The 55096-nt window shown below is 73.6% G+C and carries 46 protein-coding genes and 3 pseudogenes; 6 read left to right on the forward strand and 43 right to left on the reverse strand.

Annotation, left to right across the window (positions count from 1 at the left end; all coding sequences use genetic code 11):
* The 3 genes and pseudogenes from ADY01_RS01470 to fmt form a co-directional block, all read right to left on the reverse strand.
* Positions 1-3087 (reverse strand): AAA family ATPase (locus ADY01_RS01470; protein WP_049564385.1); only part of this gene is annotated, 3087 nt, incomplete at its 3' end.
* 3 nt (positions 3088-3090) lie between these two features.
* Positions 3091-3738: pseudogene (locus ADY01_RS01475) on the reverse strand (exonuclease SbcCD subunit D); the annotation flags it as partial.
* 163 nt (positions 3739-3901) lie between these two features.
* Positions 3902-4843: a methionyl-tRNA formyltransferase gene (fmt, locus tag ADY01_RS01480; RefSeq protein WP_049564387.1), complete on the reverse strand. Its 942-nt coding sequence runs from the start codon at positions 4841-4843 to the stop codon at positions 3902-3904.
* A gap of 224 nt (positions 4844-5067) precedes the next feature.
* On the opposite strand from fmt, the gene ADY01_RS01485 reads away from it, so the two are divergent.
* Complete coding sequence (locus ADY01_RS01485) at positions 5068-5655, forward strand: hypothetical protein (RefSeq protein WP_049564475.1); 588 nt, start codon at positions 5068-5070, stop codon at positions 5653-5655.
* Between the two features lie 12 nt (positions 5656-5667).
* Here ADY01_RS01485 and ADY01_RS01490 read toward each other — a convergent pair whose 3' ends face one another.
* The 14 genes from ADY01_RS01490 to pyrR form a co-directional block, all read right to left on the reverse strand.
* Positions 5668-7770 carry a primosomal protein N' gene (locus tag ADY01_RS01490; protein ID WP_049564389.1) on the reverse strand — a complete coding sequence of 701 codons (2103 nt, stop codon included), beginning with the start codon at positions 7768-7770 and terminating at the stop codon, positions 5668-5670.
* Positions 7771-7901: 131 nt separating this feature from the next.
* Complete coding sequence (metK, locus tag ADY01_RS01495; protein WP_049564390.1) at positions 7902-9110, reverse strand: methionine adenosyltransferase; 1209 nt, start codon at positions 9108-9110, stop codon at positions 7902-7904.
* 160 nt (positions 9111-9270) lie between these two features.
* Complete coding sequence (gene coaBC / locus ADY01_RS01500; protein ID WP_049564392.1) at positions 9271-10494, reverse strand: bifunctional phosphopantothenoylcysteine decarboxylase/phosphopantothenate--cysteine ligase CoaBC; 1224 nt, start codon at positions 10492-10494, stop codon at positions 9271-9273.
* Positions 10495-10641: 147 nt separating this feature from the next.
* Complete coding sequence (gene rpoZ, locus ADY01_RS01505) at positions 10642-10914, reverse strand: DNA-directed RNA polymerase subunit omega (RefSeq protein WP_049564394.1); 273 nt, start codon at positions 10912-10914, stop codon at positions 10642-10644.
* A 52-nt stretch (positions 10915-10966) separates the two neighbouring features.
* Positions 10967-11518 carry a guanylate kinase gene (gene gmk, locus ADY01_RS01510; RefSeq protein WP_049564396.1) on the reverse strand — a complete coding sequence of 184 codons (552 nt, stop codon included), beginning with the start codon at positions 11516-11518 and terminating at the stop codon, positions 10967-10969.
* A 60-nt stretch (positions 11519-11578) separates the two neighbouring features.
* On the reverse strand, positions 11579-11902 hold the full coding sequence (locus ADY01_RS01515; protein WP_049564398.1) for an integration host factor: 324 nt from the start codon (positions 11900-11902) through the stop codon (positions 11579-11581).
* 231 nt (positions 11903-12133) lie between these two features.
* Positions 12134-12979: an orotidine-5'-phosphate decarboxylase gene (pyrF, locus tag ADY01_RS01520; protein WP_049564399.1), complete on the reverse strand. Its 846-nt coding sequence runs from the start codon at positions 12977-12979 to the stop codon at positions 12134-12136.
* On the reverse strand, positions 12976-14136 hold the full coding sequence (locus ADY01_RS01525; protein ID WP_049564400.1) for a quinone-dependent dihydroorotate dehydrogenase: 1161 nt from the start codon (positions 14134-14136) through the stop codon (positions 12976-12978). Before ADY01_RS01525 ends, pyrF begins: the two co-directional genes overlap by 4 nt.
* 4 nt (positions 14137-14140) lie before the next feature.
* Positions 14141-17461 carry a carbamoyl-phosphate synthase large subunit gene (gene carB / locus ADY01_RS01530; RefSeq protein ID WP_049564403.1) on the reverse strand — a complete coding sequence of 1107 codons (3321 nt, stop codon included), beginning with the start codon at positions 17459-17461 and terminating at the stop codon, positions 14141-14143.
* Positions 17454-18575, reverse strand: a complete 1122-nt coding sequence (gene carA / locus ADY01_RS01535; RefSeq protein WP_049564405.1) for a glutamine-hydrolyzing carbamoyl-phosphate synthase small subunit — start codon at positions 18573-18575, stop codon at positions 17454-17456. The genes carB and carA overlap by 8 nt, the downstream gene beginning before the upstream one ends.
* Positions 18572-19219: a hypothetical protein gene (locus tag ADY01_RS01540; protein WP_199826137.1), complete on the reverse strand. Its 648-nt coding sequence runs from the start codon at positions 19217-19219 to the stop codon at positions 18572-18574. Before ADY01_RS01540 ends, carA begins: the two co-directional genes overlap by 4 nt.
* The gene (locus ADY01_RS01545; RefSeq protein ID WP_049564407.1) at positions 19216-20511 is read right to left on the reverse strand and encodes a dihydroorotase; all 1296 of its coding nucleotides are present in this window, start codon (positions 20509-20511) and stop codon (positions 19216-19218) included. Before ADY01_RS01545 ends, ADY01_RS01540 begins: the two co-directional genes overlap by 4 nt.
* A complete protein-coding gene (locus tag ADY01_RS01550) occupies positions 20508-21497 on the reverse strand; it encodes an aspartate carbamoyltransferase catalytic subunit (RefSeq protein ID WP_049564410.1) in 990 nt (329 codons plus the stop codon). Before ADY01_RS01550 ends, ADY01_RS01545 begins: the two co-directional genes overlap by 4 nt.
* An 89-nt stretch (positions 21498-21586) precedes the next feature.
* Entirely contained in the window at positions 21587-22168 is a 582-nt protein-coding gene (pyrR, locus tag ADY01_RS01555; RefSeq protein ID WP_049564412.1) for a bifunctional pyr operon transcriptional regulator/uracil phosphoribosyltransferase PyrR, read from the reverse strand.
* 198 nt (positions 22169-22366) lie between these two features.
* On the opposite strand from pyrR, the gene bldD reads away from it, so the two are divergent.
* Positions 22367-22867, forward strand: a complete 501-nt coding sequence (gene bldD / locus ADY01_RS01560; protein ID WP_049564414.1) for a transcriptional regulator BldD — start codon at positions 22367-22369, stop codon at positions 22865-22867.
* Between the two features lie 118 nt (positions 22868-22985).
* Here bldD and nusB read toward each other — a convergent pair whose 3' ends face one another.
* The 14 genes and pseudogenes from nusB to ADY01_RS01630 all read right to left on the reverse strand — a co-directional run bounded on the left by nusB (position 22986) and on the right by ADY01_RS01630 (position 36057).
* Positions 22986-23411 carry a transcription antitermination factor NusB gene (nusB, locus tag ADY01_RS01565; RefSeq protein WP_049564416.1) on the reverse strand — a complete coding sequence of 142 codons (426 nt, stop codon included), beginning with the start codon at positions 23409-23411 and terminating at the stop codon, positions 22986-22988.
* Positions 23412-23413: 2 nt separating this feature from the next.
* Positions 23414-23980: an elongation factor P gene (efp, locus tag ADY01_RS01570; protein WP_049564419.1), complete on the reverse strand. Its 567-nt coding sequence runs from the start codon at positions 23978-23980 to the stop codon at positions 23414-23416.
* A 63-nt stretch (positions 23981-24043) separates the two neighbouring features.
* Entirely contained in the window at positions 24044-25156 is a 1113-nt protein-coding gene (locus ADY01_RS01575) for a M24 family metallopeptidase (RefSeq protein ID WP_049564422.1), read from the reverse strand.
* A 65-nt stretch (positions 25157-25221) separates the two neighbouring features.
* Positions 25222-25905: pseudogene (locus ADY01_RS01580) on the reverse strand (AAA family ATPase); the annotation flags it as partial.
* Positions 25906-26048: 143 nt separating this feature from the next.
* On the reverse strand, positions 26049-26489 hold the full coding sequence (gene aroQ / locus ADY01_RS01585; protein WP_049564428.1) for a type II 3-dehydroquinate dehydratase: 441 nt from the start codon (positions 26487-26489) through the stop codon (positions 26049-26051).
* Positions 26486-27601: a 3-dehydroquinate synthase gene (gene aroB / locus ADY01_RS01590; protein ID WP_049564431.1), complete on the reverse strand. Its 1116-nt coding sequence runs from the start codon at positions 27599-27601 to the stop codon at positions 26486-26488. The genes aroQ and aroB overlap by 4 nt, the downstream gene beginning before the upstream one ends.
* On the reverse strand, positions 27598-28128 hold the full coding sequence (locus ADY01_RS01595; RefSeq protein ID WP_049564433.1) for a shikimate kinase: 531 nt from the start codon (positions 28126-28128) through the stop codon (positions 27598-27600). Before ADY01_RS01595 ends, aroB begins: the two co-directional genes overlap by 4 nt.
* Positions 28125-29309, reverse strand: coding sequence for a chorismate synthase (aroC, locus tag ADY01_RS01600; protein ID WP_049564435.1), 1185 nt, complete (start codon positions 29307-29309; stop codon positions 28125-28127). Before aroC ends, ADY01_RS01595 begins: the two co-directional genes overlap by 4 nt.
* Before the next feature lie 120 nt (positions 29310-29429).
* Entirely contained in the window at positions 29430-30266 is an 837-nt protein-coding gene (locus ADY01_RS01605; RefSeq protein WP_049564437.1) for a shikimate dehydrogenase, read from the reverse strand.
* On the reverse strand, positions 30266-32035 hold the full coding sequence (gene mltG / locus ADY01_RS01610) for an endolytic transglycosylase MltG (protein WP_049564439.1): 1770 nt from the start codon (positions 32033-32035) through the stop codon (positions 30266-30268). The genes ADY01_RS01605 and mltG overlap by 1 nt, the downstream gene beginning before the upstream one ends.
* 85 nt (positions 32036-32120) lie before the next feature.
* Entirely contained in the window at positions 32121-32585 is a 465-nt protein-coding gene (gene ruvX / locus ADY01_RS01615) for a Holliday junction resolvase RuvX (protein ID WP_049564441.1), read from the reverse strand.
* Complete coding sequence (alaS, locus tag ADY01_RS01620) at positions 32585-35254, reverse strand: alanine--tRNA ligase (RefSeq protein WP_049564443.1); 2670 nt, start codon at positions 35252-35254, stop codon at positions 32585-32587. Before alaS ends, ruvX begins: the two co-directional genes overlap by 1 nt.
* On the reverse strand, positions 35241-35627 hold the full coding sequence (locus tag ADY01_RS01625; protein WP_049564445.1) for a DUF6167 family protein: 387 nt from the start codon (positions 35625-35627) through the stop codon (positions 35241-35243). The genes alaS and ADY01_RS01625 overlap by 14 nt, the downstream gene beginning before the upstream one ends.
* A 7-nt stretch (positions 35628-35634) precedes the next feature.
* Positions 35635-36057, reverse strand: a complete 423-nt coding sequence (locus ADY01_RS01630) for a DUF948 domain-containing protein (RefSeq protein WP_049564447.1) — start codon at positions 36055-36057, stop codon at positions 35635-35637.
* 208 nt (positions 36058-36265) lie between these two features.
* On the opposite strand from ADY01_RS01630, the gene ADY01_RS01635 reads away from it, so the two are divergent.
* Positions 36266-38527 carry an ATP-binding protein gene (locus ADY01_RS01635; RefSeq protein ID WP_049564449.1) on the forward strand — a complete coding sequence of 754 codons (2262 nt, stop codon included), beginning with the start codon at positions 36266-36268 and terminating at the stop codon, positions 38525-38527.
* On the opposite strand, the gene rpsD is transcribed toward ADY01_RS01635, so the two are convergent.
* Positions 38515-39126, reverse strand: a complete 612-nt coding sequence (rpsD, locus tag ADY01_RS01640) for a 30S ribosomal protein S4 (RefSeq protein ID WP_049564451.1) — start codon at positions 39124-39126, stop codon at positions 38515-38517. The genes ADY01_RS01635 and rpsD overlap by 13 nt on opposite strands.
* Before the next feature lie 64 nt (positions 39127-39190).
* Between rpsD and ADY01_RS01645 the strand changes: the two genes are divergently transcribed.
* Entirely contained in the window at positions 39191-40021 is an 831-nt protein-coding gene (locus tag ADY01_RS01645) for a DUF2470 domain-containing protein (RefSeq protein ID WP_107081603.1), read from the forward strand.
* Between the two features lie 28 nt (positions 40022-40049).
* On the opposite strand, the gene ADY01_RS01650 is transcribed toward ADY01_RS01645, so the two are convergent.
* From ADY01_RS01650 to ADY01_RS01665, 4 genes are all read right to left on the reverse strand, one after another.
* Positions 40050-41408, reverse strand: coding sequence for a replication-associated recombination protein A (locus ADY01_RS01650; protein ID WP_049564452.1), 1359 nt, complete (start codon positions 41406-41408; stop codon positions 40050-40052).
* A 51-nt stretch (positions 41409-41459) separates the two neighbouring features.
* The gene (locus tag ADY01_RS01655) at positions 41460-42101 is read right to left on the reverse strand and encodes a vitamin K epoxide reductase family protein (RefSeq protein WP_049564482.1); all 642 of its coding nucleotides are present in this window, start codon (positions 42099-42101) and stop codon (positions 41460-41462) included.
* Between the two features lie 110 nt (positions 42102-42211).
* Positions 42212-43474, reverse strand: a complete 1263-nt coding sequence (gene hisS / locus ADY01_RS01660; protein ID WP_049564485.1) for a histidine--tRNA ligase — start codon at positions 43472-43474, stop codon at positions 42212-42214.
* Positions 43475-43485: 11 nt separating this feature from the next.
* A complete protein-coding gene (locus tag ADY01_RS01665; RefSeq protein ID WP_049564454.1) occupies positions 43486-44199 on the reverse strand; it encodes an MBL fold metallo-hydrolase in 714 nt (237 codons plus the stop codon).
* 130 nt (positions 44200-44329) lie between these two features.
* Between ADY01_RS01665 and ADY01_RS01670 the strand changes: the two genes are divergently transcribed.
* Complete coding sequence (locus ADY01_RS01670; protein ID WP_049564457.1) at positions 44330-45190, forward strand: peptidylprolyl isomerase; 861 nt, start codon at positions 44330-44332, stop codon at positions 45188-45190.
* Between the two features lie 186 nt (positions 45191-45376).
* Entirely contained in the window at positions 45377-46606 is a 1230-nt protein-coding gene (locus ADY01_RS01675) for a DUF349 domain-containing protein (RefSeq protein ID WP_049564460.1), read from the forward strand.
* A 93-nt stretch (positions 46607-46699) separates the two neighbouring features.
* Here the strand turns inward: ADY01_RS01675 and ADY01_RS01680 are convergent, their stop codons facing one another.
* The 7 genes and pseudogenes from ADY01_RS01680 to ADY01_RS01710 form a co-directional block, all read right to left on the reverse strand.
* Positions 46700-49153: a RelA/SpoT family protein gene (locus ADY01_RS01680; protein WP_049564462.1), complete on the reverse strand. Its 2454-nt coding sequence runs from the start codon at positions 49151-49153 to the stop codon at positions 46700-46702.
* A gap of 205 nt (positions 49154-49358) precedes the next feature.
* Positions 49359-49919, reverse strand: a complete 561-nt coding sequence (locus tag ADY01_RS01685) for an adenine phosphoribosyltransferase (protein ID WP_049564464.1) — start codon at positions 49917-49919, stop codon at positions 49359-49361.
* Positions 49916-51106: a protein translocase subunit SecF gene (secF, locus tag ADY01_RS01690; protein ID WP_049564466.1), complete on the reverse strand. Its 1191-nt coding sequence runs from the start codon at positions 51104-51106 to the stop codon at positions 49916-49918. Before secF ends, ADY01_RS01685 begins: the two co-directional genes overlap by 4 nt.
* 1 nt (position 51107) lies before the next feature.
* On the reverse strand, positions 51108-52883 hold the full coding sequence (gene secD / locus ADY01_RS01695) for a protein translocase subunit SecD (RefSeq protein ID WP_049564487.1): 1776 nt from the start codon (positions 52881-52883) through the stop codon (positions 51108-51110).
* 215 nt (positions 52884-53098) lie between these two features.
* The gene (gene yajC / locus ADY01_RS01700) at positions 53099-53557 is read right to left on the reverse strand and encodes a preprotein translocase subunit YajC (RefSeq protein ID WP_049564469.1); all 459 of its coding nucleotides are present in this window, start codon (positions 53555-53557) and stop codon (positions 53099-53101) included.
* 173 nt (positions 53558-53730) lie between these two features.
* Positions 53731-54795, reverse strand: a complete 1065-nt coding sequence (ruvB, locus tag ADY01_RS01705; protein ID WP_049564470.1) for a Holliday junction branch migration DNA helicase RuvB — start codon at positions 54793-54795, stop codon at positions 53731-53733.
* A gap of 44 nt (positions 54796-54839) precedes the next feature.
* Positions 54840-55096: pseudogene (locus ADY01_RS01710) on the reverse strand (RuvA C-terminal domain-containing protein); the annotation flags it as partial.

Here is a 55096-nt window from a genome sequence, read left to right on the forward strand (position 1 = left end):
GGCCAGGGGGGTCGTGCGGTGGGTGACCGTCGAGCCGTGACGGGTCTTCACCACCTGGAGCTGGGACGGGATGCGCCCGCGCAGGTCGGGCACGTGGCTGACGATGGCGACGCTGCGGTCGTGCTCGCGGAGCGCGTCGAGCACGTCGAGGACCTCGTCGAGCGACTGCTCGTCCAGGCTGCCGAACCCCTCGTCGATGAAGAGGGTGTCGAGGCGCCGGCCGCCCGCCTCCTCGGCGACCACGTCGGCGAGGCCGAGGGCCAGGGCGAGGGAGACGAAGAAGGACTCGCCACCGGAGAGGCTCGCGGTGTCCCTGGCCCGGCCGGTCCAGGCGTCCATCACCTGGAGGCCGAGCCCGGAGCGGGCCCGGTGGGCGGCCCTGGCATCGGAGTGGATCAGGGCGTAGCGGCCCGCGGACATGCGGTGGAGGCGGACGCTGGCGGCGGCGGCGACCTGCTCGAGCCGGGCGGCCAGCACATAGGTCTCCAGCCGCATCCGGTACTCGTTCTCCGCCGAGGTGCCCGCGGTCAGGCCCGCGAGGCGCGTGAGGTGCCGGCTCTCGTCGCGCAGCGGGGCCAGGGCGAAGACGTCCTCGGCGGCCCTGGCGCCGAGGACGTCGAGCTCGGCGCAGCGGGCGGTGGCGGCGGCGTGCCCGGAGGCCGCGGTGCGCAGCCGGGCGGTGGCGGCGGCCAGCGCCGCCGCGCCGGCCTCGGGGTCGGCGGTCGGCAGGGCGGCGGCGTCCGTGGCGGCGGGGTCGGCGAGGACGGCGGCGAACGCCGCCTCCTCGGCGGCCCAGGCGTCGAGGCGGTCCTGGAGGTCCCGCTGGGTGCCGGGGCCGACGAGTGCCTCGGCGGCGGCGCGCGGGGTGGGGAACCCGGCGCGGTAGGCGGCGTCGGCGGCGCGGGCGTCGGCCTGCTTGAGCCGGTCGGCGCTCTCCTCGGCGGTGCGCACGGCGCCGGTGGCGGCGGCGAGCGCCTCGGCGGTGTGGCTCAGGGTGGCGACGCGTCGGGCGATGCCGGCCGTGCCCTCCCCGGCGTGCTCGATCTCCCGCCGCAGCACGGCCCGTTCGGCGTGGAGGGCCTCGTGGCGCGAGGTGGAGGCGGCGATTCCGCGCTGGATGGCGTGCCGGAGGGCGAGCAGCTCCTCGTGGGCCCGCTCCGCCTCGTCGAGCGCGGCGCGGGCGGCGGGCTCCCCCGCCGCCTCGGCGCGGACGGCGGCCAGCTCGGTGCTCAGCGTGTGGACCGCCTCCGCCAGGTCGCCGGTGTGGTCGGCGCCCGCGGCCGCCTGCGCGGCGGCCAGCTCGGCGGTGACGGCGGCGAGCGTCTGCTCCGCGTGGGCGCGGCGGCTCTCGGCGGCGCGGTGGGCGTCGAGGGCGGCGTCCTCGGCCCTGCGGTCGACGTGCCGCGCGTCGGCGCGGGCCGGGCGGGGGTGGTCGGGCGAGCCGCAGACGGCGCAGGGATCCCCGGGGCGCAGGGCGGCGGCGAGCTCGGCGGCGATGCCGCGCAGCCTGCGCTCCTTGAGGTCGAGCCAGTGCGCGCAGGCGTCGGCGGCTCCCCGGCGCACCTCCAGCAGGTGCTCCTCGGCGTCGAGGCGGGAGGCGGCGAGGCGGTCGCGGCGCCGGGCCGCGGCGAGCCGCTGCTCGGCGCGGTCGAGGAGGTCGGCGGCGCGCTGGGCGGTGGCGGCGGCCTCCTGGGTTTGGGTGGCGCGCTCCCGCAGGCGTTCGCGCTCCCGGGGCCAGGGGGCGAGGCGGCGCTCGGCGTCCGCGAGACGCTCCTGGTCGGCGGCTCCCTCGGCGGAGAGCCGGTCGAGCTCGGCGGTGAGCCGCCGGGCGCGCTCCTCGGCGCGGGCCGCCGCGGTGAGGGCGCCCAGCCGCTCACGGATGGCGCGTTCCCGGTCGGTGAGCGCCGCGGCGGGCGCCTCGGCCAGCTCGGAGGGGAGGAGGGAACGGGCGCGGCGCTCGCCGTCCGCGGCCTCGCGGTGCTCGGTCTCGGCGGTCTCGCGCAGGGCCAGCGCCGGGGCGACGGCGTCGGCGGCGCGGGCGCGGGCGAGGCGGGCCCGGGTCTCCTCCCGCTCGGCGCCGAGCGCGGCCAGGGTGCCGGCGCGGCGGCGGGCGTCGGCGTGCGCCCGCTGGAGCCTGGCGCGTTCCACCGTGACGGCGTGGTGGGCCTGCGCCGCGGCGTGGGCGTCCTCGGCGGTGGCGAGGGCGGTGGCGGCGATGTCGCGGTGCTCCCTGGCGGTGCAACGGGCCTGGGCCGCCCAGGCGAGGACGGTGTCGGCCAGGTGTGGGTCGCCCGGGCTGAGGGGCGTCCCGTCGGGGGTACCGGAACGGGCGGCCCCGGGTGCGTCGGCACCGGGTGCGTCGGCCGCGGGTCCGTTGGCCTCTGGCCCGTTGGCCTCACCCGCCGGGGGCGGGGCGGCGGCCTGCTGGATGCGGTGGGCGGTGGCGAGCAGCCGCTCGTCGCCGGTCCTGACGCGCTGGACGGCGGTGGCGCGCAGCTCGGCCAGGTGCGCCTCGGCGGCGGCGAATCTGCGGGTGTCGAAGAGCCGGCCGAGCAGCTTGGCCCGGTCCTCCGCCCCGGCGCGCAGGAAGCGGGCGAAGTCGCCCTGGGGCAGCAGCACGACCTGGCAGAACTGGTCGCGGCTCATGCCGAGCAGGCGGCCGAGCTCGTCGCCGATCTCCTGGTGGGAGCCGCTGAGGGGGCGCCAGGCGCCGGTGGCGGCGTCGTGCTCGCGCAGGAGCGAGCGGGCGCGGTCCCGGGTGGCGCCGGTGCCGCGGCGCTTGGGGCGCTCCTGCTCGGGGCGGCGGGTGATCTCCAGGCGCCTGCCGCCGACGGTGAGGTCGAGGACGACCTCGGTGGGCGTGGCGGGGGCGGCGTGGTCGCTGCGCAGGGAGACGGCGCTGCTCTGGCGGGCGCCCGGGACGGAGGCGTAGAGGGCGTAGCAGACGGCGTCGAGGATGGAGGTCTTGCCCGCGCCGGTGGGTCCGTGCAGGAGGAAGAGCCCCGCGGCGGAGAGCTGGTCGAAGTCGATGCGCTGGGTGGCGGGGAAGGGGCCGAAGGCGGAGAGGGTGAGCCGGTGCAGCCGCATGCGTCAGCCCTCCTTCGGACGGGCCGCGTCGAGGGCGGCGCGCAGCGCGGCCCGCTCGCGCCGGTCGGGCCCGTGGCCGCCGCGGACGTGGGCGACGAAGTCCTCGGCGATCTGCTGGTCGGTGCGGTCGCTGAGGCGCTGGGCGTAGGAGGCGGGCGCGGTGGGCGGCCGGTCGGGCTCGAAGACGAGGCTGAGGATGTGGGGGAAGCGTCCGGCCAGGCGGGCCATCGGCTCCTCGGGGCGGGCGGCGTCGGTGAGGGTCGCCTCGACCCAGGCGGACTCGTGGGCGGCGAGGGCGGGGTCGGTCAGCAGGGCGTCGAGCCGGCCGCGGACGCGGGCCAGCGGCCGGGGCACGGGGCAGTCGAGCCGCTCGGCGCGCACGGAGCCCGCCGCGTCGAGGTCCACCAGCCAGGTGGACTTGCGGTGGGCGGCCTCGGAGAACGAGTACGCCAGCGGGGAACCGGAGTACCGCACGCGGTCGGTGAGGGTCTGGCAGCCGTGCAGGTGGCCGAGGGCCACATAGTCCACGCCGTCGAACGTGGCGACGGGGACGGCGGAGGCGCCGCCCACGGTGATGTCGCGTTCGCTGTCGGAGGGCGTGCCGCCGGTGACGAAGGCGTGGGCCAGCGCGAGGGACCGGGTGGCGGCGGGGGGGGGGGGGGGGTTGCTCACGAGATGGTCAACTCCGGTGGTACGTGACGGGTGCGTCTCCAGCCTAAGGCCGGGCGGCAGGAGGCCGAAGCGGACCCGGAGGGAAGGCCGCCGCGACGGCCCGGGCGCGGGCGGCCCCGGCCGGGGCGGGGGCAGGGCTCCTTCAGGCCGCCTCGCCGCCGAGCCGCTCGCCGGGCGCGACGCGGACGCCCCGGGCCCAGTCGGCGGCGCGCATCGGCTTCCTGCCCTGCGGCTGCACCCAGCCCAGCTCGACGGCGTGCGAGCCGGTGCCCGCGCGCACGGCCTGCTTGTCCACGGCGAGCTCGCCCGGGGCGAGGTCGGCGCGGTCGGGCGCGAGGGAGACCTGCCGCAGCTTCAGCCGCTCCCCGCGGAACGTGGTCCACGCCCCCGGCGCCGGCGTGCAGGCGCGGACCTGGCGGTGGACGCGCAGCGCGGGCGCGTGCCAGTCGACGGCGGCGTCCGCGACCGTGATCTTCGGCGCCATGGTGACGCCCTCCGCCGGCTGGGGCCTGGGGACGAGCGCGCCGTCCTCGATGCCGTCCATGGTGGCGGCGAGCAGCCCCGCCCCGGCCAGCGCGAGCCGGGTGAGCACGTCGCCGCTGGTGTCGTCGGGGCGGACCTCCTCGGTGAGCACGCCGAAGACCGGGCCCGAGTCCATGCCCTCCTCGATGAGGAACGTGGTCGCCCCGGTCACCTCGTCGCCCGCGAGCAGCGCGTGCTGCACGGGCGCGGCGCCGCGCCAGGCCGGGAGCAGCGAGAAGTGCAGGTTCACCCAGCCCCTGGCCGGGATCTCCAGGGCCGCCTTGGGCAGCAGGGCGCCGTAGGCGACCACGGGGCAGCAGTCGGGGGCGATCGCGCGGAGCCGGTCGAGGAACCCGGGCTCGCGCGGGCGGGCGGGGCGCAGGATCTCGATCCCGGCCTCCGCCGCGCGCTCGGCCACCGGGCTCGGCACCAGGCGCCGCCCCCGGCCCGCGGGCGCGTCGGGCCTGGTGACGACGGCCGCCACCTCGTGCCGCTCGGAGGTGAGCAGGGCGTCCAGCGCGGGAACGGCTACCTCGGGCGTGCCGGCGAAGACGAGCCTCATCGTGCGGATGTCACCTCTCGGACGGGTGCGGGAGCGGCTGGCCAGTCTACGTTCCGCGACGGGCCGGTGCCGTAGGGGCGTACAGCTCCCCGCGCGCTCCGCCGAGTTGACGATGCGCTCCAACAGCGTGACCGAGACCGCCGCTGCGCGTTGGTCAAGACAGATTGACCGCAACGGGCCGATTTCGGGCCCGCTTCCTTGACGCCGGTTCGAGAGGCTTGTTCATGGCCGACCACGCCACCCCTGACGCTCAGGCACGGGCCAGCCTGCATCTGCTGGTCCGGGACATCGAGCGGGTACGCCGCCAGGTGGACGCGCTGCGCACCCTGACCGCACAGCTGGGCAATGTCTACCGCCCGCGACGCTCCGGCCCCTCGGCCGGCTTCGTGGTGTACGGCCGCGCCCCCGCTCCGACGGTCCGGCTCGCCCAGGAACTCCGGGACAGTGTGGAGGCCCTGGTCACGGCCGCGGTGGACTTCGACCGCTCCCTCGGCTTCTCCTGGGACGCGGTGGGCTCGGCCCTGGGGGTCACCAAGCAGGCCGTCCACCGGCGCTACGGCGCGCGGCGCCCGGCGGGCCCACCGGGCGGCCCGCCTCTCCCGGCCACCGCGCCCGGGTCCGTGACGGCGTCCGTCCCGGCACCCTCGCCCGGGGCCGGGCCGGAGCACGCCGTCGCCTCCGCGCCCCCGCGCGCGGAGCTGCCCCTCGCGCCGGGCGTACCCTCGGCGCGCGGCGTTCCCGCGCGCCCTCCGGCAGCCGCGGGGGGCGAGCCCGCGAGGCCGGGCGCGTTCCCCGGGCAGCGCAGCGGGTGAGCGCCCGCGGGGTCAGCCGATGTCGGGAGGGTCGACGCGGACCCTGACCGGCGGCCCCTCACGGCGGGCGAGCCGGGCGGCCTGGGCCGTGCGCAGGGCGGCGGCGAGGGCGGCGCCGCTGCCCGGCGGCACCCGCACCAGCGCGCGGTCCCACCCCTCCCCGGGCGGCGGCTCCCCGGTACGGCGGGGCCTGCCGGGCTCGGACACCGGCAGCGGGACCGGGCCGAGCACCTCGGCGTCGGGCGGCAGTTCGGCGGTGCGGAGCAGCCCCTCCACCGCCTCGGGCGGCCCGACGACGGCCGCCATGCGGGAGACCGGGGGGAAGCCGAGGGCCGCCCGGTCGGCCAGCTCGCGCCGGGCGTGCCCGGCGGGGTCCCAGCGCACGAGGGACTGAACGGGGCGCAGCGTGGGCTCGGCGAGCACCACCACCGCGCCCCCCTCGGCGCGCGGGCGCACCAGAGCGGCGGCGTTGAACCAGCGGCGCAGGGCCTCCTCGGCGGCCCGCAGATCGGGGCGGCCCAGCAGCGCCCAGCCGTCCAGCAGCAGGGCGGCGGCGTAGCCGGGGCCCTCGGGCACCGGCTCGGCGCCCGGGGTGCTGACCACCAGCGCGGGGACGTCGGGCACGGTGTCCAGGATGTGGTCGCGGCCCGAGGTCCTGACGGGCACGGCGGGGAACGCGCGCCCCAGTTCCTCGGCCGTGCGCCGAGCGCCCACGACGATGGCGCGCAGGCGCGCGCCGCCGCACTCGGCGCAGTGCCAGTCGGGTGCCTCGGCCCCGCACCAGCCGCAGCGCAGCGCCTCCTCGGCGCCGACGGCGGCCAGCGGGCCGTGGCACGCGTCGCAGCGCGCCGGCGCGCGGCAGCGGTCGCACGCCAGGCGCGGAGCGTATCCGCGCCGTGGCACCTGGATCAGCACGGGGCCCTGCGCGAGGGCGTCGCGCAGCGCGTTCCAGGCCAGGGAGGGCAGCCGCGCGGAGCGGGCCGCCGAGTCCCGGGCCTGGTCCTCGTCGCCGACGGTGCGGACCAGCGGCGCGGTGACGCGGACGGTCTCCCGGTCGGCCAGCAACGGGCGCGCCCAGCCGGTGTCGACCAGCCGCGCCGCCTCGGGGGTGACGGCGTGACCGCCGAGGAGCAGGGCCGCGTTCTCCTGCCCCGCCCGCAGCACCAGCACGTCCCTGGCGTGCGGCTGGGGGGCGCGTTCGTCGCGGTGGGCCGCGTCCCCGTCGTCCCAGACGGCGGTGAGCCCCAGGTCGTGCACCGGCGCGAACATGGCCGCTCGCGTCCCGACCACGCCCCGCACCGCGCCCCTGCTGATCGCGAGCCAGCGGCGGTAGCGCGCCTCGGGGCCCGAGTCCGCGGTGAGCAGCACGTGGTGTCCCGGCCCGGTCAGGGCGGTGAGCGCGGCGTCCACGCGGGCGGCGGCCCGCCCGTCGGGCAGCACGGCCAGCGCGCCGCGGCCAGCGGCCAGCGTGGTGGCCAGGGCGCGGGCCAGCTCGTCGGGCCAGCCGGGTCCCGGCAACGCCGTCCACACGGCCCGGGGCGCGCCGCCGGCGGCCAGGGCGTCGAGGAACGCGGTCCCCTGCGGATAACGCGCCCAGCCGCCAGGCCCCGGCGCGGCGGGGGCGCCCGCGGGCGGCGGCGAGGGGGCGCGTTCGGCCCGTGCCATGCGCGGGGGCACCGCCAGCGAGACCACGTCGGCCAGCGCCCCCGCGTACCGGTCGGCCACGGCCCGGCACAGCGCCAGCAGCTCGGGGGTCAGGACGCGCTCGGTCGACAGCACCTGCGCCAGGGGCGCGAGCACCCCGGGGAAGTCGCTCTCGGCCCGTCGCTCGACGACGAACCCGTTGATCAGCCGCCCGCCCTCACGCCGCCCCTCCCGCTGCCCCGCGCCGAAGCGGACCCGGACCCGGACCCCGGGCCGGGCTTCCTCGTCCATGGTGGCGGGCACCGCGTAGTCGAACAGCCGGTCGAGGTGGGCCAGCCCCTTGTCCACGAGCACCCGGGCCACGGGCAGTCCCTCGGCCAGGGCGGCATCGCGCCAGGTGCGCGGCCTGGCACGCCGGGCAGCGGCCCTGACCAGGGCCAGCTGCTCCCCCCGCACGTCCTCGTCACCCATCCGGCCAGTGAACCAGAGCCGAAGGACACTCCGCCGCTCCCCGCCAGCGCCCGGCCGTCAGCGCGGACCGGACGCGGCGGGCGGAAGCCGGGGCGCGCGGCGCCCCGGCTTCCCCTCGGACACCGAAGCCGTCAGGCCCCCGCCGCCGACCGGAGCGCCTCGACGCGGTCGGTGCGCTCCCACGTGAAGTCGGGCAGCTCGCGGCCGAAGTGACCGTAGGCCGCCGTCTGCGCGTAGATGGGGCGCAGCAGGTCCAGGTCGCGAATGATCGCCGCGGGACGGAGGTCGAACACCTCGGAGATGGCCTGCTCGATGCGTTCGGGCGCCACCGTGGCCGTGCCGAAGGTCTCCACGAACAGGCCCACCGGCTCCGCCTTGCCGATCGCGTAGGCGACCTGCACCTCGCACCGGGCGGCGAGCCCGGCCGCGACCACGTTCTTCGCGACCCAGCGCATCGCGTACGCCGCCGAACGGTCGACCTTGGACGGGTCCTTGCCGGAGAACGCGCCGCCGCCGTGCCGCGCCATGCCCCCGTAGGTGTCGATGATGATCTTGCGGCCCGTGAGGCCCGCGTCGCCCATCGGGCCGCCGATCTCGAAGCGTCCCGTCGGGTTCACCAGCAGCCGGTAGCCCTCGGTCTCGAGCTTGATGCCCTCGTCCCGCAGCAGCTTCAGCTCGGCCTCGACGACGAACTCCCGGACGTCGGGCGCGAGCAGCGAGTCCAGGTCGATGTCGGAGGCGTGCTGGCTGGAGACCACGACCGTGTCGAGGCGGACCGCGCGGTCGCCCTCGTACTCGACGGTGACCTGCGTCTTGCCGTCGGGGCGCAGGTAGGGGATGGTGCCGTTCTTCCTGACCTCGGAGAGCCGGTGCGACAGGCGGTGCGCCAGCCGGATCGGCAGCGGCATCAGCTCGGGGGTCTCGTCGCAGGCGTACCCGAACATCAGTCCCTGGTCGCCCGCGCCCTGCCGGTCGAGCTCGTCGGCCTCACCCTCGACGCGGGCCTCGTAGGCCGAGTCGACACCCTGGGCGATGTCGGCCGACTGGGAGCCGATGGAGACCGAGACGCCGCAGGAGGCCCCGTCGAAGCCCTTCTTCGAGGAGTCGTAGCCGATCTCCAGCACCTTCTCGCGCACCAGGGCGGCGATCGGCGCGTAGGCCCGCGTCGTCACCTCGCCCGCCACATGCACCAGACCGGTCGTGATCAGCGTCTCGACCGCGACGCGCGAGGAGGGGTCCACCCGGAGCAAGGCGTCCAGAATCGTGTCGCTGATCTGGTCGGCGATCTTGTCGGGATGCCCCTCGGTAACGGACTCGGAGGTGAAAAGGCGGCGGGACACATCGCTCCCTCGGTTGCAGCGGCTGCTGACTCAATCAGTTGTCTACGTACCCACGCGTGACCGTTGACACGGCCCCCGTCGGCTCGAACTCCGATGACACAGTAACGGCCGCACACCCGAGGGGGGTAGAGGCCGCCCGTACTCCGAGACCGCGCCCCCCTCAGTCCTCCCGCGCCCCCGCGGACCACCGGCGCGCCACCGCGTCCCAGATGTGATCGGCCAGAGCCTCCTTGGGCCCGTAGGGCACGGGCGTCTCGCCGCCCCCGGCCTCGATGATCACCGCCTCGTTCTCCTCGGTGCCGAACGCGCGGCCCTCGCCCACCTCGTTGACCACGAGCAGGTCGCAGCCCTTGCTCGCGAGCTTGGCGCGGCCGTTGGCCAGCACGTCGTCCGTCTCGGCGGCGAAGCCGACGACGACCCGCCCCGACGTCCGGGCGGCGGAGAGCTCGGCGAGGATGTCCGGGTTGCGGACGAGGGCGACCGGCTCGGGGTCCAGGCCCTCCCGCTTCTTGATCTTGCTCTCGGCGCGGGCGGCGGGCCTGAAGTCCGCGACAGCCGCGGCCATGATCACCGCGTCCGCGTCCGCCGCGGCCTTGAGCACGGCCTCCCGCAGTTCGAGGGCGGTGCCCGAACGGATCACGTCGGCCCCGGCCGGGTCGGGCAGCTCGGCGTTGGCCGCCACCAGCGTGACCCGGGCGCCGCGGGCCACGGCCGTGCGCGCCAGCGCGTACCCCTGCTTGCCCGAGGAGCGGTTCCCCAGGAAACGCACCGGGTCCAGCGGCTCCCGCGTCCCTCCCGCGCTGATCACCACGTGCCGCCCCGCCAGGTCGGTGGTGAACGCCTCGGCCCCGCGCCGGAGCACGCGCCGGCAGACCTCGAAGATCGCCTCCGGCTCGGGCAGTCGCCCCTTGCCGGTGTCCACGCCGGTGAGCCGTCCCACCGCGGGCTCGATGACCAGGGAGCCCCGGCGGCGGAGGGTGGCGACGTTCTCCCGGGTGGCCGGGTGCTCCCACATCTCGGTGTGCATCGCGGGCGCGAAGACGACGGGACAGCGCGCGGTGAGCAGCACATTGGTCAGCAGGTCGTCCGCGCGGCCCGCGGCCGCCCTGGCGAGCACGTCCGCGGTGGCGGGGGCGATGACGACGAGGTCCGCGTGCTGCCCGATCCGCACGTGCGGTACCTCCTGCACGTCCTCCCAGACCTCCGTGGCGACGGGGGCCCCCGAGAGCGCGGCCCAGGTGGCGGCGCCGACGAAGCGCAGCGCCGACTCGGTGGGGACGACCCGGACGGCGTGCCCGGACTCGGTGAACCGCCGCAGCAGCTCGCACGCCTTGTAGGCCGCGATCCCGCCGCCCACCCCCAGAACGACCCTGGGCTGCTCCATCGCCGGACCCTCTCCGTTGCCGTGCCGCCTGCTTGCCGACCTGCCGGTCGGCCCTGTCTGTCTGGAAACGCCATCCTGCCGCACGGCATGCCGGAGGCCCGGCAGCGGATGGCTGCCGGGCCCGGGGCGGAGATCCCGAGAAGGGACCTAGTCCGTGGCGCCCTCGACGGCTTCCGAGGTCAGCAGGCCCGCGTTGATCTCACGGAGCGAGATGGAGAGCGGCTTCTCGTGCACGTGCGTGTCCACGAGCGGGCCGACGTACTCCAGCAGGCCCTCGCCGAGCTGCGAGTAGTACGCGTTGATCTGGCGGGCGCGCTTGGCCGCGTAGATCACCAGGCTGTACTTCGAGTCGGTCGCCTCAAGCAGCTCGTCGATCGGCGGGTTGATGATGCCCTCGGGCGTGGTGATGGAAGAGGACACGCTCTGCCTTCCGCTGGATGTCCCGGGAGTTACCCCACGACGACTACCGTGGTCAAGAAATCAAGGCTAGCAGCTCGGCGGCGACGTCCTCGACCGAGGTGTTGACCAGCGTCACGTCGAACTCGGGCTCGGCCGCGAGCTCCGTCCTGGCCACCGCGAGCCGCCGCTCGACCACCTCGGGAGCCTCGGTGCCGCGCCCCGTGAGACGGCGGACCAGCTCCTCCCAGCTCGGCGGCGCGAGGAACACCAGCCGGGCGTCCGGCATGGACTCGCGCACCAGCCGGGCACCCTGGAGGTCGATCTCCAGGAGCACACGGTCACCCGCGTCGAGGTGCTCCAGCACGGCACGGCGGGGAGTTCCGTAGCGATGCCCGGCGAACTCGGCCCATTCGAGCAGCTCGCCGTTGGCGATCAGCTTGTCGAACTCCTCGTCGTCCACGAAGTGGTAATGCACGCCGTGCCGTTCCCCGGGGCGTGGTCTCCGCGTGGTCGCCGAGACGGAGAGCCACACATCGGGGTGTGCCTTGCGCAGATGGGCGACGACCGTGCTCTTGCCCACCCCGGAGGGGCCGGAGAGCACGGTCAGTCGCGGACGATCGGTCATGCGGCGATTATCCCGCCTCCCGCGGCGGCGGGGAAAATCCAGCCGGCGGAAACGGGGTCATCAGGCCTTGCTGGTGCCGAACTCGCGCTCGAGCGCGGCGATCTGGTTGGAGCCGAGCCCACGGACCCGGCGGCTCTCGGAGATTCCGAGCCGCTCCATGATCTGGCGGGCGCGAACCTTGCCCACGCCGGGCATCGACTCCAGAAGGGCGCTGACCTTCATCTTGCCGATGACATCGTTCTCCTGGCCCTGCTTGATGACCTCGTGCAGCGAGGCGCCGGAGTGCTTGAGCCGATTCTTGACCTCGGCGCGCTCCCGGCGAGCCGCGGCGGCCTTCTCAAGCGCGGCTGCGCGCTGTTCAGGGGTAAGGGGCGGAAGAGCCACGCCTACGTCACCTCGGGTGTCGAACTGTCGGATATGGAACGGTGAGGAACCTAGTGGCCCCGCACCGGAGGAGCAACGAGCAACGCGCTCGGGTGCTCCGCTCTCGACGGAGACTAGCGGCCGTCACCGCAATAAGTCAGGGAGAATCGACAAAAAGTCCAGGTCAGCTGAGGAGCGTCCCCGACATATCAGGGCATACGCGTACGCCCGTCGCCTCATCGCGACGCCTCGTCACGCTCCGGAACCGGCGAATCGCGTGACCTGGGCCACCTCGTGCTCCGCGGCGGCACGCAGTGCCGTGACGTCGGGTCCGTGCCGGAGCACTCCCCTGCTGGTACAGGGCAGCACCTGGCGGATCACGCCGCCGAAGACCCGCGGGAGATCGGCGGCCGTGGCTCCCTGCGCGCCGAGCCCGGGGGCGAGCAGTGGCCCGTTGATCGCCAGGTCCACCCCCGCCTCGCCGATCGTCGCCCCGACCACCGCGCCGAACGAACCGAGCGGCCGGGCCCCGGCGTTCTCCTCGGCCAGCCGGTTCAGCACGGCCTGCGCCACCGTGACGCCGCCGGGCGCCGCCGCCCGCTGGACCTCGGCGCCCTCGGGGTTGGAGGTGAGGGCGAGAACGAAGACCCCGCAGCCGCCCTCCCTGGCCAGGTCGAGCGCGGGGCGCAGCGATTCGTAGCCCAGGTAGGGGCTGAGGGTGACGGCGTCGGAGAAGAGGGGGGACCCCTTGTCGAGGTACGCGGCGGCGTAGGCGTCCATCGTCGAACCGATGTCGCCGCGCTTGACGTCCATCACCACCAGCGCTCCGGCCGCGCGGGCGTCGGCGACGGTCCGTTCCAGGACGGCGACGCCGCGGGAGCCGAACCGCTCGAAGAACGCGGACTGCGGCTTGAGCACCGCGACCCGGTCGGCCAGGGCCTCCACCACCGTGCGGGAGAAGCGCTCCAGGCCACCGGCGTCGTCGCCGAGCCCCCAGCCCGTGAGCAGGGCCGGGTGCGGGTCGATGCCCACGCCCAGCGGGCCGCGTTCGTCCATGGCGCGGCGCAGGCGGGCGCCGAACGGTTCGGGTGTGGTCATGCGGAACGGTCCTTCCCGGTCTCGGGGCTCGCCCCGGCGGAGTCGTGGCGAGCCCCGGCGCGGGCCCCGGCGCCGACGGCGTCGGCCAGCGTCGCGTAGGGGCTGGCGGCCAGTCGCTCGGCGAGGCCCCGGTGGATCGCGCGGGCCCAGGAGGGTCCGGCGTAGATGAAGCCGCTGTACCCCTGGACCAGGGTGGCGCCGGCCAGCAGCCGGTCCCAGGCGTCGTCCGCGGTCTCGATGCCGCCGACACCCACGAGACTGAGCCGGCCGCCGGCGCGGGCGTACAGACGGCGCAGCACCGCGAGCGACCGCGCGCGCAGGGGGGCGCCCGACAGGCCGCCCGCGCCCGCCGCCTCCACCGCGGCGGGCTCACTGGCCAGGCCGTCCCTGGCGATGGTGGTGTTGGTCGCGATGATGCCGTCCAGGCCCAGGTCCACGGAGAGGTCGGCGACCGCGTCGATGTCCTCGTCCGCGAGGTCGGGGGCGATCTTGACCAGCAGGGGAACGCGCCGGTCCGGCGTGGCGCGATCGGCCGCCGCGCGGACGGCGGCCAGCAGCGGGCGGAGCCGGTCGGCGGCCTGGAGGTCGCGCAGGCCGGGGGTGTTGGGCGAGGAGACGTTGACGACGAGGTAGTCGGCGTGGGCGGCCAGCCGCGCGGTGGCGGCGGCGTAGTCGGCGGCGGCCTCGGATTCGGGGACGACCTTCGACTTGCCGATGTTGACGCCGACCACGGGCCTCGGCCCGGCGAGGCCCGCCAGGCGCGCGGCGACGGCGTCGGCGCCCTCGTTGTTGAAGCCCATGCGGTTCACCAGGGCGCGGTCGGCCGGGAGCCGGAAGAGGCGGGGCCTCGGATTGCCCGGCTGGGGGCGGGCGGTGACCGTGCCGATCTCGACGAAGTCGAAGCCGAGCGCGGCCAGGGGCCCGACGCCGACGGCGTTCTTGTCGAAACCGGCGGCGAGCCCGAACGGGCCGGGCAGGTCCAGGCCGAACGCCGAGACGCGCAGCTCCGGATGGGCCGGTGCGTAGGCGGCGCGCACGACGGCGCGCGGTCCGGGAACGCGCCCGGCGGCGCGGATCAGGCCGAAGGCGAGGCGGTGCGCGCGTTCCGGGTCGAGCCGGCGCAGGACGCCGCTGAACAGCAGGCCGTAGGCGGTCACGGCGTCACGCCTCCCGTGCGGCGTTGAGATCGCGGGCGTGGTCCTGGAGGGAGCGCACGCCGACCTCGCCGCGCCCGAGCGCGTCGATGCCCTGCACCGCGGCGGACAGCGCCTGGACGGTGGTCAGGCAGGGGACGCCGCGGGCGACGGCCGCGGTGCGGATCTCGTAGCCGTCGAGGCGGCCGCCGGTGCCGAAGGGGGTGTTGATGATGAGGTCGACCTGGCCGTCGTGGATGAGCTGGACGATGGTCGGCTCGCCCCCGGGCCCCTCCCCCTCGCTGTGCTTGCGCACCACGGTGGCGTTGATGCCGTTGCGCTTGAGCACCTCCGCGGTGCCCTCGGTCGCCAGCAGCGTGAAGCCGTGCTCGGCCAGCGCGCGGGCCGGGAAGATCATGGCCCGCTTGTCCCGGTTGGCGACCGAGACGAACGCCCGGCCCTTGGTGGGCAGGGGGCCGTACGCACCGGCCTGCGACTTGGCGTAGGCGGTGCCGAACACCGAGTCGATGCCCATGACTTCGCCGGTGGAGCGCATCTCGGGGCCGAGGACGGTGTCCACGCCGTGGCCGTGCACGTCGCGGAAGCGCGACCACGGCATCACCGCCTCCTTGACGGAGATCGGCGCGGTCAGCGGCAGGGTGCCGCCGTCCCCGCGCGACGGGAGCATTCCCTCGGCGCGCAGTTGCGCGATGGTGGAGCCGAGCGAGACGCGCGCCGCGGCCTTGGCCAGCGGGACGGCGGTGGCCTTGGAGGTGAACGGCACGGTGCGCGAGGCCCGGGGATTGGCCTCCAGCACGTAGAGGATGTCTCCGGCCAGGGCGAACTGGATGTTGATCAGGCCGCGGACGCCGACGCCGCGGGCGATGGCCTCGGTGGAGTCGCGGAGCCGGGTGATGTCGCTGGCCCCGAGGGTGATCGGCGGGAGGGCGCACGCGGAGTCGCCCGAGTGGATCCCGGCCTCCTCGATGTGCTCCATCACGCCCCCCAGATACAGCTCCTCGCCGTCGTAGAGGGCGTCCACGTCGATCTCGATCGCGTCGTCGAGGAAGCGGTCGATGAGCACCGGGTGTTCGGAGATCAGCCCGGCGTGGTGCCTGAGGTACTCCGCCAGCGCGGGCTCGTCGTACACGATCCGCATGCCGCGCCCGCCGAGCACGTAGCTGGGCCGGGCCATCACCGGGTAGCCGATCCCGGTGGCGATGGCCTTGGCCTCCTCGAACGAGAAGGCGGTGCCGTACTTCGGCGCGGGCAGGCCCGCCTCGGCGAGGACCCGGCCGAACGCGCCGCGCTCCTCCGCCAGGTTGATCGCCTCGGGCGAGGTGCCGACGATGGGCACGCCGTTGTCCTTCAGCGCCTGGGCCAGGCCGAGCGGCGTCTGCCCGCCGAGCTGGACGAGCACCCCGGCCACCGGCCCGGCCAGGGTCTCGGCGTGCACGATCTCCAGGACGTCCTCCAGCGTGAGCGGCTCGAAGTAGAGCCGGTCGGAGGTGTCGTAGTCGGTGGAGACGGTCTCCGGGTTGCAGTTGACCATCACCGTCTCGTAGCCCGCGTCGCTGAGGGCGAAGCAGGCGTGGACGCAGGAGTAGTCGAACTCGATGCCCTGGCCGATGCGGTTGGGCCCGGAGCCGAGGATGATCACCGCGGGCTTCTCGCGCGGGGCGACCTCGGTCTCCTCGTCGTAGGAGGAGTAGAGGTAGGGCGTCCGGGCGGCGAACTCGGCGGCGCAGGTGTCGACCGTCTTGTACACCGGGCGCACGCCGAGCGCGTGCCTGACCTCGCGCACCACGTCCTCGCGCAGTCCGCGGATGACGCCGATCTGGGCGTCGGAGAAGCCGTGCCGCTTGGCCTCGGTCAGCAGCTCGGGCGACAGCAGCTCGGCGTCCGCCAGCGCGTCGGCGATCTCCTTGATCAGGAACAGCTGGTCCACGAACCAGGGGTCGATCCGGGTGGCCCCGAAGACCTCCTCGCGCGTCGCCCCGGCGCGGATCGCCCGCATCACGGTGTTCAGGCGGCCGTCGGTGGGGACGGCGGCCTTGGACAGCAGCGCGTCCTTGTCCCCCAGGCCCGCGAGGTCGCCACCGAAGTCGAAACCCGACCCGGCCTTCTCGACCGAGCGCAGCGCCTTGTTCAGCGCCTCGGTGAAGTTGCGTCCGATGGCCATGGCCTCGCCGACCGACTTCATCGTGGTGGTGAGCGAGGCGTCCGCCGACGGGAACTTCTCGAACGCGAACCGCGGCACCTTGACCACCACATAGTCGAGCGTGGGCTCGAAGGAGGCGGGGGTCTGCTCGGTGATGTCGTTGGGGATCTCGTCCAGGGTGTAGCCGATGGCGAGCCTGGCCGCGATCTTCGCGATGGGGAAGCCGGTGGCCTTCGAGGCCAGCGCCGAGGAACGGGAGACCCGCGGGTTCATCTCGATGACGACGACGCGTCCGTCCTCCGGGTCGACGGCGAACTGGATGTTGCAGCCGCCGGTGTCGACCCCCACCTCCCGGATGACCGCGATGCCGACGTCGCGCAGGATCTGGTACTCGCGGTCGGTGAGCGTCATCGCGGGGGCCACGGTGATGGAGTCTCCGGTGTGGACGCCCATCGGGTCCAGGTTCTCGATGGAGCAGACGACCACCACGTTGTCGTTCCGGTCGCGCATCAGCTCCAGCTCGTACTCCTTCCAGCCGAGGATGGACTCCTCCAGGAGCACCTCGGTGGTCGGCGAGAGCGCGAGGCCCTGCCCGGCGATGCGGCGCAGCTCCGCCTCGTCGTGGGCGAAGCCGGAACCGGCGCCCCCCATGGTGAACGAGGGGCGCACGACGACCGGGTAGCCGCCGAGCTCGGCGACCCCGGCCAGGATGTCGTCCATCGAGTGGCAGATGACCGAACGGGCCGACTCGCCATGCCCCGTGGCGGCGCGGACGGCGGCGACGACGTCCTTGAACTGGTCCCGGTCCTCGCCCTTGCGGATGGCCTCGACATGGGCGCCGATCAGCTCCACGCCGTAGGCCGCGAGCGTGCCCGCCTCGTGCAGGGCGACCGCGGTGTTGAGCGCGGTCTGCCCGCCGAGGGTGGGCAGCAGCGCGTCGGGCCGCTCCTTGGCGATGATCTTCTCGACGAACTCCGGGGTGATCGGCTCCACATAGGTGGCGTCGGCGATCTCCGGGTCGGTCATGATCGTGGCCGGGTTGGAGTTGACGAGGATGACCCGCAGCCCCTCGGATGTGAGCACGCGGCAGGCCTGCGTGCCCGAGTAGTCGAACTCGGCCGCCTGCCCGATGACGATCGGGCCCGACCCGATGACCAGGACGGACTGGATGTCGGAGCGTTTAGGCACGCCGGTCCTCCATCAGAGCTGCGAAGCGGTCGAACAGGTACGCGGCGTCATGCGGGCCCGCGGCCGCCTCGGGGTGGTACTGGACGCTGAACGCGGGGCGGTCGAGGAGCCGCAGGCCCTCCACCACGCCGTCGTTGAGGCAGACATGCGAGACCTCGGCCCGGCCGAACGGCGTCGGGGAGGGCTCGCCGACCGGCGCGTCCACGGCGAAGCCGTGGTTGTGCGCGGTGACCTCGACCTTGCCGGTGGCGAGGTCCTTCACCGGCTGGTTGATCCCCCGGTGGCCGTACTTGAGCTTGAACGTGCCGAAGCCGAGCGCCCGGCCGAAGACCTGGTTGCCGAAGCAGATCCCGAACAGCGGCGTGGAGCGCTCCAGCACGCCCCGCATCAGCGCGGTCGGGTGGTCGGCGGCCGCGGGGTCCCCGGGACCGTTGGAGAAGAACACCCCGTCCGGGTCGGACGCGTACACCTCCTCCAGCGTCGCCGTGACCGGCAGGACGTGGACCTCGATGCCGCGCTCGGCCATCCGGCGCGGGGTCATGCCCTTGATGCCGAGGTCGACCGCGGCGACGGTGAACCGTTTCCTCCCCAGGGCGGGAACGACGTACGGCTCGGTGGTGGCGACCTCGGCCGCCAGGTTGGCGCCCGCCATCTGCGGGGAGGAGCGCACGCGCTCCAGGAGCGTGGCGTGGTCGCCGAGCGCGGGCCCGGAGAACACGCCGGCGCGCATGGCGCCGCGCTCACGCAGGTGCCGGGTGAGGGCGCGGGTGTCGATGCCGCTGATGCCGACGACGCCCTGCGCGGCCAGCTCCTCGTCGAGGGAGCGCACCGAGCGCCAGTTGGAGGGGGTGCGGGCCGGGTCGCGGACCACGTAGCCGGCGACCCAGATGCGGCGGGACTCGGGGTCCTCGTCGTTGACGCCGGTGTTGCCGATGTGCGGGGCGGTCATCACGACCACCTGGCGGTGGTACGAGGGGTCGGTGAGGGTCTCCTGGTAGCCGGTCATCCCGGTGGAGAAGACCGCCTCGCCGAAGGTCTCGCCGACCGCGCCGTAGGCCCGGCCGCGGAAGGCGCGCCCGTCCTCGAGGACCAGCACGGCGGGGGTGGTGCTCATCGTGCCTCTTCCTTGACGGTCTCGGTGGTCTCGGTGGTCTCGGTGGTCTCGGTGCTCTCGATGGGCTGGGAACCCTCGGGGGGCTCGAAGGGGGAGAACGGGCCCAGCGCGTCGACCCAGTCGGCGTGCTCGGCGGCGCGGTCGGAGCGGAACCCGGAGTCCAGCAGCCGGTCGCCGTGCTCCCAGGTGACCACGAGCAGCCCGCCCTCGGTGAGGACCTTGCCCGCGATGCCCTTGTCGAGTCGCGCGCCACGGATCCGGTCACCGGGGATCAGGAAGCCCGGGGCGCCGGGGCGGACCACGCTCACCCCCGCTCCGGTCAGGGCCAGCTCGGCGCGGCTCCTGGCGCCGAGCCCCCTGGCCACGATGCGGTCGAGCCACTGTCCCGCGGTGGTGGTGCCGTGGTACCGGCCCGCCAGGCGCAGCCGCGGCTCCTCCCCGGCCTCGGGCAGCGGCGTGAGCTCGGGCAGGTCGCCCTGGAGGGTGGCGCGCCACTTCCAGCCCTCGCGCATCAGCCAGTAGATCAGGGCGACGAACAGCAGCAGCCCGATGATCCAGCCGATCCTGGCGGCCCAGTCGGTGACCTCCTGGGAGCGGCGCTCCGCCCCCCGGGCGGCGGCGAGCACCGCGGTCGACGCGTTCACGCGAGCTCACCGTCCCGCACCGTGGCCCGGCCGCGCAGGAAGGTGTGCCGGACCCGACCCGGCAGCTCGCGCCCGCGGTAGGGCGTGTTCCTGCTGCGCGAGACGAGCGCGGCGGGGTCGACCACGGCGCGGTGGGCGGGGTCGACCAGGGTGAGGTTGGCCGGCTCGCCGGGGGCGACGGGGCGGCCCTGGCCGGTGAGGCGGCCGATGGCGGCGGGCCGCGCGGACATCCGGTCGGCGACGGCGGCCCAGTCCAGCAGGCCGGTGTCGACCATGGTGTGCTGGACCACGGAGAGCGCGGTCTCCAATCCGGTCATCCCCATGGCCGCGGCGCCCCACTCGCAGTCCTTGTCCTCGTGGGGGTGCGGGGCGTGGTCGGTGGCCACACAGTCGATGGTGCCGTCGGCGAGTGCCTCGCGCAGCGCCAGCACGTCCGCCTCGGTGCGCAGCGGCGGGTTCACCTTGTAGACCGGGTCGTAGGAACGCACCAGGTCGTCGGTGAGCAGCAGGTGGTGGGGGGTGACCTCGGCGGTGACCTGCCAGCCCTTGGACTTGGCCCAGCGGACCAGCTCGACCGAGCCCGCGGTGGACAGGTGGCAGACGTGGACGCGGGAGCCGACGTGGGCGGCGAGCAGCACGTCGCGGGCGATGATCGACTCCTCGGCGACGGCGGGCCAGCCGGTCAGGCCCAGCTCGGAGGAGACGATGCCCTCGTTCATCTGGGCGCCCTCGGTCAGCCGGGGCTCCTGGGCGTGCTGCGCGATCACGCCGTCGAACGCCTTCACGTACTCCAGGGCCCTGCGCATCATCACGGCGTCGTCCACGCACTTCCCGTCGTCCGAGAAGACGACGACGGCGGCGGCCGAGTCGTGCATGGCGCCCAGCTCGGCGAGCTGCTTGCCCTCCAGGCCCACGGTGACCGCGCCCACCGGCTGGACGTCGCAGTAGCCGGACTCGCGGCCCAGCCGCCAGACCTGCTCGACCACGCCCGCGGTGTCGGCGACGGGGAAGGTGTTGGCCATGGCGTGCACGGCGGTGAAGCCGCCGGCCGCGGCGGCCCTGGTGCCGGTCAGGACCGTCTCGGAGTCCTCGCGGCCCGGCTCGCGCAGGTGCGTGTGCAGGTCGACCAGGCCGGGCAGCAGGACGAGGCCCTCCGCGTCGAGGGTGTCGGCGCCGTCCGCGGGGAGGCCGGTGCCGACACCGGCGATGGTCTCGCCGTCGATCAGAACGTCGCGCGGCGCCCCGCCCAGGACGTTCGCGCCGCGGATCAGGGTCCGCTGGGTCTGGCTCATGCTGGCTGTCCGTTCTCCTCGGGGCGGGTGTTCTCGGCGGGGCCAGCCCCGCCGAGCAGCAGGTAGAGCACCGCCATCCGGACGCTGACGCCGCCGGAGACCTGCTCCACCGCGGTGCAGCGGGGCGAGTCGGCGACCTCGGCGGTGATCTCCATGCCGCGGTTCATCGGGCCCGGGTGCATGACGATGGCGTGGTCCGGCATCCGCGCCATCCGGTCCCCGTTCAGGCCGTAGCGGCGTGCGTACTCCCGCTCGGTCGGGAAGTAGGCCGCGTTCATCCGCTCCCGCTGGACCCGCAGCATCATCACCGCGTCCGACGTCGGCAGCACGGCGTCCAGGTCGTAGGAGACCCCGCAGGGCCAGTGGCCGACGCCGATGGGCACCAGGGTGGGCGGGGCCACGACGGTGACCTCCGCGCCCAGCGTGGTGAGCAGGTGGATGTTGGAACGGGCCACCCGGCTGTGCAGGATGTCCCCGACGATGGTGACGCGGCGGCCCGACAGGTCACCCCCCACCCCGCCGCCGGACCCGCCGGTGAGCCTGCGGCGCAGGGTGAACGCGTCGAGCAGCGCCTGGGTGGGGTGCTCGTGGGTGCCGTCCCCGGCGTTGACCACGCAGCCGCCGATCCAGTCGGAGGTGGCCAGCCGGTGCGGGGCGCCCGAGTCGTGGTGGCGGATGACGACGGCGTCGGCGCCCATGGCCTCCAGGGTCAGGGCGGTGTCCTTCAGCGACTCGCCCTTGGAGACGGACGAGCCCTTGGCCGAGAAGTTGATCACGTCGGCGGACAGGCGCTTGGCCGCGGCCTCGAAGGAGATGCGCGTGCGGGTCGAGTCCTCGAAGAACAGGTTGACCACCGTGCGGCCGCGCAGCGTGGGGAGTTTCTTGATCGGCCGGTCGGCGACGCGGGCCAGCTCCTCGGCGGTGTCGAGGATCATGACGGCGTCGTCGCGGCTGAGATCGGTGGCCGAGATGAGGTGGCGCTTCACCTGGTGCCTTCCGTTGAGTCCCACCGGGCATCGGCCGCGGGTGAGGGAAGCGTGCGTGCGGGGGTGCGGGGCTCGGCGCGGCGGCGGGGCTACCGCTCGCCGGAGGGGGCGCGCGTGCCGAGCCGCACGCCGTCGCGGCCGTCCTCCTCGGTGAGCTGCACCTTGACCGTCTCGCGCAGCGAGGTCGGGATGTTCTTCCCGACGTAGTCGGCGCGGATCGGCAGCTCGCGGTGGCCGCGGTCCACGAGGACCGCCAGCTGGACGGCGCGGGGGCGGCCGATGTCGTTCAGCGCGTCCAGGGCGGCGCGGATGGTGCGGCCGGAGAAGAGCACGTCGTCCACCAGGACGACGAGACGGCCGTCGATGCCGTCGCCGGGGATCTCGGTGCGGGCCAGCGCGCGGGCCGGGCGGAGCCTCAGGTCGTCCCGGTACATGGTGATGTCCAGGGAGCCGACGGGCACCGGCAGGCCGGTGATCTCGCGCAGCTTGGCGGCCAGCCGCCCGGCCAGGAAGACGCCGCGGGTCGGAATGCCGAGAAGCACCACGTCGTCGGCGCCCTTGGCGCGCTCGACGATCTCGTGGGCGATGCGGGTGAGAGCCCGTGCGATGTCCGGCGCCTCCAGAACGGTGCGGGCCGGAACGGGCTGCTGAGGGTCGGTGGATGAGTCCATGCGGATACAGGACCTCCTTCCCCGCCTCACGGGACGGGCCTTAAAGGACGCCAATCGAACGCTCCGACCCTATCAGGGTCACCGGCACGCTGCGCATTCCCCCAGGTCAGAGGCCAGATGCTCGGCCCCGGCTTGACGGCGCTTATTACGCTGCGTAACCTCACAGTGAGTTACGAAGCAGCCGTTCCGGGGAGACACATGTCCAGCGAATACGCCAAACAGCTCGGTGCAAAGCTCCGGGCCATCCGCACCCAGCAGGGTCTGTCGCTCCATGGGGTCGAGGAGAAGTCGCAGGGCCGCTGGAAGGCGGTCGTCGTCGGCTCCTACGAGCGCGGCGACCGTGCCGTCACCGTGCAGCGCCTCGCGGAGCTGGCGGACTTCTACGGGGTCCCGGTGCAGGAGCTGCTGCCCGGTTCGACGCCCGGAGGCGCCGCCGAGCCGCCGCCGAAGCTCGTGCTCGACCTGGAGCGGCTCGCCCATGTGCCGAGCGAGAAGGCGGGACCCCTCCAGCGGTACACCGCGACGATCCAGAGCCAGCGCGGTGACTACAACGGCAAGGTCCTGTCGATCCGTCAGGACGACCTGCGCACCCTGGCCGTGATCTACGACCAGTCGCCCTCGGTGCTGACCGAACAGCTGATCAGCTGGGGCGTGCTGGGCGCGGACGCGCGGCGGGCGGTGCAGGCCGAGGACTCCTGACGCCTCTTCGCCGAGAGCTTCCGCGAGGGGGTGGCGGGCCATCAGGCCCGCCACCCCCTCGCGGAAGGCGCCGGTCGCGGAGGCGGCTGCGGCCCCGGGGGCCGGCGGCGCCCGGGCGTCAGCGGCGCAGGGTCGGCTTCAGGTCCTTCAGCCGGCCGAGCAGCCCGTTGACGAAGGCCGGTGAGTCGTCCGTGGAGAACTCCTTGGCCAGCTGCACCGCCTCGTCCAGCACGACGGCGTCGGGCGTGCCGTCCTCCCAGATGAGTTCGAAGGTGGCGAGCCGCAGGATGTTGCGGTCCACCACGGGCATGCGGTCGATCGGCCAGCTCACGGTGTACTGCGCGATGAGCTCGTCGATGCGCTCGGTGTGCCCGGCATAGCCCTCGACCAGCTCCCGGGTGTACGCGCTGACCGGCGGCTGCCGGTCGTCGCCCAGGGCCAGCCTGGCCCAGTCAGCAAGGACGTCGGTGGCGGGAACGCCACGCTGGTCGGCCTCGAAAAGAATCTGCAACGCGCGTTTACGGGCCTTGCTGCGGGCAGCCACGGTTAGCTGTTCACCCGGCCGAGGTAGTCGCCGGAGCGCGTGTCGACCTTGATCTTCTCGCCGGTCGTGATGAACAGCGGAACGCCGATCTCGTACCCGGTCTCCAGCCTGGCGGGCTTGGTGCCCCCCGTGGAGCGGTCGCCCTGGACGCCGGGCTCGGTGTACTCGATCACCAGCTCGACCGCGGCGGGCAGCTCCACGAACAGCGGGTTCTCCTCGTGGATGGCGACCGTGCAGTCCTGGCCCTCCAGCAGGTAGTTGGCCGCATCTCCCACGGTCTCCGGGGTGACGTGCAACTGGTCGTAGGTCTCCGTGTCCATGAACACGAAGTCGCTGCCGTCCTTGTAGGAGAACTGCATGCCGCGCCGGTCCACGGTGGCCGTGTCGACCTTGGTGCCGGCGTTGAAGGTCCGGTCGACCACCTTGCCGGAGAGTACGTTCTTGAGCTTGGTGCGCACGAAAGCGCCGCCCTTGCCGGGCTTGACATGCTGGAACTCGACGACGGACCACAACTGGCCCCCGTCGAGCTTGAGCACCATGCCGTTCTTGAGGTCGTTCGTGGTGGCCACGGTTGCGGAATCTCCTACCGACTGCTGCTGTGACCGCGGTCCCCCCGGGCCGCCCGCGCGGGGCTAGAGGGCGAGGAGTTCCTTGGTCGTGATGGTGAGTAGCTCAGGTCCGCCGTCCGCCGGTGAGCGGACGACGAGCGTGTCATCGATCCGGACACCGCCCCGGCCTGGAAGATGCACCCCTGGCTCGACGGTGACCGGCACGCAAGGGCCCAGTCTACCCATGGCCGCGGGGGACAACCGAGGGTCCTCCCCGATTTCCAGGCCCACCCCCCGCCCGGTCACCGGGCCGAGCGCCGTGCCGTGCCCCGCGGCGGCCAGGACGTCCCGGGCCGCCCGGTCCACCGCCCGGTACTCCGCCCCCGGCGTCAGCGCCTCACGCGCGGCCCGCTGAGCGGCGAAGACCACCTCGTACAGCTCGATCTGCCAGTCGTCGGGGCTGGTGCCGATCACGAACGTCCGCCCGATCTGGCAGCGGTACCCGCGGAACCTGGCGCCCAGGCAGACGGTGAGGAAGTCGCCCTCCTCCACCCTGCGGTCCGTGGGCCGGTGCCCGGCCAGGCCGGAGTGGCTGCCGGTGGCCACCGAGGTGGGGAAGGCGGGGCCGTCCGCGCCGTGGTCGACCAGGCGGCGTTCCAGCTCCAGGGCGAGATGGCGCTCGGTGCGGCCCACCAGGATGGACTCCAGCAGCTCGCCCAGCGCCCGGTCGGTGATCTCGGCGGCGACCCGCAGCGAGGCGATCTCCTCCTCGTCCTTCACCAGCCGCTGCCGCTCCACGGCGCAGTCCAGGTCGGCGAGTTGGACGCCGGTGGCCCGGGCGGCGACCGCCCGGTGCCTGGCGACCGTCAGATGGTGCTCCTCGACCGCGAGGGTGCGGGCGCCGCTCTCGACGGCGACCGAGGCGGCGGCGACGGCGGCGTCCGTGTCACCGTCGAGGGCCAGGGCGCGCAGGCCGTGGTCGTCGGCCGCGCGCGGCCCCTCGGGGCCCCCGGCCGGGTTCCAGTGGCCGACCAGCACGTCGGCGCCGGCGTGCCCCACCAGCAGCACGGCTCCGGCGGGGGCTGAACCGGCCAGGTAGCGGACGTTGGCCGGCCGGGAGACGAGGACGGCCACACTGCCCGCCGGTGAGCAGCGGGCCCGCAGCCGTGACCGTCGGGCCGCGTGAACCTCGGACATGGACCGAGCCTACGCAGGCCAGCCCCTCTTCGGCCGCCTGAACACGTCCGGACGAGCGCAGAGGGTCACCACTGCGGCGGGCTGGAGAGGCTGCGTGCCACCGCGTCGTCGAGCATCCGGGCGGTGGTCGCCACGTCGTGGCGGGAGTTGTCGATGATGGGCAGCCCCGAGCCGTACCACCCCGCCATTCGGCCGTGGATGGTGGCGACCTCCTCGTCCGACAGCCGACGCGTACCGCTGCGCGCCGCGTTCCTTTCGAGGACGACGTCCAGACCGGGGAGCAGCACGATCGGGATGAGCCCCGGCCCGACATGCCGCTTCCAGCCGCCGAGGCCCACGGCGGGCCGGTCGGGGAAGACGGCGTCGTCCAGGATGCAGGAGATGCCGTTGGCCAGGAAGTTCCTCGCGGCGAAGCCGCAGGTGCGGCGGGCCAGGCGGTACTGCGCCTCGGAGCGGTCGTCCCAGCCGGAGCGGGGGTCGGCGAAGCCGGAGCGCACCCACTCGCGGACGTCGTCCAGGCTGATGTGCGCCGTGGGCACCGGCCTGCGCCCGGCCCAGAACCGGGCGACCGTCGTCTTGCCCGCCCCGGCAGGCCCGATCAGCAGCACCGCGACACCGACGTGCGCGACGTCGGACTGACCGGTCCCCGGAGCGGGGGCGGGCGCGGGGACCCCTCCGCCGGGCGGCAGCTTGAGATACCCGGCCGTCCCACCGTCGAGCGGGGCGGGGGGTGGCACGGGCATCCCACCGGGCTGTTGCATCCGCTCCCCATGTCCGTCATCTCAGCGCACGGCGCTCACGCTCGTGCATCCCTTCGGGCCTGACACACGGTACCGTTCGGCCCTTTCCTTGTCGTGAACGCATGGGAAGCACGCGGAGTGCCGGGCCGCCCTCAGTCGCCCAGCTCGTCCGCCACCGCCCGCATGGCCAGCAGATACGAGCCGATGCCGAAGCCCGCGACGGTGCCGCTGGCCACCGAGGCGATCACCGAGGTGTGACGGAACTCCTCCCGCCGGTACGGGTTGGAGATGTGGACCTCGATCAGGGGCGCGGTCCGCTGGGCCGCCGCGTCGCGCAGCCCGTAGGAGTAGTGGGTGAACGCGCCGGGGTTGAGCACCACCGGGATCGAGCCGTCCGCGGCCTCGTGCAGCCAGCGGATCAGCTCGCCCTCGTCGTTGGTCTCGCGGACCTCGGCGTCGAGGCCGAGCTCCTCGCCCAGCGCGGTGCACCGCTCCACGAGCCCGGCGTAGGAGGTGGAGCCGTAGACGTCCGGCTCGCGGGAGCCGAGGCGGCCGAGGTTGGGCCCGTTGAGCACCAGGACGCGGCGGCTCACGCGGCGATCTCCGCGTGCGCGGCGAGCAGCATCGCCGGGTCGGGGCCCTCCAGCACCGACGGCCTGGCCAGCCCGTCCAGGACGATGAAACGCAGCCGGTTGCCCCGCGACTTCTTGTCCACGCGCATGGTCTCCAGCAGCTTCGGCCATGCCGCGCCCCGGTAGGTCACCGGCAGGCCGACGGAGGCGAGCACGGCGCGGTGCCGGTCGGCGGTGGCGTCGTCGAGGCGGCCGGCGATCCTGCCGAGCTCGGCGGCGAAGACCATGCCCACGGCCACGGCGGCGCCGTGGCGCCATGAGTACCGCTCGTTCTTCTCGATGGCGTGGGCCAGCGTGTGGCCGTAGTTGAGGATCTCCCGGGGGCCCGACTCCCTGAGGTCGCCGGACACCACGTCGGCCTTGACCCGGATGGCGCGTTCCAGCAGCTCCGCGGTGCCCGGCCCGTCGGGGCGGCGCGCCGCCCCGGGATCGGCCTCGATCAGCTCCAGGATCGCGGGGTCGGCGATGAATCCGGCCTTGATGACCTCGGCCAGGCCCGAGACGTAGTCGTGGACCGGGAGGGAGTCGAGCGCCGCGAGGTCGCACAGCACTCCGGCGGGGGGGTGGAAGGCACCCACCAGGTTCTTGCCCTCGGCCGTGTTGATGCCGGTCTTGCCGCCCACCGCGGCGTCGACCATGCCCAGCACGGTGGTGGGCACGGCGATCCAGCGCACGCCGCGCAGCCAGCTGGCCGCCACGAAGCCCGAGACGTCCGTGGTGGCGCCGCCGCCCACGGCGACGACGACGTCGGTGCGGGTGAACCCGGACCGGCCGAGCGCCGTCCAGCAGTAGGCGGCGACCTCGGCGGTCTTGGCCTCCTCCGCGTTGGGAAGCTGGACGGCGATGGTCTCGTACCCCTGGTCGGCCAGGTCCTGGCGCACCACCTCGCCGGTCCCGGCCAGGGCCTCGGGGTGGAGCACGGCGACGCGCGTGGCGTCCGCGCCGATGAGGCCCGGCAGCTCGCCGAGCAGCCGACGGCCGATCAGGACGTCGTAGGGGGCGGTCCCCGCGCTCCCGCCGACCGTGACCCTGGTCGGGGTGGCCCGGGGGCTCTCCTGCGGTGGGGTGGTCATGCGGTCGTGAGCTCCAATGCGTCGAGGACGGCCTGGACGACCTCGTCGGGCGTGAGCCCGGCGGTCTGGACCTCCGCGCGGGCGACCTCCGTGTACAGGGGCCGGCGCTGTTCCATCAGCAGGCGCCACTGCTGCCGGGGGTTGATCGCGAGCAGCGGGCGGGCCGTGTCGAGGCCGACGCGGCGCACGGCCTCGCCGTGGGCGACATCGAGGAAGACCACCGGCAGCCCGGCCAGCAGGGCGCGGGTGGCGGGGTCCATGACGGCGCCGCCGCCGAGCGAGAGCACGCCGTCGTGCTCGGCCACCGCGGCGCGGACGGCGGCGGCCTCCCACGCGCGGAAGCACTGCTCACCGTCCTCCACGAAGATCTCCGCGATGGGCTTGCCCGCGGCGCGCTCCACGTCGGCGTCGGTGTCCCGCAGGGCACGGCCGAGGCGCTCGGCCAGCAGCGCGCCGACGGTCGACTTGCCCGACCCGGGCGGACCGACCAGCACCGCGGCGGGCCTGGAGGCGGGGGCGGCGCTCATCGGATCTCCAGGTGGTCCAGGAAGCCGGTCACATTGCGGCGGGTCTCGGTCACGTTGTCCCCTCCGAACTTCTCCGCCACGGCGTCCGCGAGGACCAGGGCGACCATGGCCTCCGCGACGATCCCGGCGGCCGGGACGGCGCAGACGTCGGAGCGCTGGTGGTGGGCGCGCGTCGCCTCACCGGTGGCCACGTCCACGGTGGCCAGGGCGCGCGGCACGGTGGCGATGGGCTTCATCGCCGCGCGGACGCGCAGCGGCTCCCCGGTGGACAGGCCGCCCTCGGTGCCGCCCGAGCGGCCCGAGGCACGGCGGAGGCCCTCGGGCCCCGGCACGATCTCGTCGTGGGCCCGCGACCCCGGGACCCTGGCGAGGCCGAAGCCGTCGCCGAGCTCGACGCCCTTGATGGCCTGGATGCCCATCAGCGCGCCCGCGAGACGGGCGTCGAGACGGCGGTCCCAGTGGACATGGGAGCCGAGCCCCACCGGAACGCCGTAGGCCAGCACCTCCACCACGCCGCCGAGGGTGTCGCCGTCCTTGTGCGCCTGGTCGATGACGGCCACCATCGCCTTGCTCGCGTCCGGGTCCAGGCAGCGCACCGGGTCGGCGTCGAGCCGCGCGGTGTCCTCGGGGCGCGGCAGCACCCCGGCCGGGGCCGCCGCGCCGCCGAGCTCGGCCACGTGGGAGACCAGCTCGATCCCGGCGGTCTCCCTCAGGTAGGAGCGGGCGACGGCGCCCAGGGCGACGCGGGCCGCGGTCTCGCGCGCCGAGGCGCGCTCCAGGATGGGCCTGGCGTCGTTCACGCTGTACTTCTGCATGCCGGCGAGGTCCGCGTGGCCGGGGCGCGGCCGGGTCAGCGGGGCGTTCCTCGCGAGGTCGGCGAGGACCTCCTCGGGCACCGGGTCGGCCGCCATGACCTGCTCCCACTTGGGCCACTCCGTGTTGCCCACCATGATCGCCACCGGCGACCCCAGGGTGAGCCCGTGCCGGACGCCGCCGAGGAAGGTGACCTCGTCGCGCTCGAACTTCATCCGGGCCCCGCGGCCGTGGCCGAGCCGCCGTCGCGCCAGGGCGTCCGCCACCATGTCGGTGGTGACCGGGACCCCCGCGGGAAGCCCCTCCAGGGTCGCCACGAGGGCCGGTCCGTGCGACTCTCCCGCCGTCAGCCAGCGCAGCCTGCTCAACGGTGCTCCTTAGGAATTCTCTCGACCGTGCGGTGTCTCACCGCCGATCCTGCCACGTCCGCCAGGGCCGCCCCGACGCCGTCTGAGTCGCGAGACGCCGGGGGCGTGCGGCGGGAGCGCTCAGCGCCCGGCGAGGGCGGCGCGGCCCGCCGCGCGCATCTCGCGCACCGGCGCGGGCACGATGCCGGTCATGGCCTCGACCTGGAGAACGGCCTGGTGCACCAGCAGGTCGAGACCGCCGATGACATGGCCGCGGCGGAGCGTCCAGGCGCCCGCCAGCTTGGTCGGCCAGGGGTCGTAGAGGACGTCGAAGAGCACCCCGGGGGACTCCGGCACGGACCCGGCCAGGCCGTCGGTGGCCCCGGCCGGGGTGGTGGCGATCACCAGGGGCTCGCCGAGCCCCTCCCCGGCCCGGGACCAGTCGGCGATCGCGACCTCCACGCCGAGCCGTTCGCCCCAGCGCCGCATCTCCGCGGCGCGCTCCTCGCTCCTGACGTACGCGGTGACCGGTCCGGTGCAGACCTCGCCGAGCGCGGCCACGGCAGAGGCGGCGGTGGCACCCGCGCCGAGGACGGCGGCGCCGGCCACATGGGTGACGCCGCGCTCGCGCAGGGCCCGGACCATGCCGGGGACGTCCGTGTTGTCGCCGTAGCGCCTGCCGTCGTCGCCGAAGACCACGGTGTTGGCCGCCTCCACCGAGGCGGCGGTGTCGCTGAGCTCGTCGAGGAGCGGGAGCACGGCGCGCTTGAGCGGCATCGTCAGCGAGAGACCGGCCCAGTCCGGGCCGAGGCCCTCGATGAAGCCGGGCAGCGCGTCCTCGTTCACCTCGAAACAGCCGTACTCCCAGGAGTCGAGCCCGAGCGCCCGGTAGGCGGCCCGGTGGAGGACGGGCGAGAGGGAGTGGGCGATCGGCGAGCCGAGGACCGCGGCGTGCCGGTCGACGGGCGCGTCCGGCATCAGCCCTCCCCCCCTTCGGCCTGGGCCTCGTTGAAGTCCTCGACGTTCTGGTCGTGTTCGGAGACGCTGTCCGTGAACCGGGTGTCGCCGGGGCGGACGGTGACGAAGTACAGCCAGTTCCCCTCGGTGGGGTTCAGCGCGGCCTCCAGCGCCTGGTGGCCCGGGTTGTCGATCGGCCCCGGCGGCAGGCCGTCCACCTCGTAGGTGTTGTAGGGCGAGTCGACCTCGATGTCCTCCAGGGAGACGTCCAGGGTGGAGCGCCCCAGCGCGTAGTTCACGGTCGAGTCGAACTGCAACATCATCGGCTCGTCCAGCCGGTTGTAGATGACGCGGGAGACCTTGCCGAACTCCTCGTCCTCCTGGGCCTCGGCCTGGATCAGCGAGGCGATGATCAGGACCTCGCGCGGCGCGTAGCCGATCGCCTCCGCCTGGCCCTCCAGGTCGATGTCCTCGAACTCCTGCACGGCGCGCTCCACCATGCGCGCCAGCAGGTCCTCGGGGGTGGTCTCCTCGCCGACGTCGTAGCGGGCGGGGAAGAGGAAGCCCTCAGGGTCGCCCTCGGCCCAGTCCGGCAGCCCGAGGTCGGCCGAGCCCGCGACCTCCTCGGTCGCGCCCTCCTCAAGGCCCAACTGCTCGTCGATCATGGCGTAGATGTCGGTGGCCCGGCGTCCCTCGGGGACGGTGAGCGCGTTCGCGGCGGACGCCTCGGGGTCGAGCAGCATCGCGACGGCCGAGTCGGCGGACATCTCCTCGCGCAGGGTGTAGATGCCGGCCTGGATGAGCTGGCCGTCCTCCCCCGCGGCGTCCACGAACGCGTCGTGGCTCTTGACGACGCCCGCCTCCCTGAGGATGTTGCCGATCGCGGAGACGGAGGAGCCCTCGGGGATCTCGATCTGCACCTCGCCGGCGCCCTCGCCCGCGAAGTCGGGAGCGGCGCCGAAACGATCCTGGTAGAAGCCGTATCCGTAGTAGGCGACGCCGCCGAGGCCGCCCGCGACGACCAGCGCGATGGCCACGCAGCCGCAGCCGAGGCGTCGCTTCTTGGGGCGGTCGCCCCGGCGGCCGGCGCGCTGGGGGGTGTCGCGGTCGGCGCCGTCCTCGTCGTCGTCGCGGGTGAAGAAGTCCCGCTCGCCCTGGTCGGGCCCGGGATCCCAGCCGGTCTCGGGGTCGGCGCCCGGCTCCTGGTAACGAGCCGCGGGGACGGTGGGCCCCCCGGGCTGCTGCCGCTGCCGCGCCTCCTGCGGCATGCCCTGCCGCGGGGGCGGCTGCTGGTGCTGAGGCTGCTGAGGCTGCTGCGGGTGCTGCGGGTGCTGCTGACCCTGCGGCGGGTACTGCTGTTGCTGTTGTTGTTGCTGGTACTGCCGTTGCTGCTGTTGCTGTTGCTGTTGGGCGTACATCTCGTGGGTGCCGTACGGCTGCTGGAACTCCCCCGTGCCGTAGGGCCCGCCTTGCTGGGGCTGCTGTTGCTGCTGGGGCTGCTGCGGGTGCTGCTCGTACTGATGCGCCTGCGGGGGCTGCTGCTGCTGCGGGTACTGGCCTGTGGCGTAGTAGGGGTCGGCCGTGTCCCAGCCGCCCTGCTCGTTCTGCTGCCCGGGCCAGTACTGCTGCTGCGGGTACTGCTGCTGCTCCCCGTACCCCTCCTGCCAGCCGGCGCTCTGCGCGTGCTGGGCACCCGTGCCGTCGTACCCGCCCGACCAGTTCTGCTCTCCGTAGAGCGGGTCGTCGGGGTGCCACGGTTCGGAGCCGGGACCCCGGCCATACTCAGTCATCGAACCCCTTGTGACGCAAGGCGGCAGCCGTTTTCCCCCGAGTCCGCAACACTGCCCTGTCGCGCGGAACGTTACCGTATCGCGATCAGACAACCACTTCGACGCACTGCCCCGGCGGACGGCCCGAGGACCGTTCCGTTTCCAGGGCACTTTGCAGGATCACGACGGCCGCCGCCTGGTCGATCCGGGACCGCCCCTTCTTCTCCTTGACGCCGGACGCGCGCATGGACCGCGTCGCGCTGACCGTGCTCATCCGCTCGTCGACCAGCCGCACCGGCACGGGCGCGAGACGGCGGGCGGTGTCCTCGGCGAACGCCCGCACGCGCGCCGCGGCCGGGCCCTCGCCGCCGTGGAGCGAGCGCGGCAGGCCGACCACGACCTCGATCGGCTCGTACTCCGCGACCAGTTGGGCCAGCCGCCGCTGGGCGGCCGGCACATCACGCCCGGGAACGGTCTCCACCGGGGTGGCGAGGAGGCCGTCGGGGTCGCAGCTCGCGACCCCGATCCTCGCCTCCCCCACGTCCACGCCGAGGCGCCTGCCGCGTCGCATCAGGCGATGCCCGCGACCTGGCGCTCGATGGCGGCCAGCGCGGCGTCGATGGCCAACGGGTCCTGGCCGCCGCCCTGGGCCACGTCCGGCTTGCCGCCCCCGCCGCCGCCCAGCGTCTTGGCGGCGGTGCGCACGAGGTCACCGGCCTTGAGACCGCGCTCCCTCGCGGCCTCGTTGGTGGCCACGACGGTGAGCGGGCGCCCCTTCAGGACGGTGAACAGGGCCACCACGGCGGCCCGGTCGCCCGTGATCCGGCCGCGTACGTCCAGCACCAGGCGGCGCAGGTCGTCCGCGGTGGTGCCGTCCGGCACCCGGCCGGTGGCCAGCGCGACGCCCCTGATGTCGCGGGCGGTCTCGGCCAGAGGGCCCGCGGCCTGGAGGACCTTCTCGGCGCGGAACCGCTCGATCTCCTTCTCGGCGTCCTTCAGCCGGGTCAGCACGCCCGAGATCCGTTCGGGCAGCTCTTCCGGGCGGCCCTTGACCAGCTCGGTGAGCTGGGCGACCACGGCGTGCTCGCGGGCGAGGAAACGGTAGGCGTCGGTGCCCACCAGGGCCTCGACCCGGCGCACACCCGAGCCGATGGAGGACTCGCCGAGCAGCTTGACCAGGCCGAGCTGGGCGGTGTTGTGGACATGGGTGCCGCCGCACAGCTCCTTGGAGTAGTCGCCGATGGTGACGACCCGCACCCGGTCCCCGTACTTCTCGCCGAACTCGGCGATGGCGCCCTGCTTCCTGGCCTCGTCCATCGACATCACCTCGGCGGTGACGTCGAGCTCGCGGGCCAGCACCTCGTTGATCTTCTGCTCCACGTCGCCGAGCACCGAGCCGGGAACGGCGGCGGGCGAGCCGAAGTCGAAGCGGAAGCGGCCGGGGGAGTTCTCCGAGCCGGCCTGCGCGGCGGTCGGGCCCAGGGCGTCGCGCAGCGCCTGGTGGGTGAGGTGGGTGGCGCTGTGGGCGCGGGCGATGGCCCGGCGGCGCTGGATGTCGATGAGGCAGTGGGCGGCGGCGCCCACGGTCACCTCGCCGACCTGGACCTCGCCCTTGTGCACGAGGACGCCCGGCACCGGCTGCTGGACGTCGCGGACCTCGACCACGGCCCCCGACTCCAGGCGGATCCGGCCGGTGTCGGCGAGCTGGCCGCCGCCCTCGGCGTAGAACGGGGTGCGGTCGAGCACCACTTCGACCTCGTCGCCCTCGTGGGCGGCGGGCGCGGAGACGCCGTCGACCAGCAGCCCGACCACGGAGGACTCGGCGGCGGTCTCCGTGTAGCCGACGAACCGGGAGGGTCCGGCGGCGTCGGCCACGGCCCGGTAGGCGGAGAGGTCCGCGTGGCCCTGCTTCTTGGCGCGGGCGTCGGCCTTGGCGCGGTCCCGCTGCTCCGTCATCAGGCGCCTGAACCCGGTCTCGTCCACGGACAGGCCCTGCTCGGCGGCCATCTCCAGGGTGAGGTCGATCGGGATGCCCCAGGTGTCGTGGAGCAGGAACGCCTTGTCGCCCGGCAGCACCGTGCCGCCGGCGGCCCGGGTCTCGGTGACGGCGCCGTCCAGGATGTTGGTGCCGGCCTTGAGGGTCTTCAGGAACGCCGACTCCTCGGCCAGGGCGACCGTTTCGATGCGGCGGCGGTCGGTCAGCAGCTCCGCGTACTGCTTGCCCATGGCGGCCAGGACCACGTCGGCCAGCTCGGCGACGACCGGGCCCGTGGCGCCGAGCAGGCGCATGGTGCGGACGGCCCGGCGCATGATGCGGCGCAGCACGTAGCCGCGGCCCTCGTTGCCCGGGGTGACGCCGTCGCCGATGAGCATGATCGAGGTGCGCATGTGATCGGCCACCACGCGCAGGGAGACGTCCGTGTCCTCGGACTCGCCGTAGCGCACGCCGGTCAGCTCGCCGGCCTTGTCGATGACCACCCGCAGGGTGTCCGTCTCGTACATGTTCTGGACGCCCTGGAGGATCATCGCCAGGCGTTCGAGGCCGAGACCGGTGTCGATGTTCCTGGCGGGGAGGTCGCCGAGGATGGGGAAGTCGTCCTTGCCCTCCCCCGGGCCCCGCTCGTACTGCATGAAGACCAGGTTCCAGATCTCCACGTATCGCTCTTCGTTGACGGCGGGGCCGCCCTCGGGGCCGAACTCGGGGCCGCGGTCGTAGTTGATCTCCGAGCAGGGACCGCAGGGGCCCGGGACGCCCATCGACCAGAAGTTGGGGCCCATGCCCAGCCGCTGGATGCGCTCGGCCGGAACGCCGATGTCCTCGCGCCAGATCCGCTCGGCCTCGTCGTCCTGCTCGTAGACGGTGATCCACAGCCGCTCGGGTTCCAGGCCGTAGCCGCCGTCGGCGACGGAGGTGGTCAGCAGCTCCCAGGCGTACCTGATCGCGCCTTCCTTGAAGTAGTCGCCGAACGAGAAGTTGCCGCACATCTGGAAGAACGTGCCGTGCCGGGTGGTCTTGCCGACCTCCTCGATGTCCGGGGTGCGCACGCACTTCTGCACGCTGGCGGCACGCGGGTGCGGCGGACGGGCCTCGCCGAGGAAGTAGGGCTTGAACGGGACCATGCCGGCGGGGACCAGCAGCAGCGTGGGGTCGTCCGCGATCAGCGACGCCGAGGGCACGACGAGGTGCCCGCGCTCCTCGAAGAAGCTCAGCCAGCGGCGGCAGATTTCAGCCGACTCCATCAGTGGTCCTCTTTTCCGGTCGTTCGGGTCGGGGGGGCCGGGCGGATCGTTCCGCACGGCGGCGTGGTGTCGGGGGCGCGGGGATCTCGGCCGCGGACGGCTCGGCCGCGGACGGCTCGGCCGCGGGTGCCTCGGGCGCGGGTGCCTCGGGCGCGATGCCCAGGGCGTCGTTGAGCTCGTTCTCCCGCTGGGCCATGCCGGACCTGACGTCGAGCGCGAAGTCGCGCACCCGGAGCCCGGCCGAGGCGGCGTGGCCCGCCGCCCGGACGGCGAGGCTGTCGGGCGCGAGGCCGCGCAGGGTGCGCTGGACCTTGGTGGTGGCCCAGACGCCTGCGGCTGCGCCGGTGGTGAACCAGAACGCGCGGCGGAACATGGGCTGATCAGTCCTTTCCGGTCGGGTGGCGCCTCGGGGCGGGGAGCGTCCTGGCCGCGGCGGGCGGCGGCTCGGCGGGCCCCGCGCCACGGCGGCGCAGGGCGCGGCGCACGCCGTAGCCGAACGCGGCGACCTTCACGAGCGGCCCGCCGAACGTGGAGGCGACGGTGGCGGAGAGCGCGGAGGCGTTGGAGGCGACGTCCTGGACGTCGGTGGCGATCGTCTCCACCCGGTCGAGCTGGGCCTGCGCCGAACGCACGGTCTGCGACGCCTCCCCCAGCAGCGGGACGGCCCGCTCGGTCACGCTGGTCACCAGCTCGGTCGCGGCTCTGAGCGCCTGCGCCAGCCGGACCAGCGCCACGGCGAGGAAGGAGACCAGGATCGCCCAGAAGACGGCCACCAGGAGGCCGGCCACTTCACCACCGGACACGAACGCACCGCTTCCCTCGGACGGGTTCTTTCGCACAGCTTGGGGGTCGGCCGCCGCTCACCGGCCCTGATGGCCCCTCCGCGGGCGGCGGCAGGTCCCGACCCTATCGCGCCGGGCACCCGCGCCAGTACCGCATTCTTCCCCTCCTGCCAAGGGCCACTGGCCACAATTGTACGTTCTGCATACCTCCGAGTACGCTGCGTGTCTCATGCGAGGCTTTCAGGGGTCCGAGCCTGAAGCTCGGGAGACGGCGAGGTTCGGTCGCAGGCCGGGCAACCTCCCGGCTGAGCTCACCAGGTTCATCGGCCGTCATGCCGAAGTGGGGACGTTGACACGGCAGTTGACGACCTCACGGCTGGTCACGGTGACCGGCGTCGGCGGCGTGGGCAAGTCGCGGTGCGCGGTGCAGGCCGCCCGCCAGCTCCAGGAGCGCTTCTCCGACGGGGTGTGGCTGGTGGAGCTGGCCACGGTGCGGGATCCGGAGCTCCTGGACCACGCCGTGGTGGAAGCGCTGGCGCTGACCGACCACACGGGCCGCCCGCCCCGCACGGTGCTGACGGACCGCCTGGCCGACCGCAGGCTGCTGCTCGTCCTCGACGGGTTCGAGCACCTGGTCGAGCCCTCCGCCGCGCTGGTGCTCGACCTGCTGCGCCGCGCCCCCGGGCTCAGGGTCCTGGCCACCGGGCGCTGCCCGCTGGGCGTGGCCGGGGAGCGGCTCTACCCGCTGCCCCCGCTGTCCGCGCCGACGCCGGGCTCGGGCGAGGCGAGCGAGCTGGCGCCGCTCAGCGAGGCGGCCTGGCTGTTCGCCGACCGGGCCGCGGCCGTGCTGCCGGGGTTCGCCGTCACCGAGGAGAACCACAAGGTGGTGGCCGAGCTGTGCCACCGGCTCGACGGCATCCCGCTCGCCCTGGAGCTGGCCGCCGGGCGGCTGCGGACGCTCTCGCTCGACCAGACGCTGCACCGCCTCGACGACCGGTTCCGGCTGCTGGTCGGGGGCCACCGCGGGGCGCCGCCGCACCATCACACGCTGCGCACCGCCATCGGCTGGAGCCACGAGCTGTGCACGCCCGCGCAGCGGCTGCTGTGGGCGCGGCTGTCGGTCTTCGCGCGCCACTTCGACCTGGAGGCGGCCGAGTACGTGTGCTCCGGGCCCGACCTGCCCGCGGAGGAGGTGCTGGACGTGCTGACCGAACTGGTGGCGCAGTCCGTGCTGACCCGGGAGGACGCCGCCTCCGGCGTGCGGTACCGGATGCTGGACACCCTGCGGGCGTACGGCGCCGACTGGCTGGCGGCGACCGGGGACACCGACCGGCTGCGGCGTCGGCACCGGGACTGGTGCACGGGACTGGTGACCTGGTGCGAGCTGGAGTGGTTCAGCCCGCGCCAGGCGGAGGTGGCGCGGCGCATCGACGACGAGATGCCGAATCTGCGGGCCGCGCTCGAGTTCGCCCTGAACGACGACGAGGAGGGCCGCCTCGGGCTCTATCTGGCGGGCACCCTGTGGTTCTGCTGGATCGGCTGCGGACGGCTGGGCGAGGGGCAGCACTGGCTGCGGCGGGCGCTGCTGCGGGAGACCGACCACGAGGAGATCCGGCTCAAGGCGCTGTGGGTGATCGGCTATGTCGCCGTGCTCCAGGGGGACACCGTGGGGGCGCTGACCGCGCTGCACGAGTGCCAGGAGGGCGCGGAGCGCACGGGGAACGCACGGGCCGCCGCCTACAGCAACCACCGCCGGGGGTGCCTGGCGCTGATCAGCGACGAGATGCAGCGGGCCGAGAGGCTGCTGCGCGCGGCGCTCGACGGGTTCAGGGAGGTGGGGGAGCTCAACAGCGAGGTGCTGATCTGCCAGGCCCAGCTCGCCATGGCCATCGCGTTCCAGGGGGACTTGGCGGGCGCGGTGGCGCTGTGCGAGGAGACGCGCCGGGCGTGCGACGAGCACGGCGAGCGGTGGGCGCGCTCCTATGCGCTGTATGTCCTCGGGTTCGCCGCCTGGAGCCGGGGCGACCTGGCCGAGGCGAGGGAGCTGTTCGAGGCGTCCCTGCCCAACACCCACGCGTTCCAGGACCTGGTGGGCACGGTGCTGGCGCTGGAGCTGCTGGCGGGGATCACCGCGAGCGAGGGCGATCCGGCGGAGGCCGCGGTGATCCAGGGGGCGGCGGCGCGCGTGTGGCGCTCGGTGGGGATGCAGCTCTTCGGCTCGGAGTACTTCAACGCGCCCCACATCCACTGCGAGCGCCATCTGCGGCGCCGTCTGGGGCAGACCCGCTTCCGGGAGTGTTTCCGGGAGGGGGAGCGCCTGGACACGGACGCGGCGGTGGCGCGGGCGCTGCGCCGCCGGGAGGACGGCCTGCCACGCCAGATCACCGCCAGGGCGCTGCCGTCCGGCCGGGAGGGGGAACGGCCGGCGTTGCCCCCCGCCCCCCGCGGAGACGGCGGGGAGCGGCCGACAGCCGGCGGTCAGCGGGCGTAGAACTCCACGACCAGCTGCTCGTCGCACAGGACGGGGACCTCGGAGCGGTTGGGGTCGCGGTCCAGGCGGAAGGCGAGGGCCTCCAGGTTGACCTGGAGGTAGCGCGGCGCGTCGCCCTCCCCCGACCAGCCACCCTCGCGGGCCACCAGGAAGGGGTGCTTGGCGCGGCTGCGCTCCCTGACCGAGACCACGTCCTCCGGGCGCACCCGGTAGGAGGGCTTGTCCACCTTGCGGTCGTTGACGGCGATGTGGCCGTGCACCACCATCTGGCGCGCCTGGTAGATGGTGCGGGCCAGGCCGGAGCGGAGCACCAGCGCGTCGAGCCGCCGCTCCAGCTCGATGATCAGCGCCTCGCCGGTCTTGCCCGAGACCTTGCGGGCGCGCTCGTAGGCGCGGACCATCTGCCGTTCGCTGATGTCGTACTGGGCGCGCAGGCGCTGCTTCTCCAGCAGACGGACCTTGTAGTCGCTGTTCTGCTTCCGGCCGCGCCCGTGCTCCCCCGGCGGGTAGGGGCGCTTCTCGAAGTACTTGACCGCCTTCGGGGTGAGGGCGATGCCGAGCGCGCGGGACTTCTTGACCTTGGGGCGCGACTGGTTCACGGGGAGCGGACCTCCATGCGTGTCATGTAAGTTAGGTGAGGCTTACCTTATCTGAGGAGTGAGCATGACGCGATTCGGAGTCCCCGCGCCCGGTACCGAACACCAGACCCAGGCGGGCCCGCCGTGGACGGACGAGGACGCCCGGCAGCCGTCGGCCGCCGAGCGCGTGCGCACACTGGTCGAGTCCAACGCCTCGGCCACGCTGACGATTCCGCGCGCCGAGCCGGCCGACCCGGCGCCGAGCGTGCTGGAGTCCCGCGCCGTCTCCCCCGCGGGAGACGTGTTCCTGCTGGTCCCGGCCGTATCCCCGGCGGCCCGCGGAGCCGTCCACGCCCGGGACGACGAGGTGACCGCCGTGATCGAGATCACGGACATCGCCCCCGTCGCGGTCCCCCACCGCGTCAGGGGCCGCGGCTGGGTGGCCGGCTGGCTGACCCCCGCGACCGGCGACGCGCTGGCCACCGGGACGAGGCTCCTCGCCGGGCTCAACCCGCCGCCGGGGCCCGGCTGGTCGCTCCTGCGGCTGGAGGTCGGCGAGGCATTCATCGACGACCTGTGGGGCGCCTGCCATGTGGAGCCGGACACGTTCGCCGAGGCGGAGGCCGACCCGTTGGTCCGCTACGAGGCGGAGCTGCTCCAGCATCTGGCCGCCGCGCACGGCGCCCAACTCCGGTCGCTGTGCGCCCTGCTGAACGAGAGCGGCACCGACTGCGCCGCCGTGGGCGAACGGGCCACGAGCGTCACGCCGCTGGGCCTGGACCGCTTCGGGCTGCGGGTGCGCTTCCGCGTCGGGGAGGGATGCTTCGACGCGCGGTTCGAATTCCCCGAGCCCGTCCGGGACATCGCCCAGCTCCGCCGGGCGATGCGCCGCCTCTTCGAGGCAGCGGGCGCCTGATCCTCCGCGGGGGACCGGAGGATCAGCCTCAGGAGTCCTGCGCCCCGGAGAGACGGCGGCGGACCCGGTCCAGTATCTCCGTGTACCGGGCCTCGGCGCCGTGCCCGGTCGGGCGGTAGTACCGCTTGCCGTGCACCGCGTCGGGCGCGTACTGCTGGGCCGCGATGCCGCCCGGCAGGTCGTGCGGATACCGGTACCCCTGACCGTGGCCCAGCTTCTCGGCCCCCTTGTAGTGGCTGTCCCGCAGATGCCGGGGCACCGGCCCGGCGAGACCGGCCCGGACATCGCCCTGCGCCTCGCCGATCGCGACCACCGCGGCGTTCGACTTGGGGGCGAGCGCCAGCGCGATGGTCGCGTGGCCCAGGGTGATGGCCGCCTCGGGGAAGCCGATCATGGCCACCGCCTGCGCCGCCGCCACCGCGGTCGGCAGCGCCGTCGGGTCGGCCAGGCCGATGTCCTCGCTCGCCGAGATCATCAGCCGCCTCGCGATGAAGCGCGGGTCCTCCCCCGCCTCCACCATGCGCGCCAGATAGTGCAGCGCCGCGTCCACGTCCGAGCCCCTGATGGACTTGATGAACGCGCTGGCCACGTCGTAATGCTGATCGCCGTCCCGGTCGTAGCGCACGGCCGCCCGGTCCACGGCCTCCTCCAGGGTGGCGAGGCCGATCTCGCTCTCCCCCTTGGACAGGGCGGCGCCCGCCCCCGCCTCCAGCGCCGTCAGCGCCCGGCGCGCGTCGCCGCCCGCGATCCGCAGCAGGTGCCCCTCGGTGTCCTCGGGCAGCGTGACCGCCGCCGCGAGGCCGCGCTCGTCGGCGACCGCGCGGCGCAGCAGCGCCCGCAGGTCCTCCTCGTCCAGCGGCTCCAGGGTCAGCAGCAGGGAACGGGACAGCAGCGGGGAGATCACGGAGAAGTGCGGGTTCTCCGTGGTGGCGGCGATCAGGGTCACCCACCGGTTCTCCACGGCGGGCAGCAGCGAGTCCTGCTGCGCCTTGCTGAAGCGGTGGATCTCGTCCAGGAACAGGACGGTGTCCTTGCCGTACGCCCCCGAGGAGCGACGGGCCCCGTCGATGACGGCCCGCACCTCCTTCACCCCCGCGGTGATGGCCGAGAGCTCCACGAAACGCTTGTCGGTGGCCTGGCTGACGACATACGCCAGCGTCGTCTTGCCCGTGCCCGGCGGGCCCCACAGGATCACCGAGGACGGACCGGCCGGGCCGCCGCCGCCCTCGCCCACCAGCCGCCGCAGAGGGGACCCGGGGCGCAGCACATGCCGCTGCCCCACGACCTCGTCCAGGGTGCGCGGGCGCATCCGCACGGCCAGCGGCCGGGCGGTCGGCTCCTTCTCCGCGCGGTCCTCGGCGGCGGCGGTGAACAGATCGAACTCCACGTCACCGACCCTAAGCCACGGCGCTGACACTCCCCCCGGCCGGACGCCGGGTCAGCCGGTCCAGAAGTCCCACCAGCGGGTCAGGATCAGCATGCCGATGATGCCGATGTGCACCGCGGGGATCAGCCAGTGGAACTCCTCGAACGCCCGCCGGACACCCGCAGGAGCGGGGAGGAAGCCGTGCCGGACGTTGTGCAGCGTCGTGTACCAGAACATGACGATGGTGGCGACCCAGGCCAGGCAGCACCACAGGCACAGCGCGCTGATCTCGTACAGCGACTGGTACTGGAGCCAGGTGCAAAAGCCCACCCCGAAGAGGGTGCCCGCCTCCAGGCCGAGCCAGAACCACCGCCGGTGGCGGGCCCCGGCGAGCAGGCCCATCCCGATGGCGATCACCATCCCGTAGGTGACCAGGCCGAGCATGGGGTTCGGGAAGCCGAACGCCTCGGCCTGGTCGCTCTCCATGATGTTGCCGCAGGAGACCACCGGGTTGAGGCTGCACGCCGGGGAGAAGTCCGGGTCCTCCAGCAGATGGAACTTGTCCAGCGTGATGACCCAGGCCGCGAGCAGCCCGGCGAGGCCGGTGATCACCAGTGTCAGCGCGTAGGCGCGCCCCGCGCCCACGCCGCCCCGCCGCTCGCCCTCGTCCGCCGGCTCGTCCGCGTGGACCGCGTCCACCGCCGCTGCTGTCATCTCGCCCATCCCTTACGCCCGGATTCGGCCCACCATTCTGTACCAGTGACACAACGCTCACACGCCGCTGATGTCAACCGGGCAAAGGTCCCGGACCTGGGACGTCGCGCTCAGCCGAGCCGACCGCGCAGGTCCTCGACGGCGTCCGCCAGTGCCACCGGGGCCTGCTCGCCGCTGTCCAGGTCCTTGACCTGGACGACGCCCTCGGCCAGGTCCCGGTCCCCGGCCACCAGGGCGTACCGGGCGCCGCTGCGGTTGGCCGCCTTCATCGCCGCCTTCATCCCCCGCCCGCCGTAGGCGAAGTCGGCCCGCACCCCGACCCGGCGCAGCCCGGTGACCACGGCGAACAGCGCGCGGCGGGCCTCCTCGCCCAGCGGAACGGCGAACACGTCGGTGGCCGACGGCAGGCCGGGGGCGATGCCCTCGGCACGCAGCGCCAGCACCGTGCGGTCGACGCCGAGCGCCCAGCCGACCGAGGGCAGCCGCGGGCCGCCGATCATCTCGGAGAGCCCGTCGTACCGTCCGCCTCCGCCGACCGCGGACTGGGAGCCCAGGCCGTCGTGCACGAATTCGAACGTGGTGCGGGTGTAGTAGTCCAGGCCCCGCACGAGGCGGTCGTCGTCCGTGAAGGCGACCCCGGCCTCGGAGAGCAGGTCCCGCACGCCCTCGTGGTAGGTCTTGCACCCCTCGCACAGGTGATCACGCATCAACGGGGCGTCGGCGAGCTGACGCCGCACGCTCTCCCGCTTGTCGTCGAGGACCCGCAGCGGGTTGATCTCGATGCGGGCGCGGGTCTCCTCGTCGAGGTCGAGGCCGCGCAGGAACTCCTGGAGCGCGGCCCGGTACACCGGGCGGCACTCGGCGTCGCCGAGGGAGTTGAGCAGGAGCCGGACGCCGGTGAGGCCCAGCGAGCGGTGGGCCTCGGTGGCCAGGATGATCAGCTCGGCGTCGAGCGCCGGGTCCTCCGCGCCGATCGCCTCGGCGCCGACCTGCGAGAAGTGCCGGTAGCGGCCGGCCTGGGGCCGTTCGTACCGGTAGTAGGTGCCCGAGTACCAGAGCTTGACCGGGAGGTTCCCGGCGCGGTGCAGGCTGGCCTGGAGGGCGGCGCGCAGCACGGAGGCGGTGCCCTCGGGGCGCAGCGCCAGGTGGGTCCCGCCCTTGGTGGTGAGGGTGTACATCTCCTTGGAGACGATGTCGGTGGACTCGCCGACGCCGCGGGAGAAGAGCTCGACGTGCTCGAAGCCCGGGGTCTCGACATAGCCGTAGCCGGCGCCCCGCAGCGGCGCTGCGAGGGCGTCGCGGACCGCGAGGAAGACGCCGGAGTCCGGCGGGATCAGGTCGTACGTGCCCTTGGGGGCGGAGAAGCTGCTCACGTGGGGATTCTTCACATTCCTGGTCGCGGTGGGGCGGCCTCGGCAGCCCCGCGGCCGGCGGCCAGCTCCCGCAGGAACGGGTTGGTGGCGCGCTCGTTGCCGATGGTCGTCTGCGGACCGTGCCCGGAGAGCACCACGGTCGAGTCACTGAGCGGCAGGCAGACACGGGCCAGCGAGCGCAGGATCTCGGCGTGATCGCCGCCGGGCAGATCAGTGCGTCCGATGGAGCCGGCGAACAGCAGGTCGCCCGAGAACAGCACCGGCGGGATGTCCGCCTGCTCGGGCACCCTGAAGGTCACCGACCCCTTGGTATGGCCGGGGGCGTGCGCGACGGTGAGCGTGAGCCCGGCGAGTTCGAGCTCGGACGCGTCGGTCAGCTCGCGCAGGTCGTCCGGCTCCCCCACGGTCAGCTCGCCCAGCAGCGTCTGGCCGACGCGGACGCCGAGCGCCTTCTCCGGGTCGGTGAGCATGTACCGGTCCGACGGGTGGATCCAGGCCGGCACGTCGTGGGCCCCGCAGACCGGCAGGACCGAGGCGACGTGATCGAGGTGGCCGTGGGTGAGGATGACGGCGACCGGCTTGAGCCGGTGCTTGGCGATGGTCTCCTCCACGCCGGGCGCGGCCCGGTGGCCCGGGTCGATGATCACGCACTCCTCGCCTGCGGCGGGTGCGACCAGATAGCAGTTGGTCCCCCACGCCCCGGCGGGGAAGCCAGCGATGAGCACGGTGGTCCTTCGGTCGTGGTGGGCGGCTGCCTGGCCAGAGCCTACCGGCGACGGCGCGAGAGGGGCGAACCCGTATACGGTGACGCCACGGGCGCAGTTGAAGAGTCCCCCAGAGACAAGGGAGAGCGCGGTGGTCAGCAAGGAGCAGCGGCGCAAGCAGCTCGCGCGGGCGAAGTTCGAACGGCAGCAGGAGCGGAGGGTGGGCCGGCAGCACCGGGGCCGCCGGCGCCGGATCCTCCTGGCCGTCGCCCTCGTCCTGCTCGTGGCCGGCGGGGCGACCGCACTCGTGGTGGTCAACCGGGACGACGACCAGGCCGACCAGGCCCAGGACGCCGAGCCCAGCGCGGAGCCGAGCGCCGAGCCGAGCACGCCTCCGGAGGACCCGTGCGGGGAGCCCGAGGAGGGCGAGCCGTCGACGGCCACCTGGGAGGAGGAGCCGGAGATGACGGTGGACACCGCGAGCGACTACGTGATGCGACTGGCCACCACCTGCGGTGACATCGAGATCACGATGGACGCGGAGGCGACTCCCCGGACGGTGAACTCGTTCAACTTCCTCGCGGGCGAGGGCTACTTCGACCACTCCCGCTGCCACCGGCTGGTGCCGGAGGGGATCTTCGTCCTCCAGTGCGGCGACCCGCAGGGCACCGGGCAGGGCGGCCCCGGCTACACCATCCCCGACGAGAACCTGGACGACCCCGACCTGGCCGAGGGCGTCTACCCGGCCGGCACGGTCGCGATGGCCAACCAGTACAACCCGTCGGACGACAGCGGCCGGGACAGCGGTGGCAGCCAGTACTTCCTGGTGTACCAGGACAGCCAGCTCCCGCCCGACTACACGCCCTTCGGAACGGTGACCGCGGGTCTGGACGTACTGGAGATGATCGCCCAGGCTGGTGCGACTCCGCCCGACCCGACGAGCGGCACCACGGCACCCAATGCCACGGTGGTGATCAACGAGGCGACCGTGGAACCCGTTCCGGCCGCGTGAGCCCCGTTCACCGGTAATTTCCGCGATGCAAGGTGCGGACAGCCGGGCGCGGTGTCGCCTATGTTGGCGTTGTGCAGGGTGCCTGCGCCGGTCGGGCGGGAGAAGAAAGCCGGTTGGACCGGACGAGAACTGTGGACGGTGCCGGGGGCGTCACGCCCTGTCGTGCGCATCAAACGAGGAGGCGCTGTGAGCAGCGAGCCGTGGGGCCGCGTCGACGAGACGGGGACCGTGTACGTGCGGACGGCGGACGGCGAGAAGGTCGTCGGCTCGTGGCAGGCGGGTTCTCCCGAGGAGGCCCTCGCCTATTTCGAGCGCAAGTACGAGGGCATGGTGGTCGAGGTCGACCTCCTGGAGCGCCGCGTACGGACGACCGACCTGTCGGCCAAGGACGCCATGACGGCCATCGGTCACCTGCGGGAGCAGGTGGACGCCGGTCACGCCGTCGGTGACCTCGCCACGCTCTCACGACGCCTCGACGAACTCGTCACCACGGTCGGCGCCCGCCGCGAGGAGCGGAAGGCGGCCAAGGCCAAGCAGTCCGAGGAGGCCAGGGGTGCCAAGGAGGCCCTGGTCGCCGAGGCCGAGGAGCTGGCCGCCAGCGAGCAGTGGCGGGTGGCGGGCGAGCGGCTCCGTGCCCTGGTCGACACCTGGAAGGGCCTGCCCCGGCTCGACAGGAAGACCGACGACGAGCTCTGGCACCGGTTCTCACAGGCCCGTTCGGCGTTCTCCAAGCGCCGCAAGTCGCACTTCGCGGCGCTCGACTCGCAGCGCGAGGAGACGCGGCGGCGCAAGGAGAAGCTGATCGCCGAGGCGGAGGCGCTCGCGGAGTCCACGGACTGGGGGCCGACGGCCGCGAGGTACCGGGACCTGATGCGCGACTGGAAGGCGGCGGGCCGGGCGCACCGGGACGCCGAGGAGGACCTGTGGACCCGGTTCCGGGCCGCGCAGGACGTCTTCTTCCAGGCCCGCGGGTCCGCGTTCTCCGAGCGGGACTCCGAGCAGCGCGACAACCTGGCGCGCAAGGAACAGCTCGCGGCCGAGGCCGAGAAGCTGCTGCCGATCACCGACCTGCGGACGGCCCGCGCCACGCTGCGCTCGATCGGCGAGCGGTGGGAGGCCATCGGTCACGTGCCGCGGGACGCCAGGGCCGGGATCGAGGGCCGCATGCACGCGGTCGAACGGGCCGTGGCGGAGGCCGAGGAGATCGAGTGGCGGCGGACCAACCCGGAGGCCAGGGCGCGGGCCGCGGGGCTGACCGGCCAGCTCCAGGACGCGGTCGACCGGCTGCGTGAGCAGGCGGAGCGGGCGCGGGCCCAGGGGAACGCGGCCAAGGCGCAGAAGCTGGAACAGGAGCTGGCCGGGCGGCAGGCGCTGCTCGACCAGGCGCTCAAGGGGCTCCAGGAGTTCGGCGGCTGAGCCCGCTCCCGCCCGCGGCGGGGAGACGCGAGAGGCGGCGGGGAGACCGGATCCGGTCTCCCCGCCGCCTCTCGTGCGCGGCCTCTCGTGCGCTTAGGGGCGGCGCGGCGAGGTCACGCGGTAGACGTCGTAGACGCCCTCGACGCCGCGCACCGCCTTCAGCACATGGCCCAGGTGCTTGGGATCGCCCATCTCGAAGGTGAAACGGGAGGTGGCCACCCGGTCCCGCGAGGTCTGGACGGCCGCGGAGAGGATGTTCACATGCTGGTCGGACAGGACGCGGGTGACGTCCGAGAGGAGCCGTGAGCGGTCGAGGGCCTCGACCTGGATCGCCACCAGGAAGACCGAGGACTGGGTGGGGGCCCACTCGACGTCGTGGATGCGCTCGGGCTCCCGCGAGAGGGAGTCCACGTTCAGGCAGTCGGCGCGGTGCACGGAGACCCCGTTGCCCCGGGTGACGAACCCGATGATCGGGTCCCCCGGCACCGGCGTGCAGCAGCGGGCCACCTTGACCCAGACGTCGTCCACGCCCTTGACGACCACCCCCGGATCCGCGGTCGCGCGCCGCTTGGCGCGGGTCGGGACCGGAGGCGCCGCCTCGGAGATGTCCTCGTTGGCCGCCTCCTCGCCGCCCACCGCCTGGACGAGCTTCTGCACGACACTCTGCGCCGAGACATGGCCCTCCCCGATGGCGGCGTAGAGCGAGGAGATGTCCGGGTACCGCATCTCGTGCGCCAGCGTGACCAGCGCGTCCCCGCTGAGCACATGCTGGATCGGCAGGTTCTGCTTGCGCACGGCGCGGGCGATGAGGTCCTTGCCCTGCTCGATCGCCTCGTCCCTGCGCTCCTTGGAGAACCAGCCGCGGATCTTGTTCCTGGCGCGGGGGGACTTGACGAAGCCGAGCCAGTCCCGGGAGGGGCCCGCGCTGTCGGCCTTGGAGGTGAAGATCTCCACCGTGTCGCCGTTGTCCAGCGTCGACTCCAGCGGCACCAGACGGCCGTTGACCTTGGCCCCTATGGTCCGGTGGCCGACCTCCGTGTGCACGGCGTAGGCGAAGTCCACGGGGGTGGCGCCGGCCGGAAGCGCGATCACGTCGCCCTTCGGCGTGAAGACGAACACCTCGTTGCGCGACAGGTCGAAGCGGAGCGACTCCAGGAACTCCCCCGGATCTTCGGTCTCCTTCTGCCAGTCGAGCAGTTGCCGCAGCCAGGCCATGTCGTCCACGGTGGACCGGCTGCCCCTGCGCTCCCCCTTCCTGGGCGCGTCGGAACGCACCTTGGAGGAGCCCGCGACCGCCTGCTGCTTGTACTTCCAGTGCGCGGCGATGCCGAACTCCGCGCGCCTGTGCATGTCGAAGGTGCGGATCTGGAGCTCCACGGGCTTGCCGCCCGGCCCTATCACCGTCGTGTGGAGCGACTGGTACATGTTGAACTTGGGCATCGCGATGTAGTCCTTGAACCGCCCGGGCACCGGGTTCCACCGGGCGTGAACGGTGCCGAGCGCCGCGTAGCAGTCGCGGACGGTGTCGACCAGGACGCGGATGCCCACCAGGTCGTAGATCTCGGCGAAGTCGCGGCCCCGCACGATCATCTTCTGGTAGACGCTGTAGTAGTGCTTGGGGCGGCCGGTGACCGCGGCCTTGATCCTGGCGCCGCGCAGGTCGGACTGCACCTCGTCGATCACGGTGGCCAGGTACTCGTCGCGCTTGGGCGCCCGCTCGGCCACCAGCCGCACGATCTCGTCGTACATCTTGGGGTAGAGGATGGCGAAGGCCAGGTCCTCCAGCTCCCACTTGATCGTGTTCATCCCGAGCCGGTGGGCCAGCGGCGCGTAGATCTCCAGCGTCTCGCGGGCCTTCTGCTCCTGCTTCTCGCGCTTGAGGAAGCGCATCGTCCGCATGTTGTGCAGGCGGTCCGCGAGCTTGATGACCAGGACCCGCGGGTCCTTGGCCATGGCCACCACCATCTTGCGGACGGTCTCGGCCTGGGCGGCCTCGCCGAACTTGACCTTGTCCAGCTTGGTGACGCCGTCCACCAGCTGGGCGACCTGGTCGCCGAAGTCGCGGCGGAGGGTGTCCAGGCCGTATTCGGTGTCCTCGACGGTGTCGTGCAGCAGCCCGGCCATCAGGGTCGCCGGGTCCATGCCCAGCTCGGCCAGGATGGTGGTCACGGCCAGGGGGTGCGTGATGTACGGGTCGCCGCTCTTGCGCTTCTGGCCGCGGTGCCAGCGTTCGGCGACCTGGAAGGCGCGCTCGATGCGGCGGAGCACCGCGGTGTCGGCCTTGGGGTCGTTGGCCCTGACGACCCGCAGCAGCGGTTCGAGGACCGGGTTGTACGGGGTGGAGCGCTGGACGCCGAGCCGGGCGAGGCGGGCCCGCACCCGGTTCGAGGAGCCGGATCGGCCGGAGACACCGGAGACGGCCGGGGCCGGCTGCGCCCCCGCCGGTGCCTGGGCACGGCTCTCCTGCCCGTCCCGCCAGGCGAGGGCGGCGGACGGCTTGGAGCTCTTCCGCTGGGCTGAGGTGAGCGGCTGGGCGTCGTCAGGCAAGAGCACTCCTTCTCGGGCCCTTCCCCGCCGCGGACAGCGGAGAAAGGGAGCGGTCCTCCGGGCCGCGAGCGGCCTGAGGAGAGTCCGGCCGGAATTGATCGGACTGCCATGGTAACGAGCCCAGGCGGAACGCACGCGCGTAAGCCCGCGTACGCCCCCGGGCCCCCGCCGCGTGGCGGGGGCCCGGGGGCGTACGCGGGCGTTCTCAGAGGGTGATCAGCACCTGGTAGGGGGCGCCGTCGAGCACGGGGAGCACCCGGTCACGGCCGGAAAGAAAACCCAGCTCCATCAGGACGGCCAGTCCGGCGACCTGGGCGCCGGAACGCCGGATCAGCCGCAGGGCGGCCTCCGCGGTGCCTCCGGTGGCCAGCACGTCGTCCACGACCAGCACCCGGTCCGTGCCGGAGAGGTCCTCGGCGTGGATCTCGATCTCCGCGCTGCCGTACTCCAGGTCGTACGTCTGGGAGAGGGTCGCCCCCGGCAGCTTGCCGACCTTGCGGACCGGGACGAAGCCCAGGCCCGCGCGGACGGCGACGGGGGCGCCGAGGATGAAGCCCCTGGCCTCCAGGCCCACCACCTTGGTGGCCCCCTGCGCCACGGCGAACTCGGCCAGTGCCTCGGTCAGCGCCGTGAGCGCCTCGGGGTCGGCCAGCAGCGGGGTGATGTCCTTGAAGACGATGCCGGGCTTGGGGTAGTCCCGCACATCCCGGATCCTGTCGCGGAGCAGGCTCGCGACCTCCTCGGGCGTGCGCGCCGGCGCGGTCACCGGCGCTTCCCCGAGGGGCGGCCCCTGCCCCGCCCGCGCGAGGCCGGCTGGCGGCGCGGTCCGCGGGAGACCGAGGCCCCGGCCGCGGCCACGGGCCGCCTGCCCTCGTCCTCGGGCTCGGGGTCGTCCTCCAGGCCCGGCGTCCCGTCCTCCGCCTCGTCCGTCACCTCGTCCTCGTCCTCGTCGAAGTCGGCGTCGGGACCGCCGCCGTTCTCCTGGCGCTTGGCACGCCGGGAGAGGATCTTGCGGTCCTGGGCGCGGATCCTCGGCTCGCGCTTCTTGAAGTCGGCGACGAGCGGGGTGGCGATCATGATCGAGGAGTACGCGCCCGCGGTCAGGCCGACGAACAGCGAGAGGGCGATGTCGTTGAGCATCCCGCCGCCCAGCAGGCCGCCGCCGATGAACAGCAGCGCGCCGACCGGCAGCAGCGCCACCACCGAGGTGTTGATCGACCGGACCAGCGTGCCGTTGAGGCTGCGGTTGGCCAGCTCGCTGTAAGTGAACCGCGTCTGCTTCGTGAAGTTCTTCGTGGTCTCCTTGAGGCCGTCGAAGACCACCACGGTGTCGTAGAGCGAGTAACCGAGGATCGTCAGCAGGCCGATCACCGTGCCGGGCGTCACCTCGAAGCCGACGACCGCGTAGACCCCGACGGTGATCGTCAGGTCGTGGATCAGCGCGATCAGCGCGGCCAGCGCCATGCGCCACTCGAAGGCGATGGCCAGGTAGATCACGACGAGGACCAGGAAGATCGCCAGGCCCTGCCACGCCTGGTTGGCGATCTGGGAGCCCCAACTCGGGCCGATCAGCTCGGCGTTGAGGTCCTCGGTCTCGACGCCGAGCTCGTCGGCGAGTGCGGCGCGGGTCACGTTCGACTGCTCCGTGTCCAGGCCGCTGACCTGGATCCGCATGGACCCGTCGTCGCCGAGCGTCTGGACCAGCGCCGGGCTGTCCGAGGCCTCCTCGGCCACCTCGCGGGCCTTCTCGACGGAGACGTCCGTGGCCGAGGTGGTGAAGACGGCGCCGCCCTCGAACTCGACGCCCATGTGCAGGCCCCGGATCCCGAGGCCGGCGAAGGCCAGGATGGTGATCAGGATCGAGACGGCGTACCAGATCTTCCGCTTGGCGACGAAGTCGACGCCGATCTCTCCGCGGTAGAGCTTGGCGCCGAGATCGCCGAGCCGCGACATCTCACGCCTCCTTCGGGTCGCTGGGAACGGGTGCCGGGCGCCGGGCGCGCAGAAGTGGCCTGACCCCCAGCCGCTTGGGATCGAGTCCGGACCAGGGGTGCCCGCTGGAGAAGAACCTCCTGCGGGCGAGCAGGGTCATCAGCGGCTTGGTGAACAGGAACACGACCACCACGTCCAGGGCCGTCGTCAGGCCCAGGGTGAACGCGAAGCCCTGCACCTTGCCGACGGTCACCACGAAGAGGACCGCGGCGGCGAGGAACGACACGAAGTCCGACACCAGGATGGTGCGCCGGGCGCGCGGCCAGCCCCGCTCGACCGCGGGGCGCAGGCTGCGGCCCTCCCTGACCTCGTCCCTGATGCGTTCGAAGTAGACGATGAACGAGTCCGCCGTGATGCCGATGGCGACGATCGCGCCACAGACGGCCGGCAGGTTGAGCGCGAAGCCGATCGCCGGGCCGAGGAGCGCCATCAGCGTGTACGTCAGCGCCGCCGAGACGATCAGGCTGGCGATGGCGATCAGCGCGAGGCCGCGGTAGTAGACCAGCATGTAGGCGACGACCAGGAAGAGGCCGATGCCGCCCGCGATCAGTCCCGCGCGCAGCTGCTCGCCGCCCAGGGTCGGGGAGACGGTGGAGACGCTGGCCTCCTCGAAGGTCAGCGGGAGGGCGCCGTACTGGAGGATGTTGGCCAGGTCCTCGGCCGACTCCTGCGTGAAGCCACCGGAGATCTCGGCGCTGCCGCCGCCGAGCCGCTCGGAGACGGAGGGGGCGGAGACCGTCTCGCCGTCCAGCACGATCGCGAAGCGGTTCTGCGGGTCGGCCTGCATGGCCAGCTCGGCGGTGATGTCGGCGAACTTGTCGGCGCCCGCGTTGTTGAAGTCCATCTGAACGATCCAGCCCTGACCGCGCTGGGTGTCGTAGACGGCGTCGGCGCCGCTGACGTCCCGGCCGGGGACGGCCACGGGGCCGAGGGCGTACTTGGTGGTGCCGTCGGCGTCGCAGGCCACCACGGGCTCGTCGTCCTTGGCCTGGGCGGCGGCCCCGCTGGCCTCGAGGCGGCCGGCCTCGGTGGTGCAGTCGAGCGCGTCGAGCTGGGCCTGCGGGTCGGTGGCCGCGCCCTCGTCCGCCGCGCCCTCCTCCTCGCTCGGCGCCTCGCTCTCACCGTCCGTGGGCTGGTCCGTGGGCTCGTCCGTGGACTCCTGGGTGCGGTACGAGGCGGGGCTCACGGTGTTCGCCGAGGACGACCCGGAGCCCGGGGTGCCGAGGCCCTGGTTCTCCGTGTCGGGGGACTCGTCGGTGGGCTCGTCCGTCGGCTCGTCCGTCGGCTCGTCCGTCGGCTCGTCCGTCGGCTCGTCGGCGGGCGCGTCGCTCTCACCGTCGGTGGGCTCGTCGGCCGGGGCGTCGCTCTCGCCGTCCGTCGGCTCGTCGGTGGGCTCCTCCGCCGGCTGGTCGCCCTCCTCGACGGGGGCCGCGGACGTCATCGTCAGCACCGGCCGGAAGCCGAGCTCGGCCGTGGTGCCGACCTGCTCCCTGGCCTGTTCCTCGTTGGTGCCCTTGGGGATGTTGACGATGATGTTGCGGTCGCCCTGCGTCTGGACCTCGGCCTCGGAGACGCCCAGGCCGTTGACCCGGCGCTCGATGATGTTGACGGCGGTGTTGAGGTTCGTCGAGTTGATCGCGTCCTCGTTGCCCTCCTCCGCCACGGCCGAGAGCGTGATACTGGTGCCGCCGGCGAGGTCGATTCCCAGGCGGGGAGTGGTGTGCCCGGAGACGAACATCCCCCCGGTCAGCGCGACCACGATCAGCGAAATCAGCACCAGGGCCCGTCCGGGCTTCCCCTGCGCGCCCCGGGACCTTGAATCCCTCTTCGATGAGGACCTGAGGTCCTTCTTCGGTGTCGCCACCTTCTCGTCTCTCTCTGTCCAGCGGTCCGCGGCCGATGACCGCCGCGCGGCTCAGCGGAATGACTGACGGACGGCCGATGCCGTCACCTTCAGGACTGCGACCCCTTGCGGCCGTCCTCGTCCGTGGTGTCCTGCGGCTCCTGCCGGTCGCCGTCCACGGCGTCCGGCTTGCCCAGCTCCACGCGGTCCCCGTCGCCCTCGGTCAGGGAGGAGGCGTCGTCGGGGACAACGGTGTCCTCGTCGTCCTCGGCGTCGTCCGAGTGCGTGTCCCCGTTGATGATCCGCTCGTACTCGTCGGCATCGAGCACGGCGCCGATCGCGTTCTTCGCGTACACCGCGTGCACACCAGGGGCGACCTCAAGGAGGACCGTGTCGTCACGGACCTCCTTGACCTCGGCGTACATGCCGCCGATGGTCCGCACGCCGGAGCCCGGCTCCATCGAGTCCCGCAACTGCGAGGCCTGACGCTGCCGGTTTTTGGCAGATCGCGTCATCAGGAACATGACGCCGATGAGCAGAATGAAGGGGAAGAGAAACGCGATGTCCACGGCGGAGGGATTTCCTTTGTTCGGCTGCTGACGCGGCCTGGTGTATGGGGGGCGGGCATGCCGGTCCTGAGGGGGTCGGCAACGGCGGAGTCTAAGCGAGGCCGCGCCTGGGGAACAACGCTCAGGATGCTATCGGAGTTCCATACGGGGAAAATCCGGGAGGTGGATCAGCCTCACGTCCCGAACAATCCCTCTTGTCCGCCGCCGTTCGCCTGCCGCGGGGGCTCCAGGCCGAGGTGGCGCCAGGCCGCCGGGGTGGCCACCCTGCCCCGGGGGGTGCGGGCCAGCAGGCCCTCCCTGACCAAGAACGGCTCGGCGACCTCTTCCACGGTCTCGCGCTCCTCGCCCACGGCGACGGAGAGCGTGGACAGGCCGACCGGCCCGCCGCCGAAGAGGCTCAGCAACGCGTGCAGGACCGCGCGGTCCAGCCGGTCGAGACCCCGGTCGTCCACCTCGTAGACCGCCAGGGCGCGGGTCGCGGCCTCCCGCGTGATCACACCGTCCGCCCGCACCTGGGCGTAGTCCCTGACCCGGCGCAGCAGGCGGTTGGCGATGCGGGGGGTCCCCCGCGACCGGCCGGCGATCTCGGCGGCGCCGTCCTCGGTCACCTCGACCGCGAGCAGGCGGGCCGAGCGGTGCACGACCCGCACCAGATCGGCCGGCTCGTAGAACTCCATGTGCCCGGTGAAACCGAAGCGGTCGCGCAGCGGGGGCGGCAGCAGGCCGGCCCTGGTGGTCGCCCCGACCAGCGTGAACGGCGGGAGTTCGAGCGGAATGGCGGTGGCCCCCGGGCCTTTGCCCACGATGACGTCGACCCGGAAGTCCTCCATCGCCATGTACAGCATTTCCTCGGCGGGGCGCGACATCCGGTGGATCTCGTCCAGAAAGAGGACCTCGCCCTCGGTGAGCGAGGAGAGGATCGCGGCCAGGTCGCCCGCGTGCTGGATGGCAGGTCCCGAGCTGATGCGGATCGGGGCGCCCATCTCGGCCGCGATGATCAGGGAGAGGGTGGTCTTGCCGAGCCCGGGAGCGCCGGAGAGCAGCACGTGGTCGGCCGTGGAGCCGCGGGCGCGGGCGGCGCGGAGCACGAGGTCGAGCTGCTCGCGGACGCGGGTCTGGCCGATGAACTCCCCGAAGTCCTTGGGGCGCAGCGCCGCCTCGACCGCCGCGTCCTCGCGGTCCGCGTCGGATCCGACGAGGCGCTCCCCGACGTCCCCTCCCTGCTCGTCCCAGCTCATGGTGTTCGCCTTCCGGCCCGTGCCGTCCCGCTGATCACGGCGGCCTACCTGGTGCGGTTGAGGGTCTGCAGTGCGGCGCGCAGCAGGCGCGACACGGCGGGTGTGGCGCCTTGCGCCTCCTCGGCCTCGGCCTGGGGCGTGACCGCGGCGACCGCGCCGTCGGCCTCGCGGGGCGCGTATCCGAGGCCGATGAGGGCGGCGTGGAGCTGGTCGCGCCAGCCCAGGGGGCCGGCCGCGGCGGGGGGGGGGGGGGGCAGGGCGGGGGGGGGGGCGGGGGGGGGAAGGGCGGGCAAGACCGGGG

Source organism: Streptomyces sp. SBT349 (assembly GCF_001083795.1).
Taxonomy (GTDB): Bacteria; Actinomycetota; Actinomycetes; order Streptomycetales; family Streptomycetaceae; genus Streptomyces.

Excerpts from the sequence above, each read along its gene's own strand:
- carA (WP_049564405.1), bottom strand. The coding sequence starts at position 18,575 with ATGAGCACCACCCCCGCCGTGCTGGTCCTCGAGGACGGGCGCGCCTTC.
- gmk (WP_049564396.1), bottom strand. The coding sequence starts at position 11,518 with ATGACCGATCGTCCGCGACTGACCGTGCTCTCCGGCCCCTCCGGGGTG.
- ADY01_RS01605 (WP_049564437.1), bottom strand. The coding sequence starts at position 30,266 with ATGCCGGACGCGCCCGTCGACCGGCACGCCGCGGTCCTCGGCTCGCCG.
- secF (WP_049564466.1), bottom strand. The coding sequence starts at position 51,106 with ATGTCGCGGCTCGGCGATCTCGGCGCCAAGCTCTACCGCGGAGAGATC.
- ADY01_RS01485 (WP_049564475.1), top strand. The coding sequence starts at position 5,068 with ATGGCCGACCACGCCACCCCTGACGCTCAGGCACGGGCCAGCCTGCAT.
- bldD (WP_049564414.1), top strand. The coding sequence starts at position 22,367 with ATGTCCAGCGAATACGCCAAACAGCTCGGTGCAAAGCTCCGGGCCATC.
- secD (WP_049564487.1), bottom strand. The coding sequence starts at position 52,883 with ATGTTCGTCTCCGGGCACACCACTCCCCGCCTGGGAATCGACCTCGCC.
- ADY01_RS01490 (WP_049564389.1), bottom strand. The coding sequence starts at position 7,770 with ATGGGTGACGAGGACGTGCGGGGGGAGCAGCTGGCCCTGGTCAGGGCC.
- coaBC (WP_049564392.1), bottom strand. The coding sequence starts at position 10,494 with ATGGAGCAGCCCAGGGTCGTTCTGGGGGTGGGCGGCGGGATCGCGGCC.
- ruvX (WP_049564441.1), bottom strand. The coding sequence starts at position 32,585 with ATGCGACGCGGCAGGCGCCTCGGCGTGGACGTGGGGGAGGCGAGGATC.
- ruvB (WP_049564470.1), bottom strand. The coding sequence starts at position 54,795 with ATGAGCTGGGACGAGCAGGGAGGGGACGTCGGGGAGCGCCTCGTCGGA.
- mltG (WP_049564439.1), bottom strand. The coding sequence starts at position 32,035 with ATGACTGAGTATGGCCGGGGTCCCGGCTCCGAACCGTGGCACCCCGAC.
- pyrF (WP_049564399.1), bottom strand. The coding sequence starts at position 12,979 with ATGACCACACCCGAACCGTTCGGCGCCCGCCTGCGCCGCGCCATGGAC.
- ADY01_RS01655 (WP_049564482.1), bottom strand. The coding sequence starts at position 42,101 with ATGACAGCAGCGGCGGTGGACGCGGTCCACGCGGACGAGCCGGCGGAC.
- ADY01_RS01595 (WP_049564433.1), bottom strand. The coding sequence starts at position 28,128 with ATGAGCGCCGCCCCCGCCTCCAGGCCCGCCGCGGTGCTGGTCGGTCCG.
- alaS (WP_049564443.1), bottom strand. The coding sequence starts at position 35,254 with ATGGAGTCGGCTGAAATCTGCCGCCGCTGGCTGAGCTTCTTCGAGGAG.
- ADY01_RS01645 (WP_107081603.1), top strand. The coding sequence starts at position 39,191 with ATGACGCGATTCGGAGTCCCCGCGCCCGGTACCGAACACCAGACCCAG.
- pyrR (WP_049564412.1), bottom strand. The coding sequence starts at position 22,168 with ATGGACTCATCCACCGACCCTCAGCAGCCCGTTCCGGCCCGCACCGTT.
- aroB (WP_049564431.1), bottom strand. The coding sequence starts at position 27,601 with ATGACCACCCCACCGCAGGAGAGCCCCCGGGCCACCCCGACCAGGGTC.
- ADY01_RS01545 (WP_049564407.1), bottom strand. The coding sequence starts at position 20,511 with ATGAGCCAGACCCAGCGGACCCTGATCCGCGGCGCGAACGTCCTGGGC.
- ADY01_RS01635 (WP_049564449.1), top strand. The coding sequence starts at position 36,266 with ATGCGAGGCTTTCAGGGGTCCGAGCCTGAAGCTCGGGAGACGGCGAGG.
- ADY01_RS01575 (WP_049564422.1), bottom strand. The coding sequence starts at position 25,156 with ATGTCCGAGGTTCACGCGGCCCGACGGTCACGGCTGCGGGCCCGCTGC.
- fmt (WP_049564387.1), bottom strand. The coding sequence starts at position 4,843 with ATGAGGCTCGTCTTCGCCGGCACGCCCGAGGTAGCCGTTCCCGCGCTG.
- ADY01_RS01625 (WP_049564445.1), bottom strand. The coding sequence starts at position 35,627 with ATGTTCCGCCGCGCGTTCTGGTTCACCACCGGCGCAGCCGCAGGCGTC.